Origin of the sequence: Acinetobacter sp. SCLZS86 (genome assembly GCF_021560715.1) — a bacterium.
In the GTDB taxonomy this organism is placed as follows: domain Bacteria; phylum Pseudomonadota; class Gammaproteobacteria; order Pseudomonadales; family Moraxellaceae; genus Acinetobacter; species Acinetobacter towneri_A.
In genome coordinates this window covers 1670727-1728258 of record NZ_CP090864.1, presented here as the reverse complement: position 1 = coordinate 1728258, position 57532 = coordinate 1670727, and the positions used below count along the sequence as shown (strand labels likewise).

The 57532-nt window shown below is 40.1% G+C and carries 59 protein-coding genes and 2 pseudogenes (2 of these 61 only partly in view); 35 read left to right on the top strand and 26 right to left on the bottom strand.

Translation table 11 applies throughout. The features are described 5' to 3' along the window. Window positions 1–512, bottom strand: partial view of an SIR2 family NAD-dependent protein deacylase gene (locus tag LZP46_RS08345; RefSeq protein ID WP_236093542.1) — the 5' portion only. 190 nt of this gene lie to the left of the window's left edge; 512 of the gene's 702 nt are visible here — the first part of the coding sequence; the start codon lies at window positions 510–512; its stop codon lies off the left edge, out of view. Between the two features lie 264 nt (window positions 513–776). Between LZP46_RS08345 and LZP46_RS08340 the strand changes: the two genes are divergently transcribed. Continuing rightward, entirely contained in the window at window positions 777–2018 is a 1242-nt protein-coding gene (locus LZP46_RS08340) for an acyl-CoA dehydrogenase (RefSeq protein ID WP_136143882.1), read from the top strand. 78 nt (window positions 2019–2096) lie between these two features. Here the strand turns inward: LZP46_RS08340 and LZP46_RS08335 are convergent, their stop codons facing one another. Beyond that, window positions 2097–3005 carry an alpha/beta fold hydrolase gene (locus LZP46_RS08335; protein ID WP_236093541.1) on the bottom strand — a complete coding sequence of 303 codons (909 nt, stop codon included), beginning with the start codon at window positions 3003–3005 and terminating at the stop codon, window positions 2097–2099. Window positions 3006–3130: 125 nt separating this feature from the next. After that, window positions 3131–3682: a PadR family transcriptional regulator gene (locus LZP46_RS08330; RefSeq protein ID WP_070154632.1), complete on the bottom strand. Its 552-nt coding sequence runs from the start codon at window positions 3680–3682 to the stop codon at window positions 3131–3133. Window positions 3683–3814: 132 nt separating this feature from the next. Here LZP46_RS08330 and LZP46_RS08325 point away from each other — a divergent pair, with 132 nt between their 5' ends. From LZP46_RS08325 to LZP46_RS08315, 3 genes are all read left to right on the top strand, one after another. After that, entirely contained in the window at window positions 3815–5839 is a 2025-nt protein-coding gene (locus LZP46_RS08325; protein WP_236093540.1) for an NADPH-dependent 2,4-dienoyl-CoA reductase, read from the top strand. Window positions 5840–5979: 140 nt separating this feature from the next. Beyond that, on the top strand, window positions 5980–6393 hold the full coding sequence (locus tag LZP46_RS08320; RefSeq protein ID WP_004973337.1) for a nuclear transport factor 2 family protein: 414 nt from the start codon (window positions 5980–5982) through the stop codon (window positions 6391–6393). A 90-nt stretch (window positions 6394–6483) separates the two neighbouring features. Next, the gene (locus tag LZP46_RS08315; protein WP_026438425.1) at window positions 6484–7590 is read left to right on the top strand and encodes a YheT family hydrolase; all 1107 of its coding nucleotides are present in this window, start codon (window positions 6484–6486) and stop codon (window positions 7588–7590) included. A 197-nt stretch (window positions 7591–7787) separates the two neighbouring features. Here the strand turns inward: LZP46_RS08315 and LZP46_RS08310 are convergent, their stop codons facing one another. Then, entirely contained in the window at window positions 7788–8207 is a 420-nt protein-coding gene (locus LZP46_RS08310) for an internalin (RefSeq protein WP_236093539.1), read from the bottom strand. Window positions 8208–8433: 226 nt separating this feature from the next. On the opposite strand from LZP46_RS08310, the gene LZP46_RS08305 reads away from it, so the two are divergent. The 7 genes from LZP46_RS08305 to LZP46_RS08275 all read left to right on the top strand — a co-directional run bounded on the left by LZP46_RS08305 (window position 8434) and on the right by LZP46_RS08275 (window position 15803). Then, window positions 8434–10074 carry a CTP synthase gene (locus LZP46_RS08305; RefSeq protein ID WP_236093538.1) on the top strand — a complete coding sequence of 547 codons (1641 nt, stop codon included), beginning with the start codon at window positions 8434–8436 and terminating at the stop codon, window positions 10072–10074. Window positions 10075–10105: 31 nt separating this feature from the next. Further along, window positions 10106–10963: a 3-deoxy-8-phosphooctulonate synthase gene (gene kdsA, locus LZP46_RS08300; RefSeq protein WP_070154624.1), complete on the top strand. Its 858-nt coding sequence runs from the start codon at window positions 10106–10108 to the stop codon at window positions 10961–10963. Window positions 10964–11037: 74 nt separating this feature from the next. After that, window positions 11038–12327 (top strand): phosphopyruvate hydratase, encoded by a 1290-nt coding sequence (gene eno / locus LZP46_RS08295; protein ID WP_019837270.1) that lies wholly within the window; start codon window positions 11038–11040, stop codon window positions 12325–12327. A 13-nt stretch (window positions 12328–12340) separates the two neighbouring features. Continuing rightward, window positions 12341–12748 carry a septum formation initiator family protein gene (locus tag LZP46_RS08290; protein WP_019837271.1) on the top strand — a complete coding sequence of 136 codons (408 nt, stop codon included), beginning with the start codon at window positions 12341–12343 and terminating at the stop codon, window positions 12746–12748. Continuing rightward, window positions 12702–13436 (top strand): 2-C-methyl-D-erythritol 4-phosphate cytidylyltransferase, encoded by a 735-nt coding sequence (gene ispD / locus LZP46_RS08285; protein ID WP_236093537.1) that lies wholly within the window; start codon window positions 12702–12704, stop codon window positions 13434–13436. Before LZP46_RS08290 ends, ispD begins: the two co-directional genes overlap by 47 nt. A 127-nt stretch (window positions 13437–13563) precedes the next feature. Beyond that, entirely contained in the window at window positions 13564–14700 is a 1137-nt protein-coding gene (rodA, locus tag LZP46_RS08280) for a rod shape-determining protein RodA (protein WP_236093536.1), read from the top strand. Between the two features lie 194 nt (window positions 14701–14894). Then, window positions 14895–15803, top strand: coding sequence for an AEC family transporter (locus LZP46_RS08275; RefSeq protein ID WP_236093535.1), 909 nt, complete (start codon window positions 14895–14897; stop codon window positions 15801–15803). A gap of 28 nt (window positions 15804–15831) precedes the next feature. Here LZP46_RS08275 and LZP46_RS08270 read toward each other — a convergent pair whose 3' ends face one another. Next, the gene (locus LZP46_RS08270; protein ID WP_236093534.1) at window positions 15832–16482 is read right to left on the bottom strand and encodes an A1S_1983 family putative colistin resistance protein; all 651 of its coding nucleotides are present in this window, start codon (window positions 16480–16482) and stop codon (window positions 15832–15834) included. 98 nt (window positions 16483–16580) lie between these two features. Here LZP46_RS08270 and ispF point away from each other — a divergent pair, with 98 nt between their 5' ends. Continuing rightward, a complete protein-coding gene (gene ispF / locus LZP46_RS08265; protein ID WP_019837276.1) occupies window positions 16581–17069 on the top strand; it encodes a 2-C-methyl-D-erythritol 2,4-cyclodiphosphate synthase in 489 nt (162 codons plus the stop codon). A gap of 34 nt (window positions 17070–17103) precedes the next feature. Here ispF and LZP46_RS08260 read toward each other — a convergent pair whose 3' ends face one another. The 3 genes from LZP46_RS08260 to LZP46_RS08250 form a co-directional block, all read right to left on the bottom strand. After that, window positions 17104–17625 (bottom strand): protein tyrosine phosphatase family protein, encoded by a 522-nt coding sequence (locus LZP46_RS08260; RefSeq protein WP_004973370.1) that lies wholly within the window; start codon window positions 17623–17625, stop codon window positions 17104–17106. A gap of 61 nt (window positions 17626–17686) precedes the next feature. Next, window positions 17687–18778 carry a 3-deoxy-7-phosphoheptulonate synthase gene (locus tag LZP46_RS08255; protein WP_236093533.1) on the bottom strand — a complete coding sequence of 364 codons (1092 nt, stop codon included), beginning with the start codon at window positions 18776–18778 and terminating at the stop codon, window positions 17687–17689. 168 nt (window positions 18779–18946) lie between these two features. Beyond that, window positions 18947–19834, bottom strand: a complete 888-nt coding sequence (locus LZP46_RS08250) for a sulfite exporter TauE/SafE family protein (protein ID WP_236093532.1) — start codon at window positions 19832–19834, stop codon at window positions 18947–18949. A gap of 218 nt (window positions 19835–20052) precedes the next feature. Between LZP46_RS08250 and lpxB the strand changes: the two genes are divergently transcribed. Then, window positions 20053–21228, top strand: coding sequence for a lipid-A-disaccharide synthase (gene lpxB / locus LZP46_RS08245; protein WP_236093531.1), 1176 nt, complete (start codon window positions 20053–20055; stop codon window positions 21226–21228). Between the two features lie 31 nt (window positions 21229–21259). Beyond that, window positions 21260–21499, top strand: a pseudogene (locus LZP46_RS08240) (integrase core domain-containing protein); the annotation flags it as partial. A gap of 179 nt (window positions 21500–21678) precedes the next feature. Here LZP46_RS08240 and LZP46_RS08235 read toward each other — a convergent pair. Beyond that, window positions 21679–23052 carry an ABC1 kinase family protein gene (locus LZP46_RS08235; protein ID WP_168417379.1) on the bottom strand — a complete coding sequence of 458 codons (1374 nt, stop codon included), beginning with the start codon at window positions 23050–23052 and terminating at the stop codon, window positions 21679–21681. Window positions 23053–23195: 143 nt separating this feature from the next. Then, entirely contained in the window at window positions 23196–23501 is a 306-nt protein-coding gene (locus tag LZP46_RS08230) for a hypothetical protein (RefSeq protein ID WP_236093530.1), read from the bottom strand. Between the two features lie 230 nt (window positions 23502–23731). On the opposite strand from LZP46_RS08230, the gene LZP46_RS08225 reads away from it, so the two are divergent. From LZP46_RS08225 to aroC, 3 genes are all read left to right on the top strand, one after another. Then, a complete protein-coding gene (locus tag LZP46_RS08225) occupies window positions 23732–24112 on the top strand; it encodes a hypothetical protein (RefSeq protein ID WP_178318689.1) in 381 nt (126 codons plus the stop codon). Window positions 24113–24218: 106 nt separating this feature from the next. Beyond that, the gene (gene prmB, locus LZP46_RS08220) at window positions 24219–25229 is read left to right on the top strand and encodes a 50S ribosomal protein L3 N(5)-glutamine methyltransferase (RefSeq protein ID WP_236093529.1); all 1011 of its coding nucleotides are present in this window, start codon (window positions 24219–24221) and stop codon (window positions 25227–25229) included. 13 nt (window positions 25230–25242) lie between these two features. Then, window positions 25243–26337 carry a chorismate synthase gene (gene aroC / locus LZP46_RS08215; RefSeq protein ID WP_178318691.1) on the top strand — a complete coding sequence of 365 codons (1095 nt, stop codon included), beginning with the start codon at window positions 25243–25245 and terminating at the stop codon, window positions 26335–26337. Between the two features lie 251 nt (window positions 26338–26588). Here aroC and LZP46_RS08210 read toward each other — a convergent pair whose 3' ends face one another. The 8 genes and pseudogenes from LZP46_RS08210 to LZP46_RS08175 all read right to left on the bottom strand — a co-directional run bounded on the left by LZP46_RS08210 (window position 26589) and on the right by LZP46_RS08175 (window position 32585). Then, the gene (locus tag LZP46_RS08210) at window positions 26589–26888 is read right to left on the bottom strand and encodes a cyd operon YbgE family protein (RefSeq protein WP_004973403.1); all 300 of its coding nucleotides are present in this window, start codon (window positions 26886–26888) and stop codon (window positions 26589–26591) included. Between the two features lie 4 nt (window positions 26889–26892). After that, window positions 26893–26994, bottom strand: a complete 102-nt coding sequence (cydX, locus tag LZP46_RS08205; protein WP_004860610.1) for a cytochrome bd-I oxidase subunit CydX — start codon at window positions 26992–26994, stop codon at window positions 26893–26895. Between the two features lie 24 nt (window positions 26995–27018). Then, complete coding sequence (gene cydB / locus LZP46_RS08200; protein WP_236093528.1) at window positions 27019–28164, bottom strand: cytochrome d ubiquinol oxidase subunit II; 1146 nt, start codon at window positions 28162–28164, stop codon at window positions 27019–27021. 2 nt (window positions 28165–28166) lie between these two features. Further along, window positions 28167–29748 (bottom strand): annotated as a pseudogene (locus tag LZP46_RS08195) (cytochrome ubiquinol oxidase subunit I). Continuing rightward, the gene (cydP, locus tag LZP46_RS08190; RefSeq protein ID WP_019837291.1) at window positions 29748–29939 is read right to left on the bottom strand and encodes a cytochrome oxidase putative small subunit CydP; all 192 of its coding nucleotides are present in this window, start codon (window positions 29937–29939) and stop codon (window positions 29748–29750) included. The pseudogene LZP46_RS08195 and the gene cydP overlap by 1 nt, the downstream one beginning before the upstream one ends. A 554-nt stretch (window positions 29940–30493) precedes the next feature. After that, complete coding sequence (locus LZP46_RS08185; RefSeq protein WP_236093527.1) at window positions 30494–31102, bottom strand: OB-fold-containig protein; 609 nt, start codon at window positions 31100–31102, stop codon at window positions 30494–30496. Window positions 31103–31254: 152 nt separating this feature from the next. Next, window positions 31255–31566: a Rieske (2Fe-2S) protein gene (locus LZP46_RS08180; protein ID WP_236095192.1), complete on the bottom strand. Its 312-nt coding sequence runs from the start codon at window positions 31564–31566 to the stop codon at window positions 31255–31257. A 14-nt stretch (window positions 31567–31580) separates the two neighbouring features. Continuing rightward, complete coding sequence (locus tag LZP46_RS08175) at window positions 31581–32585, bottom strand: adenosine kinase (protein ID WP_236093526.1); 1005 nt, start codon at window positions 32583–32585, stop codon at window positions 31581–31583. A gap of 139 nt (window positions 32586–32724) precedes the next feature. On the opposite strand from LZP46_RS08175, the gene LZP46_RS08170 reads away from it, so the two are divergent. From LZP46_RS08170 to LZP46_RS08160, 3 genes are all read left to right on the top strand, one after another. Further along, window positions 32725–33174: a GNAT family N-acetyltransferase gene (locus LZP46_RS08170; protein WP_236093525.1), complete on the top strand. Its 450-nt coding sequence runs from the start codon at window positions 32725–32727 to the stop codon at window positions 33172–33174. Between the two features lie 151 nt (window positions 33175–33325). After that, window positions 33326–36265, top strand: a complete 2940-nt coding sequence (locus LZP46_RS08165; protein ID WP_236093524.1) for an insulinase family protein — start codon at window positions 33326–33328, stop codon at window positions 36263–36265. Window positions 36266–36299: 34 nt separating this feature from the next. Then, window positions 36300–37448 (top strand): phospholipase A, encoded by a 1149-nt coding sequence (locus LZP46_RS08160; RefSeq protein ID WP_236093523.1) that lies wholly within the window; start codon window positions 36300–36302, stop codon window positions 37446–37448. 96 nt (window positions 37449–37544) lie between these two features. Here the strand turns inward: LZP46_RS08160 and LZP46_RS08155 are convergent, their stop codons facing one another. From LZP46_RS08155 to ilvA, 3 genes are all read right to left on the bottom strand, one after another. Next, window positions 37545–38885, bottom strand: coding sequence for a TrkH family potassium uptake protein (locus LZP46_RS08155; protein ID WP_236093522.1), 1341 nt, complete (start codon window positions 38883–38885; stop codon window positions 37545–37547). Then, entirely contained in the window at window positions 38882–39538 is a 657-nt protein-coding gene (locus LZP46_RS08150) for a potassium channel family protein (RefSeq protein ID WP_236093521.1), read from the bottom strand. Before LZP46_RS08150 ends, LZP46_RS08155 begins: the two co-directional genes overlap by 4 nt. A gap of 128 nt (window positions 39539–39666) precedes the next feature. Continuing rightward, complete coding sequence (gene ilvA, locus LZP46_RS08145; protein WP_236093520.1) at window positions 39667–41205, bottom strand: threonine ammonia-lyase, biosynthetic; 1539 nt, start codon at window positions 41203–41205, stop codon at window positions 39667–39669. 105 nt (window positions 41206–41310) lie between these two features. Here ilvA and rpiA point away from each other — a divergent pair, with 105 nt between their 5' ends. The 7 genes from rpiA (at window position 41311) to LZP46_RS08110 (ending at window position 48041) form a co-directional block, all read left to right on the top strand. Then, entirely contained in the window at window positions 41311–41982 is a 672-nt protein-coding gene (gene rpiA / locus LZP46_RS08140; RefSeq protein ID WP_236093519.1) for a ribose-5-phosphate isomerase RpiA, read from the top strand. A gap of 91 nt (window positions 41983–42073) precedes the next feature. Further along, window positions 42074–42754 carry a M48 family metallopeptidase gene (locus LZP46_RS08135; RefSeq protein WP_236093518.1) on the top strand — a complete coding sequence of 227 codons (681 nt, stop codon included), beginning with the start codon at window positions 42074–42076 and terminating at the stop codon, window positions 42752–42754. Window positions 42755–42941: 187 nt separating this feature from the next. Further along, window positions 42942–43997, top strand: coding sequence for an N-acetyl-gamma-glutamyl-phosphate reductase (gene argC / locus LZP46_RS08130; protein ID WP_236093517.1), 1056 nt, complete (start codon window positions 42942–42944; stop codon window positions 43995–43997). A gap of 79 nt (window positions 43998–44076) precedes the next feature. Beyond that, complete coding sequence (locus LZP46_RS08125; RefSeq protein ID WP_230244995.1) at window positions 44077–44850, top strand: DUF6776 family protein; 774 nt, start codon at window positions 44077–44079, stop codon at window positions 44848–44850. 19 nt (window positions 44851–44869) lie between these two features. Further along, window positions 44870–45286, top strand: a complete 417-nt coding sequence (gene clpS / locus LZP46_RS08120; RefSeq protein WP_236093516.1) for an ATP-dependent Clp protease adapter ClpS — start codon at window positions 44870–44872, stop codon at window positions 45284–45286. A 9-nt stretch (window positions 45287–45295) separates the two neighbouring features. Then, window positions 45296–47572, top strand: coding sequence for an ATP-dependent Clp protease ATP-binding subunit ClpA (gene clpA, locus LZP46_RS08115; protein ID WP_236093515.1), 2277 nt, complete (start codon window positions 45296–45298; stop codon window positions 47570–47572). 115 nt (window positions 47573–47687) lie between these two features. Further along, window positions 47688–48041: a YnfA family protein gene (locus LZP46_RS08110; protein ID WP_236093514.1), complete on the top strand. Its 354-nt coding sequence runs from the start codon at window positions 47688–47690 to the stop codon at window positions 48039–48041. Between the two features lie 75 nt (window positions 48042–48116). On the opposite strand, the gene LZP46_RS08105 is transcribed toward LZP46_RS08110, so the two are convergent. From LZP46_RS08105 to LZP46_RS08095, 3 genes are all read right to left on the bottom strand, one after another. Then, window positions 48117–48614 carry a hypothetical protein gene (locus LZP46_RS08105; RefSeq protein WP_236093513.1) on the bottom strand — a complete coding sequence of 166 codons (498 nt, stop codon included), beginning with the start codon at window positions 48612–48614 and terminating at the stop codon, window positions 48117–48119. A gap of 138 nt (window positions 48615–48752) precedes the next feature. Next, window positions 48753–49673 (bottom strand): ornithine carbamoyltransferase, encoded by a 921-nt coding sequence (gene argF, locus LZP46_RS08100; protein ID WP_236093512.1) that lies wholly within the window; start codon window positions 49671–49673, stop codon window positions 48753–48755. A gap of 111 nt (window positions 49674–49784) precedes the next feature. Continuing rightward, window positions 49785–50435, bottom strand: coding sequence for a TetR/AcrR family transcriptional regulator (locus LZP46_RS08095; protein WP_168417358.1), 651 nt, complete (start codon window positions 50433–50435; stop codon window positions 49785–49787). Between the two features lie 335 nt (window positions 50436–50770). On the opposite strand from LZP46_RS08095, the gene prpB reads away from it, so the two are divergent. The 4 genes from prpB (at window position 50771) to LZP46_RS08075 (ending at window position 53582) form a co-directional block, all read left to right on the top strand. After that, window positions 50771–51655, top strand: a complete 885-nt coding sequence (prpB, locus tag LZP46_RS08090; protein WP_236093511.1) for a methylisocitrate lyase — start codon at window positions 50771–50773, stop codon at window positions 51653–51655. Window positions 51656–51659: 4 nt separating this feature from the next. Next, window positions 51660–52796 (top strand): bifunctional 2-methylcitrate synthase/citrate synthase, encoded by a 1137-nt coding sequence (prpC, locus tag LZP46_RS08085; protein ID WP_236093510.1) that lies wholly within the window; start codon window positions 51660–51662, stop codon window positions 52794–52796. A 298-nt stretch (window positions 52797–53094) separates the two neighbouring features. Beyond that, window positions 53095–53310, top strand: coding sequence for a TA system antitoxin ParD family protein (locus LZP46_RS08080; protein WP_104852059.1), 216 nt, complete (start codon window positions 53095–53097; stop codon window positions 53308–53310). Between the two features lie 32 nt (window positions 53311–53342). After that, window positions 53343–53582 (top strand): type II toxin-antitoxin system RelE/ParE family toxin, encoded by a 240-nt coding sequence (locus LZP46_RS08075; protein ID WP_329608945.1) that lies wholly within the window; start codon window positions 53343–53345, stop codon window positions 53580–53582. Window positions 53583–53589: 7 nt separating this feature from the next. Here the strand turns inward: LZP46_RS08075 and LZP46_RS08070 are convergent, their stop codons facing one another. After that, window positions 53590–54084, bottom strand: coding sequence for a CinA family protein (locus tag LZP46_RS08070; RefSeq protein WP_236093509.1), 495 nt, complete (start codon window positions 54082–54084; stop codon window positions 53590–53592). Between the two features lie 172 nt (window positions 54085–54256). Between LZP46_RS08070 and LZP46_RS08065 the strand changes: the two genes are divergently transcribed. From LZP46_RS08065 to LZP46_RS08055, 3 genes are all read left to right on the top strand, one after another. Beyond that, window positions 54257–55192, top strand: coding sequence for a hypothetical protein (locus LZP46_RS08065; RefSeq protein WP_178318701.1), 936 nt, complete (start codon window positions 54257–54259; stop codon window positions 55190–55192). A 270-nt stretch (window positions 55193–55462) separates the two neighbouring features. Next, the gene (locus tag LZP46_RS08060; protein ID WP_004973749.1) at window positions 55463–55918 is read left to right on the top strand and encodes a helix-turn-helix domain-containing protein; all 456 of its coding nucleotides are present in this window, start codon (window positions 55463–55465) and stop codon (window positions 55916–55918) included. After that, window positions 55908–56423 carry an IS630 family transposase gene (locus LZP46_RS08055; protein WP_329608999.1) on the top strand — a complete coding sequence of 172 codons (516 nt, stop codon included), beginning with the start codon at window positions 55908–55910 and terminating at the stop codon, window positions 56421–56423. The genes LZP46_RS08060 and LZP46_RS08055 overlap by 11 nt, the downstream gene beginning before the upstream one ends. 205 nt (window positions 56424–56628) lie before the next feature. Here the strand turns inward: LZP46_RS08055 and LZP46_RS08050 are convergent, their stop codons facing one another. Then, window positions 56629–56982, bottom strand: coding sequence for a hypothetical protein (locus tag LZP46_RS08050; RefSeq protein ID WP_178319619.1), 354 nt, complete (start codon window positions 56980–56982; stop codon window positions 56629–56631). Between the two features lie 265 nt (window positions 56983–57247). On the opposite strand from LZP46_RS08050, the gene LZP46_RS08045 reads away from it, so the two are divergent. Beyond that, window positions 57248–57532 carry the 5' portion of a DUF4298 domain-containing protein gene (locus LZP46_RS08045; RefSeq protein WP_096901595.1) on the top strand. It continues 21 nt past the right edge of the window, so only the first 285 of its 306 coding nucleotides appear in the window; the start codon lies at window positions 57248–57250; its stop codon lies off the right edge, out of view.

Here is a 57532-nt window from a genome sequence, read left to right as displayed (position 1 = left end):
AAAATATCGGCATCTTGAACCAAATCCAGTGCTTCTTCATAAGCAGGAACTGCTTCGCCAAACCAAACCACATGCGGACGTAAAGGATAGCCTTGTGGGCAAAGATCCTGTTGTAAGTTCAGAGAGTCGCCTTCGATTGGAAAAAATTCAGTGGTGTATTGTGCATGAGGCCCTGAGCTTTTAGCTAAACGAATATTGCCGTGTAAATGTAAAACTTCAGAACTGCCTGCACGTTCATGCAAATCATCAATATTTTGGGTGATCACTTGCACATCAAAATCATCTTCAAGCTCAGCAATTAAGCAATGCGCTAAGTTAGGCTGCGCATTAAGAATGTTTTTTCGGCGTTCATTATAAAAGCGCTGTACTAATGCAGGATTTCTTGCCCATGCTTCAGGACTTGCGACATCTTCTACACGATGCTTTTCCCATAAACCATCACTATCTCTAAAGGTGTTGATTCCGCTTTCTGCGCTCATACCTGCACCCGAAAAAACCACTAATTTACGCATGTATTATCCTCTTGATGGATGGTCAGATTTGAGTATATGTGTCGAAAATAGAAACACAAATCTGCAGCTCATTTTTTAAGAATTTTAAGTTTTTAAATATGTGAAAGTTTAGTGCTGTCTATAACTTTGCTGAATAATTGAATCAAAGTTCACTTTTTATTGCTTGTTATTTCATTTTAATAATAGAACATAAAGTAAAGTAGTATGACGCTACAAAATCAAATATTGATGAACCAGAACCTATAATAATGTGCAGAGGATGCCATGTCACAACACAATCCATCGCCAAATCACACGCCTGCAACTCACAGTGAAAAAGTGAAATTTGATTGGAAAGATCCTTTTTTGCTTGAACAGCAATTGACTGAAACCGAACGTATGATTCGTGATAGTGCCTATGCTTATTGTCAGGAAAAATTACTGCCGCGGGTACGTGATCAGTTTAGACATGAAACGGTAGATCGCAGCATCTTCCGTGAAATGGGTGAGCTTGGTTTGTTAGGCTCAACCATACCTGAACAATATGGCGGTGCAGGTTTAAATTATGTGAGTTATGGGCTAATTTCACGTGAAATTGAACGGGTCGATTCAGGTTATCGTTCAATGGCAAGTGTGCAAAGTTCATTGGTGATGGTGCCAATTTATGAGTTTGGCAGTGAAGCACAAAAACAAAAATATTTACCCAAACTCGCTTCGGGTGAATGGATCGGATGTTTTGGTCTGACTGAACCTGATTTTGGCTCCGACCCTGGCAGTATGAACAGCAGAGCACATAAAGTTGCAGGCGGTTATCGTTTACACGGTGCGAAAATGTGGATTACCAATAGTCCAATTGCCGATGTATTTGTGGTGTGGGCAAAAGAAGTTTCAGCAGATGGGCAAGTGGGTGATATTCGCGGTTTTATTTTAGAAAAAGGTTGGGATGGACTTTCTGCACCAATCATTCAAGGCAAGGTTGGTTTACGCGCTTCAATCACAGGTGAAATTGTCATGGACAATGTTTTTGTGCCTGAAGAAAATATGTTACCTGAAGTGCGTGGTTTAAAAGGGCCGTTCACTTGTTTAAATAGTGCACGTTATGGCATTGCTTGGGGTGCTATGGGTGCGGCTGAGTTTTGTTGGCATACTGCGCATCAATATACGATGGATCGGATTCAGTTCGGACGTCCTTTGGCGGCCAATCAGCTCATTCAAAAGAAACTTGCCGATATGCAAACCGAAATCGCGCTGGGTTTACAAATTGCTTTACGTTTTGGTCGTATGAAAGATGAGGGTATTGCTTCACTCGAAGGTACTTCGCTGATTAAACGCAACAACTGTGGCAAGGCCTTAGAGATTGCTCGTATGGCGCGCGATATGCTTGGTGGGAATGGTATCAGTGATGAATATGGCGTGGCGCGGCATTTGGTCAATTTGGAAGTCGTGAATACCTATGAAGGGACGCACGATGTGCATGCGCTAATTTTAGGTCGTGCGCAAACGGGTATCGCGGCTTTTGCCAATTAAATCTAGATCTAAACTAAATCTAGGTCTAATGATGCTACGGTGGAAAATATTGCAAACCACATTTTCCACCGTTTTACTTTAGCTGTTTAGTTTTAAAAATTGGCTAATTTCCTGATTAAATTTCAACGGTTCAGTCAGTAACGGAGTATGCCCAGATTGGTAAAATATCACTTGTTTCGCATTTGGCATAGCTGCTACAACTTGACGTTGTCCTTCTGCCGCATACAAGGTCGATTGTGCACCTGTAAAAAAGACTGTCGGGCAACCTAGTTGAGTTAAAGCCTCACGATAATCTTCCTGATGGTGCAAATAATTGTCGATATACCAGCGTAAATAATCTAGACGCTGCGTAGGTAAAATATAGCGTTGTAAAACAGGACGTTTGACGGCGAGTTTAAATAAAAACGGACTGATTTTATTGCTGGCTTGTAGTTCTATAAATTCTAGCCAAAGTTCAACTAAATTTTTACGCTGCAATATATCCATTTGATGAATATCAGTATATTGCGCGTGATCATGCAAAAACTCGGACAGATGAATCAATAACTGTTTAAATTGTTGGTGTTGATTGCCAAATAGGCCATAAGGCCAGTTTTGATCTACTCCAATTTTAGGGGATTGGTCAATTTGTAAATAACTGCTTAAATGGGCAGTCAGTTGCCCATACTGCATACCATGCATAGCAGTGGTTGCACCCATGGAATAGCCTATCAGTTTAAATTGCTGCAGGTTCTGCTGTTGAAGTAGACTGTTTAAATCTTGCCAATGGCTTGAAATGGCATCCAATTCTGGAACAGCACACAGGTTTGAACCTCCAAAACCACGCCAATCTGGAATAATAAAACGATACTGTTTTTTATGTTGATATAGAAACGGCAACCACTGCCAACTGTGCATGCCTAAACCTGAAAGCACAACCACAGGCTCACCTTGACCAAACTCACGTACAAATAGGGCTTCGCCATCGGGCATGCGGTAAAAAGGCATCAGCATTTCCTTGCATAGTTGTGATTAAAGATGCGTTATTCTTTATAGCATAGCCTGATCATTTCTGTATGGTGAGTAATCCTGATTTCACATTGATGAGGTTGCTTTTACTTAAAAATATACTTTTAAGATGAAGCTTCGGCATCAAATTTTTTTAGTTCAGGAATCACGTTTTCTAGCCATGCAATCCAGCCAATTTCCTGATCTATCCCTAGCTGCAAAATCATTTTATGAATATACAGGGTGCGATTATTCGCTGGTGCTTGGCTAAAGTCTTTGGCAAAAATCTGTTGATAGGTGTGCAACTTGGCTTTATGGAGCAACAAATGACGTTCAAGTTCTGGCAAGACACTGTTGCCGCCAAGTTGGGCTTCTGCACGTAAACGTACCATAAGTTCTTCGCGTAATTGCGCAGGAGGGCTTTGCTCAATCATCCAGCTTGCCAGTTCATGCCGTCCCAACGCTTCTACCTGATAGGTTTTACTGCGACTGTTAGAATCTTCATCTTCTAAGGTTGAAATCCAGCCTTTTTTTAGCATGTTATTTAGTTCACGGTAAATTTGCTGATGGGTCGCATTCCAGAAAAAACCCATAGAACGGTCAAAACGGCGTGCCAATTCAATACCGTTACTGGGTTTTTCAATCAGACTGGTCAATAAAACGTGAGCGAGCGACATAAACAGAGCAACTTTATTTTTCAGCTTTTATTATGCAACATGTTGCATAAAAATCAAATCTAGAATATAAAAGTATGCAACAAGTTGCATTAAGCATAAAACAGCCAGCATTTTTGCCAGCAGGGAGATTCTATGTCTGACTATCCATACTTACTTGCGCCTTTAGATTTAGGCTTTACCACTTTAAAAAATCGAGTCTTAATGGGCTCTATGCACGTTGGGCTTGAAGAAGCACCGGGTGGATATGAACGTATGGCCGCTTTTTATGCAGAGCGTGCCAAAGGTGGAGTGGGGCTGATTGTTACAGGCGGTATTTCACCCAATGATGCTGGATTAACCTTTGCAGGTGGCAATAAACTCGATACCCGTCAAGAGGCAGAAAAACACAAAGTAGTGACACAGGCTGTGCATGATGCAGGCGGCAAAATTGCCTTACAGATTTTACATACGGGACGATATTCTTATCAGCCTGATATTGTTGCACCTTCTGCTATTCAGGCACCGATTAACCCAAGTAAACCACATGCTTTAACTTCGGCAGAAGTGCAGCAAACCATTGCAGACTTTGTGAACTGTGCCAAATTGGCAGAATACGCAGGTTATGATGGTGTCGAAATCATGGGCTCGGAAGGGTATTTAATTAACGAATTTATTGCTGCGCGTACGAACCATCGTGATGATGAATGGGGCGGCAGTTATGAAAACCGTATTCGCTTCCCAATTGAAATTGTGAAGCGTACCCGTGCAGAAGTCGGTGAAAACTTTATTATTATTTACCGCTTATCAATGCTCGATTTAGTCGAAGGCGGTTCAAGCTTTGAAGAAGTCGTGCAGTTGGCACAAGCGATTGAAAAGGCTGGTGCGACTATTATCAATACAGGAATCGGCTGGCATGAAGCACGTATTCCAACCATTGCCACAAAAGTCCCTCGCGCAGCCTTTACATGGGTGACAGAAAAATTAAAAGGTTTGGTCAAAGTGCCACTGATTACCTCAAACCGTATTAATACTCCTGAAATGGCAGAGCATGTTTTGGCTGCAGGCCATGCCGATATGGTATCGATGGCACGTCCAATGTTGGCAGATGCGTTCTTTGTGCAAAAAGCAGAGCAAGGTCGTAGTGATGAAATCAACACCTGTATTGGTTGTAACCAAGCCTGTTTAGACCATATTTTCTCGATGAAAATTGCTTCATGTTTGGTTAATCCACGTGCTTGTCATGAAACAGAACTCATTTTTAAAGAAACAACACAGGCTAAAAATATTGCGGTAATTGGTGCAGGGCCTGCAGGTTTAAGCTTTGCAACCTATGCTGCAGAACGTGGGCATCAGGTGACGATTTTTGAAGCATCGAATCAAATTGGCGGACAGTTTAATATCGCCAAAACCATTCCTGGTAAAGAAGAGTTTTATGAAACTTTGCGCTATTTTAAACGCCAAATTGAGTTACAACCGAATATTAAATTGGTATTGAATCATACGGCTAGTTTTGAACAATTGCTCAATGCTGACTTCGATGATGTGGTTGTGGCAACAGGTGTAACCCCGCGTCAATTGGATATCGCAGGTATTAATCATCCTAAAGTGCTGAGTTATATTGAAGTTTTAAAAGAACGTAAGTCTGTAGGTCAACGTGTTGCGATTATTGGGGCAGGCGGTATTGGGTTTGATACTGCAGAATATTTAAGCCATGAAGGTGAAAGTGGTAGCCTAAATCCTGAAAAATTCTACGATGAATGGGGCATTGATACCAATTATGCGCATGTTGGTGGTTTAAAAGCTGCAAAAGTTGAAGAATCTCCACGTGAAATTTATTTGTTACAACGTAAAGCATCGTCCGTGGGTGCAGGCTTGGGTAAAACAACAGGCTGGATTCATCGCACAGGTTTAAAAAACCGTGACGTTAAAATGATTGCAGGGGCAAGTTATGACCTGATTGATGATCAAGGCTTGCACATTACCGTAAATGGTCAAAGCACAGTGCTAGAGGTTGATCATATAGTGATTTGTGCGGGGCAGGAATCTTACACCGCCATGTATGAGCAATTACAGGCAGCAGGTAAGAATGTACATTTGATTGGTGGGGCGAAAGAAGCAGGTGAATTAGATGCCAAACGTGCAATCCGTCAGGGTGCTGAATTGGCTGCGAAAATTTAATGCAACTCCTTCTCCCTTTCCTTTGGGAGGGGGCTGGGGAGAGAGTTAATAATCGCTTCTGCCCAGTGCAGCAGTGCTTCAGTCTCACTCAGGGACTCTGCATAGAAATGAAATATCAAAACAAAAAAAAGGAACTTAACATGACTTTGGAAACAACAAAATTAGCGGTACAGCGTTGGCATACAATGCTGCAAAACCATGATATGTCTATTTTGAGTGAATTGCTGGCAGATGATGTGGTGTTTCGTTCACCTGTAGCGTACCAACCTTATGCGGGTAAACAAGTGGTGTTTTTTATTTTAACCAATGTAATTCAGGTTTTTGAAAACTTTACTTATCACCGTGAGTTTTATACTGAAGATGGTTGCAATGTTGTACTTGAATTTTCCGCCAATGTGGGAGATAAAAAACTTAAAGGAATTGATATGATTCAATTCAATACACAAGGACAAATTGTGGACTTTGAAGTGATGATTCGCCCGAAAAGTGGTTTAGAGGCATTGGCTGTGCAAATGGGACAACGTATGGCTGCCTTTATGCCAACCGAAAAATAAAATACCGCGTGTGTATGGCAATGAAGTTGTTTTATAGAAATCGGTTTCGGGTTGGCATGCTTGAAAGTGCATGTATTGCTTGGGAGTAAAATGATGTCTACATTACAAAAAATAGCGAAAATTACACAAGCGGTTTTAGATCAGGTCACAGGCGCAGATTTACCGACGTTGTATTATCATCCACATGGAGAAATCCGTCGGGTATTGGATTATTTACCACAGCTCAAAGAAAAATACCGTCCAACACCGTGGCTGTCCAATACACATGCGCATCTTTTATATTTTGATTTAATTAAAAAGAAAACCATTCGTCAGCAGTATGATCGGGTTGATCAACTCACTATGCAAGATGGCGGTATCACCGCAGTTGCTTGGGTGGGTTATGACTTACCTGCAGATACTCCCACAATTGTTTTAATGCATACCATTACAGGTTCTTTGGAAAGTATGCGTGAGTTGGTGCGCGATTTACATCAACAGACACAGTGGCGTATTGCCTTATGTTTACGCCGTGGGCATGGCAATTTACCTATGCCTGTACCACAAATGAATCTGTTTGGTTCGACGCATGATTTGCGTGAACAAATAGTGTTTATTCAGCAACAATTTCCACAATCTGAATTATATGCTGTTGGTTCTTCCGCAGGGACAGGATTATTGGTGCGCTATTTGGGCGAAGAAGGCGAGCAAACCCCAATTAAAGCCGCGTTTGCACTGTGCCCAGGATATAACACTGAACTAGGCTTTCAGCATGTGCATCCTTTTTACAGTAAAGTGATGACCAAAAAATTATTCCAGTTTTTTATTCAGCCCCATCAGGACATTTGGCAAAACGTAAAATCTTTATCGCAAGTGTTAAGTGCGACTACATTGGCAGAGTTTGAAAAGGCGTATTTTGAATTGGCGGGTTTTGAAGATTATGACAGCTACACACAAGCCATTAACCCAATTTATGTGTTTGAGAATGTCAAAATTCCGCTTATGGTTTTAAATGCAGAAGATGACCCAGTGTGCCACATCAAAAACTTTGATCCTTATAAAGAAACCATACGGAAAATGCCAAATATTATGGTAGTGACGACCCGTAAAGGCAGTCATTGTGGTTTTTATGAAGGTGTCGGTTTTACTAAATCTTGGGCATCGCGTTTAATTTCTAATTATTTTAAAGTGCAATCGCAGTTGCTGCAGGCAAGTTAAAGTGAAGCGCACAAACCTATATAGAAATAGGTAGCTGTATTGCAAATGTATTCACGAGTTATCTCAGCGAAGACTCATCCAAATGAATAAAAAACCCAGTACACAATGACTGGGTTTTTTAACGTCAATTCAAATCTAAGATAAGAACTTACACCTTAAAACTGACTTTAACTTAAAGCTTAGTTTTAAGTGAGCACTTAGTTCTCAAGTGCTGGGGTTGCAGCAGCAATCGCAGCGGCAACAGCATCATCTTCAGATTGAGCACCTGTGTTATTGCTTGGACGTGCCTGAGTTGGCTTGTCTTCGGCAACAGGTGCTTCAGCTTTCGGCGCAGGCGCAGGGGCAGCAGCAGGTTGCGCAGGTGTTTCACGAGGGATTTCAGTCGTGGTGTTCGCTGTTTCAGTACGTTCCACTTCTACCTGTGCGGGCGATTCTGGTTCAGCATCTTGAATGTTTTCAACAGGTTCTAGTGGTTCAAATTGAGTAGTTTCAGTAGTTTGTTCAGTTTGAACCTCTACTTGTTCTTGCTCATCTTGCTTTGGCTGTTCTTTTTTTACACATGCAGTCACTAACAACGCCGTTGCAATTGCACCACAAATTAAAAGTTTCTTATTCATAATTGCACAAAATTAAAGATCGGATAGACGGACGTATTATAGCAATAAAATGACAGATGAAAATCCTCTCAAGAAGTTCTAATTTTTTACAGGAAATGCTGATAAAATAGCCAATTGTTTATTGTTCTATGAATTGATGCGGAATGACTTTGCTTTATTGGTGCAGAGTAAAGTAAAATTGCGCAACATTGCAGGCCGATTTAGGCTCGATTGTACGAGAAACCCAATGACCCATTTTATTTTCGTAACTGGTGGTGTAGTTTCATCACTAGGTAAAGGTATTTCAGCTGCTTCAGTTGCTGCACTTTTAGAAGCCCGTGGTTTAAAAGTAACCATGGTCAAAATGGATCCATACATTAATGTCGATCCAGGGACAATGAGTCCTTTCCAACATGGTGAAGTTTTTGTCACAGAGGATGGTGCCGAAACTGACTTAGATTTGGGTTATTACGAACGTTTCTTGCGTCGTGCGAAAATGACCAAGTTAAATAATTTTACCTCTGGTCGTGTGTATCAAGACGTTCTAAATAAAGAGCGCCGTGGTGATTACTTGGGCGGTACCGTTCAGGTGATTCCACACATTACTGACAATATTAAAGAACGTGTACTTCGCGCTGGCGAAGGCTACGATGTCGCAATCGTAGAAATTGGTGGTACAGTAGGTGACATTGAATCTCTCCCATTCATGGAATCTGTACGCCAATTGATGGTGGAATTAGGGCATAAGCGCACTATGCTCATGCACTTAACTTTATTGCCATATATCAAATCTGCGGCAGAGTTAAAAACTAAGCCAACTCAACACTCAGTCAAAGAATTGTTATCTATCGGTATTCAGCCAGATATTCTCATTTGCCGTACTGAACACGATGTTGATGCAGACACAACCCGTAAAATTGCGTTATTTACCAACGTAGAAGCACGTGCGGTTGTGGTATGTAAAGATGCCAAAACCATCTACCAAATTCCACGTACATTCTATGAACAAGACGTAGATGATTTAATCTGTGAGCGTTTTGGCTTCAATGATTTTCCAGAAGCAGATTTATCTGATTGGGATAACGTAGTCGATGCATTATTAAACCCAGAATACAGCGTTCGTGTGGCGATGGTGGGTAAATATGTTGAATTACCGGATGCCTATAAATCTGTAAACGAAGCATTGTTACATGCGGGCATTCAAAACCGCGTCAAAGTTGAAATTGACTATGTCAATGCAGAAGAGCTTGAAAGCCAAGACGTTAATACTGTACTTAAAGAGGCTGATGCAATTTTAGTCCCGGGCGGCTTTGGTGAGCGCGGTACTGAAGGCAAAATGCAAGCCATCAAATATGCACGTGAAAACGGTGTACCATTCTTGGGAATCTGTTTGGGTATGCAGTTGGCTGTGATTGAATATGCGCGCAATGTTGCAGGTATTACCGATGCAAGTTCAACAGAGTTTAACCGTTCGACTAAGTCGCCACTTATTGGTTTGATTACTGAGTGGTTAGATGAGCGAGGTGAAGTTCAACAGCGTTCTGTCGATTCTGACTTGGGTGGCACTATGCGTTTAGGTGCACAAAAATCTGAATTGGTTGAAGGTACTAAAACTCGTGAAGTGTATGGTTCGGCAGAAATTGTAGAGCGTCATCGCCATCGCTATGAAATGAATAACCGTTATATTCCAGTACTTGAAGAAGCCGGTCTTAAAATTTCGGGTTATTCACCTATTCAGCACTTGGTTGAAACGGTTGAAATTCCGCAACATCCATGGTTTATTGCGGTACAATTCCACCCAGAATTTACCAGCTCGCCACGTGATGGACATCCATTGTTTGCTAGCTTTATTGATGCAGCAAAACAACAGCATCAAAAAAACAAATAAGATGGCTTTAGGGATAAACTAGGAAGTTGAAATGTCACAATTAAAACCACAAGAAATTGTAAGTTTGGGTGATATACAAATGGCGAATCATTTGCCATTTGTATTGTTTGGCGGCATGAATGTACTTGAGTCTAAAGACCTTGCATTTGAAATTGCTGAAACTTATGTGGATATTTGCACACGCTTAAATATTCCGTATGTATTCAAAGCTAGTTTTGACAAAGCCAACCGTTCTAGCCTGAACTCATTTCGTGGTCCGGGTTTAGAAAAAGGCATTGAATGGCTAGCAGACATTAAAAAACATTTTAATGTGCCAATCATTACCGATGTACATGAGCCGTATCAGGCTGCGCCTGTGGCAGAAGTGGCAGACATTATTCAGCTTCCTGCTTTTTTAAGCCGCCAAACCGATTTAGTTGAAGCGATGGCGAAAACTCAAGCCATTATCAACATCAAAAAAGCACAATTCCTTGCACCGCACGAAATGCGTCATATTTTGCATAAGTGTTTAGAAGCAGGGAATGACAAATTGATTCTTTGCGAACGTGGTTCAGCATTTGGTTACAACAACTTGGTTGTCGATATGCTGGGCTTTGACATTATGAAAGAAATGAATGTACCTGTGTTCTTTGATGTAACCCATGCTTTGCAAACTCCAGGTGGTCGTGCAGATTCGGCAGGTGGTCGTCGTGCACAAATTACCACATTGGCACGTGCAGGTATGGCAACTGGCTTGGCAGGTTTATTTCTAGAAGCACATCCTGAACCAGAGCAGGCAAAGTGTGATGGCCCTTGTGCGTTGCGTCTATCACAACTTGAGCCGTTCTTGTCACAGCTTAAAGAGTTGGATACTTTGGTAAAAGGTTTCCAAAAGCTAGATACACACTAAATTAGATCCATTATTAAATTATAGAATCATTGATGCCTCAAGCATCACGTTATTAATCAACTGAGGAATTGTTCATGAGCCAAATCGTTGACATTCGTGCACGTGAAATTTTGGACTCTCGTGGTAACCCAACCATCGAAGCAGACGTAATCTTAGCATCTGGCGTAGTTGGCCGTGCATGTGCACCATCAGGTGCTTCAACTGGTTCTCGTGAAGCTCTAGAACTTCGTGATGGCGACAAAGCACGTTATTTAGGTAAAGGAGTTAAAACTGCGGTAAACAACGTAAATACTTTGATTCGTGATGCTTTACTTGGTAAGTCGGTGTTTGAACAAAAAGACATCGACAACACTATGATTGCACTTGATGGTACTGAAAACAAAGAAAAATTAGGTGCAAACGCAACTTTAGCCGTGTCTTTGGCTGCTGCGCGCGCTGCTGCTGACGAAAAGAAAATTCCTCTGTTCCAATACATCGCAGACCTTCGTAACAACAGCATTTTAACTATGCCTGTACCAATGATGAACATCTTAAATGGTGGTTCACATGCGGACAATAACGTTGATATTCAAGAATTTATGATTGAGCCGGTAGGCTTCACTTCATTCTCTGAAGCATTACGTGCTGGTGCAGAAATTTTCCACTCATTGAAATCTGTATTGAACCAAAAAGGTTTAAATACAGCAGTGGGTGATGAAGGTGGTTTTGCGCCAAACTTACGTTCTAACGAAGAAGCCATCACAGTTATTCTTGAAGCTATTGAGAAGACTGGATACAAAGCTGGTTCTGACATCATGTTGGCGCTTGACTGCGCATCTTCAGAATTCTACAAAAATGGTCAGTACGTTCTTGCAGGTGAAGGGAACAAGGCATTCACAAGCAACCAATTCTCTGACTATTTAGCAGGTCTTGTGAATCAATATCCAATTATCTCAATTGAAGATGGTTTAGATGAATCTGATTGGGAAGGTTGGTCTTACCTGACTTCGATTTTAGGTGATAAGATTCAATTGGTCGGTGATGATTTGTTCGTGACTAACCCGAAAATCTTACAACGTGGTATCAATGAAAAAGTAGGTAACTCAATCCTGATCAAGTACAACCAAATTGGTACTTTGACTGAAACGCTTGATGCTATTTATCTTGCTAAAGCGAATGGTTACACAACTGTTATTTCACACCGTTCAGGTGAAACTGAAGACTCTACAATTGCAGATCTTGCAGTAGGTACAGCAGCAGGTCAAATCAAGACTGGTTCACTTTGCCGTTCTGACCGTGTAGCAAAATATAACCAATTACTTCGTATTGAAGAATTGACTAATGCTGCATATCGCGGTAAAGCTGAGTTCAAAGGTTTGAACTAAGCGAAATCAGTAGATGTCTCTATTAAATGTATTTGACTCCAAGGCGAGTAAAGCATTGTTGGGCCTTGCGATCTTTTTGATCGCAGGGTTTCAATATTTACACTGGTTTGGTGAGGGTGGTTATCGTGACCATGCTGCACTGACAGAAAAAATTCAGCAACAAATAGAATTAAATACAGAGCTGAAAGAGCGCAATCGCGTACTTGCAGCAGAAGTTTATGATTTAAAAAATGGGGTAGAAGCGATTGAAGAGCATGCCCGTTTAGATTTAGGCTTAATTAAGCCACATGAAACCTTTGTGCAAATGAGCACCATAAGTACACAATATAAACCAATTTATATTCAACCAAACTCCTCAGTAGATTTACGCAACAATGAATCACAACAACCTGCAGCATCAACAACCGCCGCGACACCCTAAACTTTGGGCGGTTATTCCCGCAGCGGGTTCTGGTCGTCGTTTTTCTAGAACTGACCTCAAACAATATCAGTATATTCAAGATCAAACAGTTTTAGAGCACAGCATCGCACGTTTAAATCATTTGCCTTTGGCAGGTTATGTTTTAGCGATTGGTCAAGCAGATGATGTAGCAGAAAGCCTAAACTTGGCGCAAAAAGCAAAAGCACATTTTTGCGCAGGTGGTGCAGAGCGAGTGGATTCAGTCTTGAATGCACTGCATTATTTATCTGAAATCGCTCATGCAGATGACTGGGTTTTGGTGCACGATGCAGCGCGTCCTTGTGTGACAGTTGCATGCCTTGAACAGTTGTATCAGACTGCACTGGCAACAGATCAAAGTGCCATTTTAGCTATTCCTGTGCGTGATACTTTAAAAAAGATAAGTCAAGGAACAAAAATTGAAACTACGGTATGCCGCGATCAACTCTGGCAAGCGCAAACTCCGCAAATTGCTAAACTTGATGTGCTTAAAACAGTCATTGAATCTGCATTAATACAGCAATTAACGATTACCGATGAGGCCAGTGCTTTAGAAGCAGCAGGGCAAATTGTAAATGTCGTGCAAGGTCGTTCTGATAATATTAAAATCACCTATCCTGATGATTTAGAGTTGGCGCGTTTAATTTTAGCCTCACAACAACGTGGATGATAAAAATCTAGTGTGATAAACATTGCGTTAAACTTGAATCTTTAACGATTCAGCTTTAATGATTCACTCTGTGCCGCTTTACTTCTATAATTGTTCATCCTGTCTATTTTAAATACCTTTGAGTCGCATGAACCCATCGCAGCAGTATCGTTTTTTACGTCACTCATTACGTGATGGTAGAAGCATTAAAAATGATTCCTCACGCTGGACTAAATTACATTTAGATCCATGGTTGCTGTGTTTTCTGATTTTAAATGCGATTCTAGGTTTAATGGTGGTATATAGTGCCACCGCGCAAGATATGGGGATGGTGCTGCGCCAAGCGACCAGTTTTGGTATTGGCTTTATCGCCATGATTATTTTGGCGCAAATTCCGCCGAAGGTATATCAAGCTGCCAGTCCATATTTTTATATTTTTGCAGTGATCATGCTGGCTTTGGTTCTGGTCATTGGTGAAACCCGTATGGGGGCAAAACGTTGGATCAGCTTGCCAGGTATTGGCAGTATGCAGCCCAGTGAATTTATGAAATTCGCCATGCCATTGATGATGGCATGGTATTTTTCGCGTCATGCATTCCCGCCTAAATTTATCCATATCATTGTCGCATTAGTGATTATGATGATTCCTTTTGTATTGGTGGCATTACAACCCGACTTAAACATTGGTTTGATTATTCCTGGTGTCTTTGCACTGTTTTTAAGTGGCATGTCATGGCGATTAATCTTAGGAGCTATCACCGCATTGGCTGTTGTAGCACCATTGCTTTGGATGTTCTTTTTCCAGGAATACCAAAAGAAAAGAGTACTAACCTTATTTGACCCAGAGTCGGACGCCTTGGGGGCAGGCTGGAATATTATTCAATCCAAAATTGCCATTGGGTCAGGCGGTTTTACAGGTAAAGGTTATTTAGAGGGAACACAATCGCATTTGGGTTATCTGCCTGAACATCATACTGACTTTATTATGTCGACCTATGCCGAAGAGTTTGGTTTTATTGGCGTGTTTTTACTGTTCAGTTTGTTTGCCGCGATTATTTTACGTTGTTTGATGATTGGGATGAATTGTTTCCATAATTTCGGGCGCTTGTATGCTGGCACGGTCGGTCTGACTTTCTTTTTCTTTGTGTTTTTAAACTCTGGGATGGTGAGTGGTATTTTACCTGTTACCGGTGACCCATTACCGCTCATGAGTTATGGTGGAACGGCAGTCATTTCCATGTTGGCGAGTATGGGGATTGTGATGTCTATCCATACCCATCGCTAATGCAAAATCTATGTGGAAGATGATGTGGGTGCAAGTTGCGATCATCATCTTTTTCACATTTTGTGGCTCTAAAATAGCCTAAGCAAAACAGGATAAGCACAAAAAAAATCTCTATAATATCCAATAAATTTACTTTATTTATTAAGCAATAATTCAAAAACAATAGCGTAGCAGTAACACATACAGAGCACCCTATGACCCATTTGATTTTTATTGCACTTTTCCCTTTGATTGCCTTAATTGCAATGGGTTATCTCCTTAAGCAGTCACGTATGCTAGATGAGCCATTTTGGAAGGGTGCAGAAAAGTTAAATTACTATATTTTATTTCCTAGCATGCTGTTTTTAAACCTCGCCACAGCAAATGTTGAAGCGAAATCAATCACACAGATTTTGTTGGTCGTGGGGCTTGTTGTGGCTTTGGTAAGTTGTTTGTTATATGCCTTGCGTGGCTATTTTAAAACCCCCGCAGTCCGTTTTGGGGTGTATATGCAAAGCATGGTACGTTTCAATACTTATATCGGTTTGGCTTTGGTCGCAGCATTGTTTCAGGTGCAGGGCATGGCGCTGTTCGCGATTATTTTGGTGTTCTGCATCCCATTGGTGAATGTATTATCTGTGTTGGCTTTAAGCGATACTAAGGCTTTACAGGCGAAGCAAATCCTGTGGTCATTGATGAAAAATCCATTAATTTTAGGGTGTATTGTTGGTGGTCTATATAATTTAGCAGGTCTGACCTTGTGGGAAGGTGCAGAGCATTTTATTCGTCAAATGGCGTTAAGCAGTTTGCCTTTGGGATTAATGTGTGTGGGCGCAGCATTGCAATTTAATGGCTTGCAACGCGATGTGTTTGCATTGGCATTAAACGTATTTGGGCGTTTGTTATTTATGCCTGCTTTGGCTTGGATAATTTGTCAGAGTTTAAATATTCTAGTTTTGGAATCACAAATTTTAGTCTTGTTTTTTGCTTTACCTACCGCATCTGCGGCTTATGTACTTACACAAGTTTTAGGGGGAGATAGTCGTTTAATGGCAACAATTATTAGCCTGCAAACCGTATTTGCCGCTTTAACTTTGCCAATTGTGTTGTGGTTACTCATTTAATTTGTCTAATACAATCTATTATTAAGCATTAATCGTATAAACGATAGATACCCGCAAAGCGTTCACAACCTTTTTGTTTGGTTTGAATTTTTAAGATCGCTTTAGAATAATTAAAGTCGTAGCTACAATCGTGCTCATTGTCGATGATTTTGTTTTTTTGCTCAGGCGTTGTGTAAGCTAAAAAGGCGATGCTTTGGGTTTCAAGGCGGTTATTTGGATTACGATAAGCAATGCCTTCAATTTTAATGCTGTTTTTATTGAGCTGATGAATTTGTAAATGTACGGGCTGCGCAGCAAATTGACCATTTTCATATTTTAAATAATGTTGAGTCATGCTTTGATTCATAGAAGTGAAAAAATTCAGTTGATCAATTCTGAAATCAAATTGCTGAGTGTAACAATTCAAGCTTTTGCATTGCTGTAAGCGCTGTATCCACAATTGCTGGGTGTCTTCTAACAAGCGAATAGGCGCATCACTCATCAAATAAGCTGTTAAATGTTGATCACTTAATTTTTCACGTAATTCTGAGAAATTCTCCGAGCACACCTGCGCTAACTTTTTATTGGATGTAGATCTACAATCAATCACTTGTGCATAAGAGAAAGATGAATATAAACAGCCAAATAACAGCAGTGTGCTTAAGTTTTTGATAAGATGCTTCTCAGATTTCAACAGCATGATCGCTTATACTTTCACTATGTTGCGCTAGGTCTAATATAGCGAAATCGAAAGTATGAATACAAGATTTCAATGATTTATTTCTACAGGAGTTGAACATGGTTGCACAGATTCGTATTGGACAAGGATTAGATGTTCATGCCTTTGAAGCGGGAGATTTTGTGACGCTTGCAGGTGTTCAAATTCCTCATACACAAGGTTTAAAAGCACACTCAGATGGCGATGTAGTACTGCATGCACTATGCGATGCATTATTAGGTGCTTTAGCGCTAGGGGATATTGGTCAGCATTTTCCAGATACCGATCCAAATTATAAAGGTGCAGATAGTCGGGTATTGCTTAAACAGGTCTATCAACTCATTTTAGACCGTGGCTATAAACTGAATAACGCCGATATCACTGTAGCTTGTGAACGTCCTAAACTTGCACCGCATACGCTAGAAATGCGCCAAAGTGTTGCTGATGTATTGGATGTAGAGGTCACGCAAATTAGTATTAAAGCGACAACCACTGAAAAATTAGGTTTTACTGGACGTCAGGAAGGTATTTTAGCAACAGCGACTGTATTGATTTCTCATACAAAATAATCGCATTAGAATTTTATCTATACAATCTGCTGAATTAAGACAGTTCAGCAGATTCCAAAGCTTGTTGTAAATCTTGCGTGGCTTTACGACCTTGTAATTGCAAAGAAACGGCGTGAATTAAGCCTGTCCAAGTTTCATTGGGTTTCCAGATATCATGTAAAAAGTCTTGAGCCGTTGCAATATCCACATCCATAAAATATTGACGATACAAATACATTAAACTACTGACGTGGTTGTTATTGCTGCAATGTACCCACACCATTTGGCTTTCTAATAAATGATTGACCAAATCGAGCAATAATAAACATTGATCAGAGGATGGTGTTTCCCATGAAATTGGCAGTTGAATATAGTTTAGTCCAACATCCAGACAAATTTTGTCTTCATGGGGAAGGGCGTGTTCCGCATCACTTTCAGCCAAATTAATGACAGTGCCAATACCATATTCTTTAATTTGTTTTAATTCTTCAGCCGTAGGCTGACCTGAAGAAAACAAACGCTCATGAATGAACTGGAAATTTTTAATTTGGCTAAGTTGAGTTTCAATGTCATTCATGCGCGCAGAATTTCCTATGCTACAAATAGAAACGCCATCATAAAGATGGCGTTTTTAAATCTTAACGATTCACTAAAACGTCTTTCAATGCTTCATGCATTTCTAGCAAAGCTTTTTCAGTGGTGTCCCAGTCGATACAACCATCAGTCACAGACTTACCATACTCTAAATCGGATAAGTTTTCAGGAATATCTTGTCGCCCCCCTTTCAGGTGACTTTCGACCATAATTCCAACAATAGACTTATTGCCATCTAAAATTTGCTCTGTGATATTTTTTAATACCAACGGCTGTAAGAATGGGTCTTTGTTTGAGTTAGCATGACTGGTGTCAATCATGATTTTGGTGCTGACTTTGGCTTTGCTTAATGCATTTTCAGCATTTGCAACAGAACCTGCATCGTAGTTAGGCTTACCATTCCCACCACGTAAAACCACATGTGCATATGCGTTTCCGCTAGTACGAATCACAGAAACCTGACCTTGATCATTCAGACCTAAGAAACTGTGGCCGTGTTTTACCGATTGCATAGCATTGGTTGCAACCGTTAAGCCACCATCTGTACCATTTTTAAAGCCGACTGGAGAAGAAAGACCAGATGACATTTCACGATGAGTCTGGCTTTCAGTAGTACGTGCGCCAATTGCAGACCAAGAAATTAAATCTTGATAATACTGTGGAGAGTTTGGATCAAGTGCTTCAGTTGCACATGGCAACCCTTTTTCATTTAACTCAAGTAAAAGCTTACGACCAATACGCAAACCTTTTTCAATGTTAAAAGAGTCATTCATGTCTGGATCGTTAATTAAGCCTTTCCAGCCCACTGTAGTACGCGGTTTTTCAAAATAAACACGCATCACAATGTAAAGAGAATCTTTTACTTTTTCGCTTAATTCTTTTAAACGATCTGCATATTCATGTGCAGCAACAGGGTCATGAATAGAACATGGACCAATCACCACAAATAGACGCTTGTCTTTACCATCTAAAATATTGCGGATTGTTTCACGACCACGAAGAACGGTTTGATAAGCATTTTCAGTTAAAGGTAACTCAGTTTTTAATTCTGCAGGAGTCACGAGTGGCTGAATACTTTCAATATTCACGTCATCGATGTCTGATTGTGTAAGAGGATTAGACTGTAAAGTATTCATTGCCGTCACTGGTTTGATGATACAAAAGATTGTTTAATAGCCTGAATATAACATGAATTTCACTATATTTTGTTATAAAAAGATGAATACTTCTTTAAAAAATAAGTGATGAATCGGGTAGATAAATTAAACGGTCTGTTTTGGCAAAATTCTGTCAGATAAAGCTCATTATTGGCTGGCTTGTGCTTCAGAAACTGCTGTTGCAGTTTCTGGCGTGCTAATCGGTTTTGTTTTCACAGGATTAACCATAAAGTTAATCCCGAGAATAAATAAGGTAATTCCTAAAACCTTACGAATCACTTTTTCAGGTAAACGTGAACTAACTAAAGTCCCCACCACAATTGCAGGAATCGAACCTACTAACAACCAACCCAATAGGTGAAAATCGACATTGCCTGAACTCATATGACCTAAACCTGCAACCAAGGTGAGTAAGACAGCATGCACGACATCTGAGCCGATAATACGAATCATGGGTAAATTCGGGAACATGAGCACCAATGCCATGATGCCAAAAGCACCAGCACCCACTGAAGAAAGTGTGACAAATACACCCAGTACAACTCCCATAATCACAATCAGGGCGCGCTTATCTGCAGCTTGTAGTTTAACCTTTTCAAGGTCCTGGGTCATATCGGGCAATTCTTGTTTACGGTGTTTATTAAAAAACGATTCAATTTGACTGCGAAACATAATTGAGATGCCAGTTAAGGTCAACATAAAGCCCAATACCACGGTCAGTACCATTTTATAATGGGTAGATTGGCTTAAATAATTCTCTAAAACCCAGTGGGTCGCAAATGAAGCAGGAATACTGCCCACTGCAAGCCAAATCACAATGGGCCATACAATATTCATTTTTTTGGCATGAACCAATGAACCGCAGAATTTTGAAATGGCAGCATAGAGTAAGTCTGTCCCAATTGCGATATGCGGTTCAATTTTAAACAAGCTGATCAGGATGGGAGTCATCAGCGAGCCGCCACCCACGCCAGTCACACCCACGCAGAAGCCGACCAATACACCTGCCCAAATAAACTCAATAGGACCAACCATGAAGATATGCCGAAGTCAAAAAAACGTGAATATATTATGACTTTTGGCAATAAGCTGTTGTCATGATTAATGATTTACTTATTCTTAAAACAGATATAGTCAATATAGAAAATCTGCGCAAAAATTACAGATTCATTCCACGGCTTACTTTCTGTTTCTTACAAAATAATGTGGCTATGCTAAAATTCATATCCATTAAAAGTTAGAGGATAAAACGCTTGCAAAATCGGAAACTTAAAATTGGTATCGTTGTGGGAGAAGTATCGGGTGATACTTTAGGGGCACAACTTATGCGACGTTTTCGTGAGCAAGGCATTGATGCAGAGTTTGAAGGCATTGGTGGCCCGCAAATGATTGCGGAAGGTTTTAAAAGTTATTATCCGATGGATATTTTGTCGGTAATGGGCATTGTTGAAGTACTGAAAGATTTGAAAAAACTCTTTGCGGTTCGGGATGGTTTGGTCGAAAAGTGGAGCCAACATCCTGTTGATGTCTTTGTTGGGGTTGATGCACCCGATTTTAATTTACGTCTTGCCAAAAGTTTAAAACAGAAAAACTTGCCAATTAAAACCGTGCAATATGTTAGTCCTTCGGTATGGGCTTGGCGACAAGGTCGAGTGCATGGCATTAAAGCCAGTATAGATTTGGTACTGTGTTTATTTCCGTTTGAAAAAGCTTTTTTTAAAAAATGGGATGTGCCTGCAGCCTTTGTTGGACATCCTTTGGCGAGTCAGTTGCCGTTGGAAAATCCAATTGCTGCAGCAAAACTCGAATTGGGTCTAGACCAACAGCAACAATATATTGCACTTTTGCCCGGTAGTCGACGTGGTGAAATTGAGCGTTTAGGGCCGTTAGTTTTAGATGCGGCTTATATTTTGACGCAAAAATATCCGCAGTTTACCTTTTTAATTCCTGCTATTAATGATGCACGCAAACAACAAATTGAAGCGTTACTACAGACTTATCCGACCGCATTACAAGACAAAGTGCAGTTAATGGAAAATCGTGGCACAGAATCTAAAATTGGACGTCAGGTGATGAATGCGTCCGATATAATTGCACTGGCTTCAGGCACGGCGACGCTAGAAGCAATGCTATTACATCGTCCAATGGTTACGTTTTATAAGCTGAATCGGATCACGTATTGGATTGCGAAACTGTTGGTGAAAATTCCTTATTATTCATTGCCAAATATTATTGCAGGTAAAAAGGTGATTCAGGAGTTAATTCAGGAGGATGCAACACCTGAGCGTTTGGCAGTAGAAATTGAAAAGTTAATTGATATCGAAACAGCACAAATTCAGGTGATGCAGCATATCACTATGCATAAGCAATTATTGTCCGATAACAGTGAAGACCCTGCGCAAGCAATTTTGGCAATTTTAAATCGTTAAACAGTTTAGTCAGCGATTGATTCGCTGTTTTCAAATCAGTATGGATGGTAAAGGTCGATGGGTAGATAATGTGATGGTTGAACGATTATGGCGGAGCGTTAAATATGAAGAGGTGTATCTCAAAGCTTATAGCAGTGTCACAGATGCGAAAAAGCAATTGAGTGCATATTTTGAGTTTTATAATCTGAAACGACCTCATTCGAGTCTAGACAAAATGACACCCAATGAGTTTTACTATGATCAGCTACCCCAACAAAACAAGGTGGCTTAACTAGAGCGACATATCACTTATAAATACGCTTTTAGTTGTTCAAACAAGTGGGGCCACCTCTTATTATTTTTATAAAGATGTGCGCTTTTGAAATAAATTGACCTAAATGACAATTGTATCGGGGCACAACAATCATTTAGGTCTATAAAACAGCTTTAATCGAAGAAAAAAGTTGGGACTTAAATAAACTTTTGAATCATTTTACGGACATTGGTTTTTGCATCAATCACAGTCATAAAGGTGTAGGCACCAATGAATTTACGGCTAATAAACATAAATTCTTTAGGCGGCACGCTAAAGTAACGTGAAGCCATAGACTTAGATGCCTGTTGCATGACTCGGCTATGTAACTGACTTTTTTTCCAGTCATAGCGAGAGTGTTCATCCATTACGCCAGCAGGTAAGTCACGGTTATTGTCTAGGTGACTAAAGGCTTCTGTGGCCAGTAAAAATACTTTGGCCATATCGGGTTTAATACTTTCAGGAATACTGTCAAAAAACTCGTAACCTGTCATAGCATTCACCATCATTTGTGGGTCATGGTAATAACCCGCCTTGATCAAATTACGTGCCACAGTCAGCAAGTGCTGGTCAAATTGACGGATAGCACCGAAGTCGAGCAGTACGATTTTATCGTGAATATCTTCACCATTACCCAAGCGAACCAAGTAGTTGCCAAAGTTCGGGTCGGTTTGCATTTCGCCCCATTCAAACACTTCACGCACCGCAATTTCTAAAGAAGCTTCGCCCAATAGATTACGGCGTTCTTGTGGCAAGGAAAGCATCACAGGGCTGTTAATTGGCACACCACGTTCAAAAGTCATGCACAGCACTTGATCACTGCAGTATTCATCTACAATTTGCGGCACGATATAACGTGGATCATCTTTTAAACGTGCTGCAAAGCGACGTGTCGTGTCTGCTTCAATTTGATAATTCACCTCACGGTGCATCATCTCACGCACTTCATCAAACCACTGATCAAATTCGCGGGTTTGAGGAACCATGCGGGTTAATTTGAGCATGTTTTTGAATAGACTCATGTCTGAGTCTATTGCATCTGCAACGCCTGGGTATTGAATTTTTAATACCAACTCCAAACCATCAGACTTGCGTGTAGCACGGTGTACTTGCGCTAAAGAGGCTGTGCCTAAGGGTTCGTGATCAATAGTCAGATCATCTAGTTTTGCACCCAATTGTGCTTGTAATTGCTGTTTAATTGCAGGCCATGCCAAAGCAACAGTTTGGTTATTCAGTGTGTTGAGTGCTTGTGTGATTTCTTCAGGTAAAAAGTGTTCGCCATACAGCGCCATCATTTGGCCAATCTTCACGATTGAACCTTTTAATTTTCCAATTTCCGCCACCAAATAGTCGGCTTGCTCTTTCATGGCTTTTTTGCGTTTACGTTCTTTTTCTTCTTCGCTAGAAAACATGGAAGTGGCATTGGAAGCTGCCCAGCGTGTTCCCGCCAGTAAGGATGCTTTTGCGATGGATAAGCGTCGATCCATAGAGGAAGTCTTGAGTTGTTTAAGCTTATCGTTCTGATCTGACATTAAAATCAATCCTTAAATCAGCAATATGCAGGAAAATTAGATTGTAACGGATATTACCGTGTCTTAACGTATTAAAAAAGTTCAACTTGCTGAACGTCGAGTTTCCTCGTGAAAAAAGTATGAAAAACGGCTTAAAAGTACTTTTACATCCGATATTGCACTTTGGTTTCGGCTTTTTTCATCAATTGCGCTTTGTTGTCTTGGATAAATTTGAGAATCATCAATTTTACAGAATCGTGTAAAAAACCGTGTGCATAACCCTTTACAATAATCACGCTGGGCAAACTAAAAAACAGATATTTGGCATCATCTAATGACGAATTTTCAAAAATGCCGTTTTCAATCAAAATTTGCTGAAAAAATTGTTTTTCAATCAATACCGCATCGGAATGGTTGTCATTCCAGTAGCTTTGGCGCATGGCCATTAAATTATTGTGTTTGTAGCTCATAAGGCTGAAAGCTTCATCTATAAAATGAGTAATTCAATTATTGGGATGTCGTCACATTTTTCAATGATTGTTGTTCATTTATCATCGACTCAGCTATAAAAATCAGGGGATTGACTATATGCTTTTTAACCTGAATCTTGTAGCATCAATGCAGCAATTTGGGTTTTGTAAAATTATAAAATATTGAAAATTTACCGCGCTTTAAAAACAGACTGCGCTCAGGGGGAAATATGAAAGTTTGGACATTTACACTATTGGGGATGCTGACTTTGGGTACAGCTCAAGTTTGGGCGAATGGCGTTTCACAAGGCTATACGCAATGTATGAACAATAGTTATGGCAAAATTTCCCAATCGCAAAAATGTATTAAAACTGAGCAAAAAGCACAAACCAAACGACTCAAAAAACATTATAAAGCCTATGTAAAGCGCAGCGCAGGCAATGCCAGTAATATTCAACAACAGCATCAACTTTGGGAAAACCGTGTAAAACAACGCTGTTATTTATCGACTCAAAGCGATTTTGCCGCATTACAACGTGCACAATGTGTTTTGCTGCAAACAGCAGAGCGCGCTGATTATTATCAAGGTCAGTTTGTGGGAATCAAATAAGTAAAACCATAGTAAATAAATTACTTGGAAACTGCTTAAACATTATAAAACCGAGTAAAACAGGGTATTATAAAGCGTTTTATAATTAGACCTTGGAGCGCCTTAAGTGGATCGACCGACAATTAGCCCTGAACATTTGCAGGAAGCTGCTGAAAACCTATCAACTATTCGTGATTTTATCCGTTTTGGGGTTACAGCATTACGTCAATACGATGCACATTTAGGTCAAGGTACAGAAGATTATTTTGCAGAAAGCTCTGCATTGGTATTGCAAACTTTGTCTTTAGACTGGAATGCAGACCCAGAAATTTTAGATGCAAAATTATTGCCGAGCGAAGCAGCTGAATTTTTAAGCTTGCTCGAACGTCGTATCAATGAAAAAGTACCAACTTCTTACTTATTAAACTTGGCGTATTTCTTCGGAAAACCATTTTATGTAGATGAGCGTGTTTTGATTCCACGTTCACCTATTGCCGAGCTAATTGAAAATCGTTTTGCGCCATATTGTCTAGATGAAGAAGGTCAAATGCGTGAAGCAGATAATAATTTACCAGCCAATGCTGCGCCTAAAACCCCACAACGTATTTTGGATATGTGCACGGGTTCAGGTTGTATTGCGATTGCTTTGGCTTATGCTTTTCCAGATGCTGAAGTCGATGCAACTGACATTTCAAAAGATGCTTTGGAAGTCGCACAAATTAACTGTGAACATCACAACAAACAATACCAAGTGGCGTTGCTTGAGTCTGATTTATTTGCCAAAATTCCAGCAGAAAATCAGTACGATTTAATCGTATCTAACCCACCGTATGTTGATGCCGAAGATATGGCAGATTTACCTGAAGAATTTCACCATGAACCAGAATTGGCATTGGCAGCAGGGCAAGATGGCTTAGATTTAGTGCGCAAAATGCTGGCGCAGGCTGCAGATTACCTCACTGAAGATGGTCTGATTGTGATTGAGGTGGGCAATTCTGAATGGGCAATGAAGCAGAATTTCAATACGGTCGATTTGCACTGGTTAAAATTCCAAAAAGGTGGATCAGGCATTTTTGCACTGACTGCAGCACAATGTCGTGAATACCGCGATTTATTTATTCAATCTGTTCAAGCATAAGGAGTCGTTGGACATGGCAGGCAATAGTATTGGGCAACTCTTCCGTGTAACGACTTGTGGCGAATCTCATGGCGTAGGGCTTATGGCCATTGTAGATGGCGTGCCACCAGGCATTGAACTGTCTGCTGAAGATTTGCAAAAAGATTTAGACCGCCGTAAACCTGGTACATCTAAATTTGCGACACAACGTAAAGAACCCGATGAAGTAGAAATTATTTCAGGTGTTTTTGAAGGTAAAACTACGGGAACGTCGATTGGTTTATTAATTCGTAATACTGACCAGAAATCTAAAGACTACGGTAATATTGCACAGACTTTCCGCCCTGGACATGCAGATTATACCTATACGCAAAAGTATGGTTTCCGCGATTATCGTGGTGGTGGACGTTCAAGCGCACGTGAAACAGCAATGCGCGTTGCAGCAGGTGCAATTGCAAAAAAATACCTGTTCGAAAAATTTGGAATTGTGATTCGTGGTCACGTCACTCAAATTGGTACAGAAAAAGCTGAAAAGCTAGATTGGAACGAAGTACCAAACAATCCATTTTTCTGTGGCGATGCCGATGCTGTACCACGTTTTGAAGCTTTGGTAACGTCTTTGCGTGAACAGGGTACAAGCTGTGGTGCAAAACTGGAAATTGTGGCTGAAAAAGTTCCTGTGGGTTGGGGCGAACCTATTTTTGATCGTTTAGATGCCGATATTGCCCATGCCATGATGTCTATCAATGCTGTGAAAGGCGTTGAAATTGGAGATGGTTTTGCAGTGGCAGCGCAGTTTGGGCATGAAACCCGTGACGAACTGACCACTGACGGCTTTTTGGCGAACCATGCAGGCGGTATTTTAGGCGGTATTTCTAGTGGTCAAGATATTCGTGTTGCGATTGCTTTAAAACCAACAGCCAGTATTACTACACCTGGTAAAACCATTAATTTAAACCGTGAAGATACGGATGTACTGACCAAAGGACGCCATGATCCTTGCGTAGGTGTGCGTGCAACGCCAATTGCAGAAGCTATGCTTGCGATTGTATTGATGGATCATTTCATGCGTCATCGTGCGCAGAATGCCGATGTGGTTGCACCGTTTGCACCCATTGAGCCGAAATAACAATATGCTTTAAGCAAGGTGCATAATCATTGCCAAGTGCGAAAATATGTTGTGAAAAAAGCCAAACCGTAGTGTTTGGCTTTTTCTGCCTGAGTTTTGAGCTTAGTTCTTCTTTTAGATTGTAAGTTTCAAAATTTTATACGCTGTTTTATATGGTGAACATGCAGAGGAATGATCTGCGGCTCCTAAATATTAAGCCAATAAAAAAGAGCGCATATTGCGCTCTTTTCAAGGAATTTATTTACACCTCATTAAAGAAACCAAGTGTAATAACCCCAAATCATCAACGGCCATGCCACAAACGGGCTAAAGAGCCATTTCCAAAACCAGAAGCGTGGAATGAAACCAACGCCATGAACAAAGCCACCAGAAATACCAATCATAATAAACATCATGGCGCGGTGGCTGTATTCACCGTTGGCATCCAGCATTGCTGCTGGATGTAGAAGCAGTACAGCTGCGAGCGGGAATGCCAATAAACATGAAATAACCATCGCAATTTTGTTAGGTTTTTGAACTGTTGTTTCAGCGTTCACTGCAGTGTCTGTCATCTATTTATTCCTCGTCAAGGTCTTGATGAGATTCAATATACAGGGCACTCAAGACACCTGCAAAGCATGCCATCAGAATACCGAGAATCCATGCAAAGTACCACATAATTTATTCTCCTTAGACACAGCCTTAGTAAAGGCTGTGTGAATTCTCTTTAATGTGCTTGTTGGTGATAACGCCCCACATTTTGTAGTAACACCAAGTGGTGTACAACAAAATAATTGGTACGAAGATACATGCTGCTACAGTCATAACAGTTAATGTGTTTTTACTAGATACCGCATCCCACATAGTCAAGCTTGCAACAGGGTTGAGGCTTGAAGGCATTAAGAATGGGAACAGTGCAAAACCAGCAGTTAAAATTGCACCGATTACCGCTAAAGATGAACCAGTAAAACTCAAACCTGCCTTGTTTTTACCAGCTGCAAGAATAATCAAGATACCGCCCAAGATGCCCATTACTGGCGCAATCATGGTGATTGGGTAAGTTGAGTAGTTATTCATCCAACCAGGGTTACCATTGGTTAAAACTTCTTTAGCCAATGGATTCGCAACGCCATTTGTGTCGTATGGAGTAACAAGGGTATAACCTTCGATACCACCGAAGTATAACCATGCACCTGCACCTAAGAAACACACAAGGAACACAATGCCCATGATTTGTGTTGCTTTAGCAGAGCGTGCACGTAAGTCACCATCTGTACGAAGCATTAACCAAGCACCACCATGCGCACAAAGCATAGACAAGCTCACTAAACCACATACCAGAGCGAATGGGTTTAATAACGCAAAGAAGTTACCTGTATATGTTGAACGTACAGTTTCATCTAGGGTAAATGGCACACCGAGGAACATGTTACCAAAAGCTACACCGAATACTAATGCAGGAACTGCACCACCTACAGCTAGACCCCAGTCCCAAGATGTACGCCACTTGGTGTTTTCAAGTTTTGAACGGTAGTCAAAACCGACTGGACGCAAGAACAGGGCAAATAGGACTAAGAGTAGTGCCCAGTACATGCCTGAGAATGCAGTTGCATATACCATAGGCCATGCTGCAAATAACGCACCACCAGCAGTAATGAACCAAACTTGGTTACCATCCCAGTGCGGTGCAATCGTGTTGATTGCAGCGCGGCGTTCTTCGTCATTTTTACCTACAAATGGCATGATTGCCATTGAGCCCATGTCGAAGCCATCTGTAAGGGCAAAGCCAATTAGTAGTACACCAACTAGCACCCACCAAATGATTTTGAGTAATTCATATTCGATCATGCTTAAGCCTCCTCATTGGCTTTTTTCGCAGCTTCAAGTTTCTCGAAGTGGTATTTACCAGTATGAAGCGAGCTTGGGCCTAGACGTGAGAATTTGATCATCAAGTACATTTCAATAATCAGCAATACGGTGTAGAACGCAGCCAATGCAATAATTGAGCCCCATACGTCACCTGTGCTGAGTGAAGATGCAGACAAGTGTGTAGGAAGTACTTCACCAATTGTCCATGGTTGACGGCCAACTTCTGCAACATACCAACCTGTTTGCGCAGCAATCCAAGGTAATGGTAATGAGAATAAAGCAAATTTTAATAACCATGGTTTGCTTTCAGCATTGCGTTTCGCAACTGCAAAAGTTGCAAGAGCGAATAACAATAGCATTAAGAAACCAGAAGCAACCATTGCACGGAATGCCCAGAACAAGCTTGGTACGTGTGGAATAGTGTCCGCAGCAGCCATTTTAATTTGTTCGTCTGTTGCATCTACAACGTTTGGCGTGTATTTTTTCAACAATAAACCGTAACCCAAGTCTTTTTGAGTTTGGTCAAATGCAGCCTTCAGTTCAGGAGATTGATCGCCCGCACGTAATTGCTCAAGTTGTTGATAAGCAACCATACCGTTACGGATACGCAACTTCATGGTTTGCGATCAGGTCTTTAATACCAGTCACTTCTTCAGTCACAGAACGCGTTGCAATAATACCCATAACATAAGGAATTTTGACTGCGTAATCTGTGGTTTGGGTTTCTTCATTTGGAATACCAAATAAAGTGAACGCTGCTGGCGCAGGGTGAGTATCCCATTCTGCTTCGATTGCAGCGAGTTTGGTTTTTTGAACATCACCTAATTCGTAACCTGATTCATCACCAAGAAGAATTACAGATAAAGTAGATGCTAAACCGAAAATTGCTGCGATAGCGAATGAACGACGCGCAAATGGTAAGTCTTGTTTTTTCAATAAGTAATAGCTTGAAATAGCCAAGACGAAAATTGCACCCGTTACATAACCTGCTGAAACAGTGTGTACGAATTTAACCTGTGCAACAGGGTTGAAAATCAATGCCCCGAAGTCAACCAATTCCATACGCATGGTTTCGTAGTTAAAGGTTGAACCCACTGGGTTTTGCATCCAGCCGTTTGCAACCAGAATCCAGAGTGCAGACATGTTAGAGCCAAGCGCAACTAACCAGGTGACACATAAGTGCTGTACTTTGGAGAGGCGATCCCATCCGAAGAAGAACAAACCAATAAAGGTTGATTCTAAGAAGAAGGCCATTAAACCTTCAATTGCGAGTGGTGCACCAAAGATATCACCCACGTAGTGTGAGTAATATGCCCAGTTCGTACCGAACTGGAATTCCATGGTTAAACCAGTCGTAACCCCTAAAGCGAAGTTAATACCGAAGAGTTTTCCCCAGAATTTAGTCATATCTTTATAAATTTCTTTACCAGAAATCACATACGTGGTTTCCATAATGGCAAGAATAAAAGCTAGACCTAAAGTCAGTGGAACAAAAATAAAGTGATACATCGCGGTCATTGCGAATTGGAACCGCGAGAGATCGACCACGCTTTCAGAAATCATCAACGTGTCTCCTTGATTGAGGAAGGACTGCTGGCTATACGCTCAGCAACTTGTGAATCAAAATTTTGAGGGATCGTTGGGGCATCAAACCAAATGTTTTTGATAACCATTAGCAACACGACCTTAATAATTAAAATGGCCGTGAGCTCACGAACAACTTTTCTATTTAAATCTTTAGGTACTAAGCTCACTTTTTATAAGCCTATTTTTTAAACTGTGTTTTATATTATTAAACAAAAACATACAAAAAAAAATAGCCAGCACAATTAAAATGCAAATATATTGTTAAATTGTTATAAAACAATAACTTGTTTTTGAGTATTACAGAGAATAAATGGAGCAAAGTAGTATTTTTTAAACTTGACAGAAACACTTGTAATTAATTATTTAAAATCTGACTAAAATGCTTATATTTTAAAAAAGCAAATCAGACTAAATTGCTATGAATAAAAATCAATCTAAAAATAGCAATAAATTAGAGATATTATCAGCTAATAATTATTCTCATTGATTTGTTAAAGTTTAATGACGATTCCGCCTATTTTTTTATTTTCCTACAATGTAGTGGTGCTTTGTCTTTGGCTTAGTCTAGGGTAAACAGCATTTTTTCATAATGATTTTGTGTAAATATTGTTCAGATCACATGAAATGTATCGTTTATAAACAAACAGATTGTGTTGAGTTTGAGTGAAAAATTTTAACTTTCTTAGGTCAGCATGATTGGTTTTAAATCTTAAAAAATAACTTATTGATTGCTAAATAAGTTATTTGATGGTGAAATTTTTTTGGCAAGATAGTGAGATCTTTTTTTGCGAACAATAATTATTTGAGCTTGAAATTCAAGTTCACCAAATTCAGGTTCAACCTGCACATAATGCAATTGTCCAAACTCATCTCGCACACGAGCTTGTGCAGAAAAACCAGGACGGGCATTGCCACTTGAAATTGTGGCCAAACGTCCGAGCAAATCGACTTGGCGCACGCTGTATTTAGGTTTGATAACTTGGTCTAAACAGTGAATCATGAAGACTGTAAAAAAGATAGCAATAATAAACGCTGGAAAAATAATGTAATATGCAGGAACAAAATGCTGTTTTTGTGAGTAAATGAAGAACTGTAAAAAATATCCTGAAACACTGAAATTCATCAGTAAAAATACAAAAATCAGTACTTTAGAAAATTTAACATCTAAAAGCGGTGATTCTGTAATCCGTTGTGAAAATGCACGTTTGAGCAACTGACTTGGACGAAAATTAAAGTAATAACCAATCGTTTCGGCAGTGCTGAGTAGCAATAAAACAACCAGGCTGAGATGAAAGGGCATTAAGTTCAAATCAGATAAAAACTCATGCATGCGCTAAACTCGCGTGTTGAAATATTTATAGGTGATGTTATTAGATGCAGATCATTGCTCTAACTCTGCTTAGAGAGCATAGATAAATGATCTGGTTTTGTATAGAGCTAAGATTTGGAACTTTTCGCTTCTTTCTGAAAGTTGCAAAAAAGTTAGTCGTTAATTAAGTAAATTCCACCATCTGAATGAATGCTGATCTCGACTTTCTCGAGTGACTGACCTAAACACGGACCAGAAATACATTCGCCCGTTTCAACTAAAAACAACGCGCCATGTGTTGAGCATTCAATATATTCTTGGTCGCGGTCTAAGAACTGGTTTTCTAAAAATTCTAATTCCACTTGTAGGTGTGGGCAGACGTTTTGATAAGCGTAATACATGCCATCACGTTGGGTGATAAAAATTGTGTCACCATTTGGCGTTTCGTAGGCACGTGCTTCTCGCTCAGGAATGTCTTCCATCATACAAATTTTATTCATTATGCAGATTCCTTTTGAATGTTATGCAAAAGTTTAGCGTAATCTTTTACCGCAAGACGAGGGCCGAATTGAGCAACCACTTCACTTGAAATCAGAATGGCAAGTTGAGCTGCAGTTTGGAAACCTAAACCTGCATTGAGTGCATACAAGAATGAACCGGCAAAGGCATCACCGGCACCGTTGGCATCAACAGCAGTAACTGGACGGCCTGGTACAGAAAATGTGTTGTTGCCATCATAAATTAAGGCACCTTGTGCGCTCAATGTAATGACAATGTATTTACTTTTTTGTTTTAACTGTTCTAAAGCAGCTTCGGCTGTTTCTGTACCTGTGTACATCATCGCTTCTTGTTGGTTGCAGAAGATCAAGTCTACGCCATCATCTAGTAACTCATCTAAACCTGCACGGGCATATTGCACCATGGCTGGGTCAGATAAGGTCAGTGCAATTTTAACCTGATTGGCTTTGGCAATTTCACGCGCTTGTTTTACCGCAGCACGTGCAGTATCACTAGTAGATAAATAACCTTCGATATAAAGCCATTTTGCTGTTTTAAGTGGGTCAAAATCAATTTGTGTTGCAGAAAGTTCTGCAGTAATGCCCAAGTAAGTGTGCATGGTACGTTCAGAGTCATCACTCACTAGTACCATACAAGTCCCTGTAACACCTTCACTGACTGATTTGGTTGTGGTGTGAATACCTGCTTCATTTAAACCTTTGAGGTAAATATCACCCAAATCATCGTTACCAACACGGCAGGCATAGAAGGCTTGACCGCCCAAAGCACTAAATGCAACGGTGGTATTTGCAGCAGAACCTCCTGAAGCTTGGCCTTTATGTCTTTGCGTTTTAATTAAGTTGTTGTATAAATTTGCTTGTGTTTCACCATCGGTTAATTGCATAGTACCTTTTTGCAAGCTATGTTGAATGAGGAAGTCATCCGAGACTTGAAATTCTTGGTCAATTAATGCATTACCAATTGCAAAAAGGTCAACAGTTGCCATGTCTTTAAATCACAGTCAAAATTAAAAACACTAAGTTTACACCAATGCTCAGGATTGCTGTAGTTTCATGAATAAAATTCGGCTGATTGAAGGTTGTTGATGAAAAATAGGGGTTTAGCAGAGTTATCAGGAAGGTGAGATGAACATCGAAATTAAAGAAGCACAAGAGTTACCAACGCAAATTCAGACTTTGGCCAAACATGCTGCTCAAGAAGGCTTTGATTTTGTCAATCGTTTAATTGAAGAATGGGAAAGTGGCAAAAACCGCTTTAATCAGCCTGGTGAGTTTTTATTGTTTGTTTACGATGGTGATCAATTGGTTGCATGTGGTGGCTTAAACCAGCAATGGAATGAGCAAGATATTGAAAGTCGTATTGGACGTGTACGTCGTTTTTATGTTTTGCCAAATTATCGTAAACATGGCGTAGGTAAACAGCTCTTGCAACATTTAGAGAAAAAAGCACGTGCTAATTTTTCGGCGTTGTGTTTAAACACTGATACCAAATCGGCAGCGCATTTTTATCAAAAACAGAATTATGTGTATGTCGAAAATCATCCAAACTATAGTTATTTTAAATACCTGATCTAGTTTTGCTCATGCTACAAGCAGCAGTGCAGGCAGCATTTTGTTGATACTTTGCAAATTTCAATCAATTTAGTCGGGTTTTCAACGTGAATTATCTAAAGAACTAAAGCTATAATGGCTTTAGTTTTTTATTTGCTTATTTTTAGGAGATCACATGACTGTAGATGTCACTGAAACCATTTCCCAGACTGTACATCCTGCGTTTCAGTTGGTACGTCAACACCATGTTGAAGCCTTAGACATTTTAGTGTCTGAATATAAACATAAAGTTACAGGTGCGGTGCATTATCACTTAGCGACAGAACATGATGAAAATGTATTTTTAGTCGCATTTCGCACTCAGCCGATGGACTCCAAAGGTGAGGCACATATTTTAGAACATACTGCGTTGTGTGGTTCTGAAAAATTCCCTGTACGTGACCCGTTCTTTTTAATGATTCGTCGTTCTTTGAATACTTTTATGAACGCATTTACTGCGGCGGATTGGACGGCCTATCCATTTGCGACACAAAACAAAAAAGATTTCCAAAACCTGCTTGCGGTGTATATGGATGCGGCTTTTGCAGCCAATTTAAATCCTCTCGATTTTGCTCAGGAAGGCATTCGGATTGAGTTGGAAAATGGTGAGCCTGTTTATAAAGGTGTGGTCTTTAATGAAATGAAAGGTGCAATGAGTTCGCCATCCGATCAGCTTTATCACCAATTGGCTTATCATTTATTCCCTGAAACGACCTACCACTACAATTCAGGCGGCGACCCGAAAGATATTCCAGATTTGACCTATCAAGAATTGGTAGATTTTTATAAGTCACATTATCACCCAAGTAATGCGGTATTTATGACTTTTGGCAATACGCCTGCATACGATTTACAAGAACAGTTTGAAAAATTGGCTTTGGCGAAATTTGAGCAGGGCGAAACGCTGTATTCTAAGCCTGAACGTCGTTTAACTGCGCCAGTGACAGTGACTGAAAGTTATGCAGTCGATGCAGAAGAGCTTAAAGATAAAACGTATCATGTTTTGGCGTGGTTATTGCCTGAAGCGAGCGATATTAAATTACGCTTAGGCATGCGTTTGGTTGAGGGTGTTTTACTCGAAAACTCGGCATCACCACTGCGTCATTATTTGGAAACTTGGGCGCATGCACAATCTACTGGGCCATTGATGGGGGTGGATGATTCCAACTTTGAAATGACCTTCTTCTGTGGTGTGCAAGGTTCTAACCCTGAACACGCAGCTGAATTTCAGGCGGGCGTTCTAAAAATTTTACAAGACGTGGCTGCACAGCCTGTGGATACGGCTTTGGTCGATGCAATTTTGCATCAAATTGAATTGCATCAGCGTGAAATTAATGGCGATGGTATGCCATACGGTTTGAGCTTGATTTTAAATGGTTTAAGCAGTGCCATTCACCACAATGACCCAATTCAGGTGTGGGATGTGGATACTGCAATTGAACAAGTCAAAGAAGAACTTAAAGACCCAATGTGGTTATCGCAATTAATTCAGACGCATTTAATTGATAACCCGCACCGTGTGCAAATGATTTTGATTCCAGATGCAGAAAAATCGGCCAAAGATGCTGCACTTGAAAAAGCACGTTTAGCAGAAATTGCCGCACAACTCACTGATGCGCAAAAAGCAGAAATTGTCGCGCAAACGGAAGCTTTAAAAGTCCGTCAAGATACGCCAGATGATTTGAATTTATTGCCAAAAGTTGGTTTGGAAGATGTGCCTGCAGCGTTGCATATTGTGCAGGGTGAGTTGCGTGAAATTATCTGCAACCGCATTGATTATCCTTTAAATTTATATCATGCAGGGACCAATGGAATTTACTATCAGCAAGTGTTGATTCAAATTCCTGATGAAATTGTACAATCACCATACTTTAATTTACTGTCTATTTTAATGGGCGAAGTGGGTGCGGGTGAATACGACTATTTAGAATTGCAACAGCTACAAACCGCAGTCAGCGGTGGTTTGGGCATGGGCGCATCTTTACGCTCTAAAGTCGATGACAAAAATCAGATCAGTGCATGGCTCACCTTAACCACCAAATCATTGGTGAATAATCTTGAAGCTATCCGCTTGCTGAAACTGGCATTTGAGCAATTACGTTTTGATGAAAAAGATCGCATTATTGAGTTGTTACAACAACGTAAAACCCGTTGGCAGTCACGTTTATCGGGTTCTGGGCACAGTTATGCTATGCAAATTGCAGGGCGTCATCACAGTGCCTTGGCGCTGCGTGATTACAACAATACAGGTTTGGGCGCATTAAATTGGTTGGCAGACTTGGTTGCTAAAATTGAAAAAGATGCAGCGGAATACGAGAAATTGATTGCTGAATTGCAATTGATTCACCATAAATTACTGCAAGCACCTAAGCAATTTTTGTTAGTATGTGAAGAACATCAATCCGATCGTTTGGTCGAAGAAGTTCAAGAAGTTTGGGATAAACTTATTGTTGCAGAAAATCCTGCTGCTTTAACTCAAGTTCCTGTAGATCATTCAACGCAAGATCAGGCATGGTTGATTCAAGCCAATGTGCAATTCTGTGCGGCTGCGTATCCTGCGGTGGAAGTGTCGCATCCTGATGCTGCACCTTTGATGGTATTGGCTGCATATTTGCGCAATGGTTTCTTACACAGCGCAATCCGTGAAAAAGGCGGTGCTTACGGTGGCGGTGCAAGCTACGATGGCAATGCATGTTCATTCCGTTTTTACAGTTATCGTGATCCACGCTTGGCAGAAACTTTCGCAGACTTTGAAGCGAGTATTGATTGGTTATTTAATGCAGAGCAATTGCCGCATCAACTAGAAGAAGCGATTTTAGGTTTAATTGCTAGTATGGATAAACCAGGTTCGCCTGCAGGTGAAGCGATTACTGCATGTTATGCATTATTGCACGCGCGTACACCCTCATTCCGCACAGTATTACGTGAGCGTTTATTGGCGGTGACTTTAGACGATTTAAAACGTGTTGCGGAGCAATATTTGCGTCAGCAGCAAGCATCTAAAGCCGTAGTCGCACCTGTGTCAAAACGTGAAGCATTGCTCGAACTTGGTTTTGAAATTAAACAAGTGAACTGATACGTGAAATAACAACGAAAACTTAGGGGGATTTATGAGCGCGTTCAAACTGTTTGAACGCACAGGACTGTCGCTGAGTGTTGCTGCACTCAGCACTGTGTTTGTGGCGAAAATTTATGCACAAGACCCAGCTAGCTTAGTTGCACCTGCAACACCTGAAGCCTGTGTGGCTTTAGAGGCAAATGCTGATCGTTTGGCGTGCTATGATGCTCTGTTTAAAATTCCTGAAGCAGTAAAAACACCACTAATTAGTGAACGCCAAGCCGCTCAGGCACTTGCTCCTGTACCTGAAACCCTGAAAGAAAAAATTGCGGTAGGTGTGAGTAATTTATTTTCATTTGATGTACCAAAGCTTGATCCGAATGTATCTTTATTGGATAAGCGCTGGGAGCTTTCATCCGATAGTAAATTAGGTACATGGAATTTACGTGCTTATCAACCGGTGTATTTGATGCCTACTTTTTGGACGTCCGATAAAAATGAACGTCCACAAAGTTTGAATGAGCAAAATACCGTTCCAGTGGGTAAAGAACAAAACCTAACCTCAATGGAAACCAAATTTCAGTTGTCTTTAAAAACCAAAGCAGTAGAAAATCTGTTGGGGGATAACGGTGATGTGTGGCTAGGTTATACTCAGTCATCACGTTGGCAGGTTTATAATGGTGATGAATCACGTCCATTTCGTGAAACCAATTATGAGCCTGAAGCCAGTTTGATGTTCCGCACCAATTATCAGCTTTTTGGTTTACATGGGCGTTTGATGGGGCTGACATTGAATCACCAGTCCAATGGTCGTTCTGATCCGCTATCACGCAGTTGGAATCGGGTTATGTTTAATTTGGGTTTTGAAAAAGACAATTTTGCCTTGATGTTACGTCCGTGGTACCGCATTGAAGAAGACCGCAGTGATGATAACAACCCCGAAATTAAAAATTATATCGGGCGTGGCGATATGTTGGCATTTTATCGCTGGAAAGAGCATGACTTTTCTTTGATGCTTCGTCATAGTTTAAAAGGTGGTGATGACTCACACGGCGCAGCACAGTTTGACTGGGTTTTCCCAATCAGCGGCAAATTACGCGGTCATTTCCAGTTGTTTGATGGTTATGGCGAAAGCCTGATTGATTATAACCACCGCGCCACCTATGTTGGTTTGGGTGTGTCTTTAATGAATTGGTTTTAAGCCGATCAAAATTGATTTCTCATTATTGCTTGCTGAATATAAAACGCCAATCTTGAAGATTGGCGTTTGTTTTTGAAGTCGGATCGTATCTAGCTTTTATCCAACTTGAATATCTGCGGTTGGATGTTTAAGTCGGCTTTTTTGTGGTGTGGCGATTAAATAAGCCAAAGTCAGCGGCCCTAAACGACCTGCAAACATCAACAACATTAATACAATTAAACTAGCAGGTTGTAATTCACCCGTAACACCACGTGATAAACCTACCGTGCAGGCAGCAGAAACCACTTCAAAAAGTAAATCCAAAAAATTTTGCTTAGGTTCAAATAGAAGTAGGCTGAAGATACCGATTGTAATCAACATTCCAGTAATGCTGATCACCGCCAAAGCTTTAAAGGTGGTACGTTCAGATATGGCATGATTAAACACACGCACCTCATCTGAACGTCTTAAAAAACTGATCACGCTTAAAAAGACAATAACAAATGTACCAACTTTAATACCGCCTGCGGTACTGAGCGAACCGCCACCAATAAACATCAGCAACATGGTGAGTAGGGTGCTGGCATTTTGCATGCTGGTCATATCTAAACTGTTGAAGCCAGATGAACGCGGCACGGTGGCATGGAACCAAGCATTGAGGGCTTGGTCGCCAATACTCATCGCAGCAAGGGTATGCGGATTGCTGGCTTCAATGGCCCAAATCAGCAAAAATGCAACGAGGTTTAATCCTGCAATAGTAGAAAGAATGAGTTTGCTATTGGGTGAAAGTGTTTTCCAGCGTTTGGCTCGTTTAATATCCATGAGTACCACAAAGCCTACACCGCCAATAATATAGAGCATACTAATGGTAAGTGTAATCAAATACTGATCTGCAAAGCTCATTAAGCTATTTGGAAATAATGAAAATCCACCATTATTAAAGGCTGAAACACTATAGAAAGCCGCATAGAAAAACGCATCTTGAAAAGGGTAATCCTGCATCCAAGCGATCGTTAAAATTACTGTGCCTATCCCTTCAAAAAACAATGAGTAGAGCAATACGCCTTTAATGGTCATCGACACTTTAGATAGGTTGGTTTGCCCAATGGTGTCTTGCGCCATAATTTGTTGTTTTAAACCAATTTTCGATGACAAACTCAAAACCGCTAAAATTGCAAAGGTCATGAAACCCAAGCCACCACATTGTAATAACAACATAATGACCAATTGTCCAAATACGGTATAAGCATCGCCAATATTCACCACTGACAATCCAGTAATGGTCACTGCGGATGTAGCAGTGAATAAGGCATTGATCCAGCTCATCTCACCATGATGGGAAATGGGTAGTTTTAGTAAGATTGTGCCAATACAAATAAAGCTTAAAAAGCCAAGCGCCAACAGACTAGGTGGGCTTAAATTGACAGTTTTAATTGGTTGTTTCGCTGTTTTTTTCATTCTGACTTAAATTGTTTAGATAAGCGTTTTAATGGTTCAAGTTGTCCTTCAACCACCAAAATATCATCTGTTTGTAGCATTAAATTGGATTCAAGCGTATAGAAAATAGTTTCGGCACGTTTAAACAGTAAAAGTTTCACTTCGGGTGCATGTGACATCAGACTATGAATGCGTGTGCCATGCAAGTTGTCTGTAATTATTACTTTTACAATATAGTGGTTGTCGTTTAGGCTCATATAACGACTCACCATCGGATAACTCAGCGATTGCGCGATGCGAACGCCCATATCTTCTTCAGGGTGAATAATTTTGCTTACGCCCAAATGGGTTAAAATCATAGTGTGCGCTTTGCTTTTGGCTTTGACGTAAATTTTAGAAATACCCAAATTCTTTAAATTTAAGACACACAAAATACTGGCTTCAATATCTTCACCAATGGCGACCACGACCGCATCACAATTTTGAATATTCAGTTCTTCCAAAACGTGTTCATCGGTTGCATCGGCAATCACTGCATGGGTAATTTGATCGGCAATGTTTTCTACAAACTTTTTATTGCTATCAATCCCAATGACATCATGGTTGAGTTTGACCAATTGTGTAGCCACAGTTGCACCAAAACTACCTAAACCAATGACAGCAAATTGCGCCATAGCATCATCCTGAAAAATTATATTATTCTTGCAATATACTAAAATATTTTATGGATTTATACTGCGGTTAAATGACTAAAAACCGCTGGAATTAGCGGTCTTTAGTATTTGTTGACGTGTATAATCTTTTATTTTAAGAAACGCTGATAACCCAAATTGTTGGTAATTTCTTGGTATGGATACGTGATCTTTTCCAAAGTTTCGATTAAACCATCTGGGTTCTGTTTAGCATCTGAAGCTTCTAAACCGACCAATACACGACCTTCCGCTGCACCGTGGTTACGGTAATGGAACAGGGTAATGTTATGGGTTGGGCCTAAGCGTTCCAAGAAGGTGAGTAATGCACCCGGACGCTCAGGAAACTCCACACGGAATAGACGTTCATTTTCAATATCGGCATGACCGCCGACCAAATAACGAATGTGTAGTTTTGCTACTTCATCATCTGACAAGTCATCAACATCGTATCGGGTTTTGAGTAACTCATAAATGTCGTGGCGCTCTCTTTCACCAGATTTTAGGCTGATGCCGACAAAGACTTGCGCGGCAGTGGCATCACTGGCACGGTAGTTGAATTCAGTGATATTACGGCCTTGCAAGGCACGGCAGAAGTTAAGGAACGCTCCTTTTTCTTCTGGAATGGTCACGGCAAAAATTGCTTCTTTATGTTCACCGAGTTCAGTACGTTCCGCGATATAGCGTAAACGGTCAAAATTCATGTTTGCGCCACAAACAATTGACACCATGTTTTTATTTTGCAGTTGATGTTGCTCGACATATTTTTTGATGCCTGCCAAAGCCATTGCACCTGAAGGTTCTACAATGCTGCGGTTTTCATCAAAGGTGTCTTTAATTGCCGCACAGATTTCATCGGTATTCACCAAAACTACATCGCGCTCAACAATTGGGCCTGATTGATCTGATTTTTGTAGTTGTAAAACTTCAAACGGTTTCTCACCAATTTGTGCGACAGCAGTACCATCGGCAAATAAACCCACTTGCGGCAAAATAACCCGTTCATTGGCTTCAAAAGCCGCTTTTAAGCAAGCCGATTCATCATATTCTACAGGAATGACTTTGACATGCGGTGCGACATCGCCCAAGTAAGCTGCCACACCTGCAATTAAACCGCCACCACCAACAGCAACGAAAACGTATTCGACATCGCGCCATTGACGCAAAATTTCGTTGGCAATCGTACCTTGACCTGCTATGACTAATTCATCGTCATAAGGTGGAATAAAGGTCATGCCTTCATCTTGAGCACGTTGAATTGCATATTTATTGGCAACATCGAATGAGTCACCATGTAATACTACTTCGCCACCTAAGCGTTTTACTGCTTGTACTTTAATATCTGGCGTGGTTTTAGGCATAACGATAATCGCGCGAATGCCTAGTTTTTGCCCAGACAGTGCTACACCTTGCGCGTGATTACCAGCAGAAGCAGTAATTACACCACGTTTAAGTTGATCTTGGGGTAGCTGGCTAATACGATTATACGCACCACGCAATTTAAAAGAGAATACAGGTTGTAAGTCTTCACGTTTAAAGCGAATGTTATTGTTCAGTTTTTCACTAATTCGTGGCGCTGCGTCGAGTGGGGTTTCGATTGCAACATCGTAGACCGTTGCTTGTAAAATTTGTCGAACCAAACGAGACAGCATGTTAATCTTCCATCTAACAGTTTAAAATAGGGGGTTATTGTAACAAACCCCTGCACATTTGCGCTGTAAAATCGGCAACAAATGTCAAAATAGTTGAGTGAAGTCATGAGTCTGTATGCTACCCAAGATGAAAAGAAGCAAGCGGCTGCCAAAGCTGCATTAAAACATTTGCCTAAAGGCGGGATTTTGGGGGTAGGTACAGGTAGTACTGTAAATTTCCTGATTGATTTATTGCCTGAATTACAATTAGAAGCAGCTGTGGCAAGTTCTGAAGCGACTGCGGAGCGCTTAAAGAAACTTGGTATTGAAGTGGTCGATATGAACTCTGTAGGCAGTTTAGATGCGTATGTTGATGGTGCAGATGAAATTGACCGTCACATGCACATGATTAAAGGCGGCGGCGCAGCGTTGACTCGTGAAAAAATTGTGGCTTCGATTGCGCGTAAGTTTATTTGTATTGTCGATGATTCAAAGTGGGTAGAGCAGTTAGGCCGTGAGTTTCCTTTGCCAATTGAAGTGATTCCAATGGCTCGTTCAGCAGTGGCACGTAAAATTGTGGCTTTAGGTGGCGATCCTGCTTACCGCGAAGGTGTGGTAACTGATAATGGCAACGTGATTTTAGATGTTTATAATTTAAATATTTTAAATGCGCTGGAATTAGAAAAAACCTTGAATGATATTCCAGGTGTTGTGACCAACGGTATTTTTGCTATCAATAAAGCTGATATTGCAATAGTAGCGACCAATAATGGCATTGAAGAACGTACTGCGGTTTAATTCGTCTCCCAAGCCCCTTGTTTTTAATAGGGGGCTTTACTTCCTCCTTTATTAAAGGAGGGGTCGGGGAGGATTTAATAAAAGAACAATAATGACATTATCCGACTTACCTGAAATTCAAATCACAGCACATGCAAAAGCAACACGTTTACGATTGCGTGTTGAGCCGCATCAAATTCGTTTAACTGTACCGAAATATTGTACTCAGCGACAAATTCAGGATTTTTTGCAGCAATCCGAGCAGTGGATGATCGAAACTTGGCATAAACAGCAGGCACAGCAAGGACTTGTTCAGCGTGAATTACCTAATCAGTTGTCACTTTTTAATTTGGGTGAGCCTTTAAATATTCATTATCAAACACAAAAACACAGTTTTAGTTTAGATTTAAAAAAGCATTGTCTTTGGGTCAGTGACCGTCAACCTGCGGCATATTTAAAAGCATTTGTTATTGCTTATGCCAAACAAATGTTGCCGATATATTTGCAAACAGTCAGTCATGAAATTGCTTTGCCATTTAAACAGTGCGCAATTCGTCAACCGAAAACCCGTTGGGGCAGTTGCAGTACGCAACAGCATATTATGCTCAATAGCGCCTTGGTGTTGTTTCCTGAACAAATTGTGCGATATGTTGCTGTGCATGAGTTGGCGCATACACGACATTTTGATCATAGTCCTGCATTTTGGGCTGAAGTGCAGCGGCATGATGCGCACTATTTGCAGCATCGCAAACAGTTAAAAACAACGTCTTTGCCTTGGTGGTGGTATCAATAAAAAAGCCAACACCCACATGATAAGACTACAATGCAAAGGTGTTGCACGTATTGACTACAATCCAAATCATCTTTTATAAAATCAACAGAATAAAGAAAAGCCCCAAAACCCAAGTAAAACAGTTTAGAAAACTAAAACTTCCTGTCATACTATAGCGTTAGCTTAAACATGCTTTTGAATTGAGGTAATGCACGTGATTTCAGTTGGTATTGTCGGTGGTACAGGTTATACAGGCGTTGAATTATTGCGTCTTTTGCTACGACACCCAAATGTAAAAGTAAATGTATTGACTTCACGTACAGAAGCGGGTCGTCGTGTAGACGATATGTTTCCAAGTCTGCGTGGACACACAGATCTGTGCTACTCAGATTTAAACATCAAAGAATTAAAAAAATGTGATGTGGTGTTCTTTGCTACACCCCACGGTGTTGCAATGCAACATGCTGCAGAGCTTGTAGCAGCCAATACCAAGGTGGTCGATTTAGCAGCAGACTTTCGTTTGCAAGACTTATCACAGTTTGAAAAGTGGTATGGTATGCAACATGCTTGTCCTGAGATTTTGAAAGACTCAGTTTATGGTTTGTCTGAACTCAACCGTGAGCAAATTAAACAAGCACAGGTGATCGGTAACCCGGGTTGTTATCCGACTACTGTGCAACTTGGTTTAGCGCCACTATTTAAACAAACTGAAGCTTTAGTGAAACCTGAAAGCATTATCATTGATGCAAAATCAGGCGTATCTGGTGCAGGTCGTAAAGCCAGTCTAGGTATGATTTATTCTGAAAATGCAGACAACTTCAAGGCGTATGGTGTAGCAGGACATCGCCATCACCCAGAAATTGTAGAAGCACTGGAAAATATTTCAGGTCAAAAAGATGTGTTTAATCACATTATATTTGTACCGCATTTGGTCCCTATGATTCGCGGTATGCTCAGCACTATCTATGTCGATTTAACTGATGCAGGTGATGCAGCAGATTTACAAAGTCTATATGAGCAGTTTTATGCAAATGAACATTTTGTAGATGTTATGCCTGCCAATAGTTCACCAGAAACGCGTTCAGTACGTGGCGCTAACCAGTTGCGTATCGCATTGTATAAGCCACAACCGAAAAAATTAGTACTTTTGGTGGCACAAGATAACTTGGTGAAAGGTGCAGCAGGGCAAGCAGTACAAAATATGAACCTCATGTTTGGTTTTGCAGAACATGCAGGACTTGAGGTGATTGGTTTATTACCATAAGAACACGTTTTTCAACTTCACACACATTTAGATTTCGATTTAAATGTGTGTTTTGAATGAATCAAAACAAGAGATGACGATGCATAACACCGATACAGAAACCACGTCTCAGTCGAATTCAAGCATGACACCCTCATCTACACCGCCAGAAAAAAAGCCATTTCTTGAAAGCAATGCGCCTTTGGCAATTGGTGCTGCCATTTTAATTTTAGGTAGTGGCTTTTTGGGCTATTCAGTCGGGCATCGTCAGGGCTTAACTGTGGTTGGTTACGATGCCGATGCAGAACAACTGGTTGAAGTGGTGCAAGAACAAAAAACGCGTTTGGAAAGTCTGAATAAGAGCTTAAACGTTGCGATTCAAGAACGTGATGTTGCGGTCAGTAATTCTAATGACTTGTATCAAGCTTTCACTCAAGCGACTGAAGATAAGCAACGTACTGAAGGCATGAGCGCGATTTATCGTGAAGTCTTGCGCCAACGTGGTGGCTTAAGCCTGACTGTGCAAAATCTTGGGGTAAAACCATTACCAGACAATGCTTATGAATATCAGATCGATTTGGTGCAAGTGAGTCCTAGCAAGCGACGTGCAAGCGGTACGGTAGAACTGCGTTTAATTCAAGGCACAGAAGTGCTGGTTGTTCCGATGGAAGATAGCAATTTTAATTTTGATAATTATGAGCGTTTAACAGGGCGCTGGAGCATGCCTAAAGGCTTTAATCCAGACTTTATTGAAGTCCGTTTAAATGGCGCAACTCCTGTGATTAAACGCTTCAGTTGGAGCAAAGGTAAAGCCGTGGAAGCCGATTCAGCATTTATTTCTGAAATTCCACAAGCAGAAGCCAGTGCTCAATAATGTGTGATATATAAACCTTATGCGAAGCCAAAAACGATCAATTTGTTTAAATGAAATTAAAACCACGTTTCACCAATCTGGCTATGTCGATTGGCATTTAACCCCGCGTTTAAGTGTGGATGATGCGGGGCATGAAGACGACGGCGATATTGCGTTACAAACAGCACCGCCTCAATTAAAGCGTCCACCTTTGTATGCTGTCGTTTTAATGAACGATGACTACACCCCAATGGACTTTGTAATTGAAATTTTACAACAATACTTTGCAATGAATCTTGACCAAGCGACTCAAGTAATGCTAACTGTACATTATGAAGGAAAGGGTATCGCAGGGGTCTATCCGCGGGACATTGCGGAAACGAAAGCGAACCAAGTCAATAATTACGCTCGATCACAAGGTCATCCATTGCTTTGTCAGATTGAGCCTAAAGATTAAGGGGGTTACATGCTCAGTCGTCAATTAGAAGTATCACTACGTTTGGCTGTTAGCATGGCTCGTCAGAAGAGACATGAGTTTCTAACGGTTGAACATTTATTATTGGCTTTATTAGATAATGACTCTGCTGTAAATGCACTCAAGGCATGTGGTGCAGATGTTATTGTACTGCGTAAAGAACTAGAAGAATATGTAGAACAACATACCCCTAAACTTGCTGAAAATAATGATCAAGCCCCGCATCCAACAGAAAGTTTTGACCGAATTTTGCAACGTGGCATTTTCCATGTGCAATCGAGCGGTGGTGACCGTACTGTAGAAGGCGCCGATATTTTAGTAGCGATGTACTCAGAACGTGATTCTTTTGCGGTCTATTTACTTAAGCGCCATCAAATCAACCGTTTAACTTTGACGCAATACTTATCGCACGGTACACGTAAAGACGAAACGCAAGCGGAAGAAGAGGTTGAAGAGTTAGATGGGGAAGGTTCAAGTTCTGCCAACGCAGGCCCGCTAGAACTTTACACGCTAAATTTGAATACCGAGGCACAAAAGGGAAAAACCGATCCATTAATTGGTCGTGAAAAAGAAATTGAGCGTGCTGCACAAATTCTGTGCCGTCGTCGTAAGAATAACCCATTGTTAGTGGGCGATCCTGGCGTGGGTAAAACTTCTATTGCCGAAGGTTTGGCATGGTTGATTGTTAATGGTAAAGCGCCAAAGCCACTCGAAAATGCCGAAGTATATAGTTTAGATATTGGTGCGTTGGTCGCGGGTACCAAATACCGTGGTGACTTTGAAAAGCGTTTAAAACAACTATTAAATGCCTTAAAAAAGAAACCTGATGCAATTTTATTTATCGATGAAATCCACATGATTATTGGTGCAGGCTCGAGCATGGGCAGCACTATGGATGCGTCAAACTTAATCAAACCTGCGTTGGCAAATGGCACTCTACGCTGTATTGGCTCGACTACATTCCAAGAATATCGTCAGGTATTTGAAAAAGATCATGCGCTGTCACGCCGTTTCCAAAAAATTGATGTCAATGAACCTTCAATTTCAGAAACGGTTGATATTTTACGTGGTTTAAAATCGAAATTTGAAGAATTTCACCATGTAAAATATGACGATAAAGCCTTGGTGTTTGCGGTAGAGCTATCGGCCAAATTTATCAATGACCGTTTCTTGCCAGACAAAGCCATTGATGTGATTGATGAAGCGGGTGCACAGCGCCGTTTAAGAGCCGAGCAGGATGACACCTTAATCACAGTTGAAAACATTGAAGATATCGTGTCGAAAATTGCACGTATCCCACCTAAAACTGTATCTAAAGATGACAAGACTGTACTTGAACATCTTGAACGTGATTTAAAACGTGTGGTATTTGGGCAAGATGAAGCCATTGAAGCTTTGGCATCTGCAATTAAACTGTCACGCGCTGGCTTAAAAACACCAGACAAACCAGTCGGCAGCTTCGTTTTTGCAGGCCCTACAGGCGTGGGTAAAACTGAAGTGACCAAGCAGTTGGCCAAATTGTTAGGTGTGGAATTAGTACGCTTTGATATGTCTGAATATATGGAGCGTCATGCGGTTTCACGTTTAATTGGTGCGCCTCCGGGTTATGTCGGTTTTGATCAGGGCGGCTTACTTACCGATGCGATTCATAAAAACCCGCATTGTGTGTTGTTGCTAGATGAGATTGAAAAAGCACATCCTGACGTATTTAACTTATTGCTGCAAATTATGGATCACGGCTCATTGACCGACAATAATGGTCGTAAATCAGACTTCCGTAATGTGATTTTGGTTCTAACCACCAATATTGGTGCGGAAAGTATTTCCCGCGTGAGTATTGGTTTCATGGATCAAGACAACAGTAATGATAACCAGGAAGCAATGAAAAAAGCCTTCTCGCCAGAATTCCGTAACCGTTTAGATGGTGTGATTCAATTTAAGGCTCTACCTACTACCGTGATTGAAAATGTAGTAGATAAGTTCTTGACTGAATTACAAGCTCAATTGGATGATAAAAAAGTCATTCTTGAGGTTGATCAAGATGCGCGTGAATGGATGGCTGAGCATGGATATGATCGCCTGATGGGCGCCCGTCCAATGCAACGCCTGATTCAGGAACACTTGAAAAAGCCATTGGCAGAAATGATTCTGTTCGGTGAACTTGCTGAACAGGGTGGTAATGTCGCTGTTTCTGTGAAGAAAGAGAATGGTAAAGCGGTTGGTTTGAAACTTGAAGTATTTGAAGATCAAACGGCTGAACCAGCTTAATCAATCCCTATTTGAATTTTGAAAATAACCCATGCTCAACATGGGTTATTTTTTATGAATTCGCAGATGCGTGAACTTAAATCGTTACTGCTAAAAGAGAGACCACACAGGATTTATGGATTTTCAGATCACTAAAATTGCCAGCACAACGTTCTTGTTTTTTGTTACGGCAGTTATGGAAATATTGGGTTGTTATTTTCCTTATTTAATTTTAAATCAAGGGAAATCGCAGTGGTTATGGGTGCCAACAGTTTTGGCTTTAGCGGCCTTTGTATGGTTATTGACTTTACATCCTGCGGCATCGGGGCGAATTTATGCTGCTTATGGTGGCATTTATATTTGTACAGCCTTGATTTGGTTAAAGTATGTAGATCAGGTCAATTTAACACGTTGGGATATGTTCGGTGGAATGGTAGTGGTTTTGGGTGCATTGATCATTATTTTACAACCTCAAGGTTTAATACGTTAGGTTATATTTGGGTTTACGCATTAAACCTTAGGCATTAAATCTTAAAGCTGAGGTTGTTTTAGTTTTAAATACAGTTCAGTCTGCTTTAAATTGGCACTCGCTATTTGCCAATTGCACATTAAATTGTGTTTTTTCTGCGCTCAGTTGTAAGTTCAATACATAGGGATTTACCCGTTGGAACTGATGTTCAAAAATAGATTCACAATTATGTATTAAGTTTTGTTTAATCATATTTTTGACATTGTTATAACCCGTACTTTCTACAAACTGCGTGAAGTCAGGTGAAATAATCATGCCACGAATGTTAATTTGCTTGTCTGTAGTTGTACTTTGTTCAATCACTGTATTTTGATCGACTTGATAAGGCATTGTACGAGAGTCTTCGTCGCTAATGACATCTAAAATTTCATTTAAAGCGACGATATTTTGAATTTTATAATCTGCACTTAGAATCTTTTGTTGGACTAAATATTGATCTAATTCACTGGCTTTGGCATAGAGTGAAGCACTCGCGATCAGTGTAGTAGTGCACAGCGTAATTGTGGCAAGTGTTTTATCAATCATATTATTCATCTAAGCTCTTTTTGAAATTTTAGAAAAATAGACCATAACTCAAGATTATAGCGAGCCAAATAAAAAACAGCACCTTTTGGTGCTGTTTGTAACAAAACTCATCAAAGTTTTGCGAATATTTAAGACGGGTTTTAAAGCTTAGTCTTTTTTAAGATTTTCGTTCAATAAAAACTCTATCAATGCTTTTTGAGCATGTAAACGGTTTTCCGCCTCATCCCATACTACAGCGTTTTTATGATCGAGCATATTTTCAGAAATTTCTTCACCACGGTGCGCAGGTAAGCAGTGCATAAATAAACAATCAGGATGTGCTAAATCCATCAAGCGTTCATTCACTTGATAATCTGCAAACGCTTTTTCACGGATTTTTTGTTCTTCTTCCTGTCCCATACTTGCCCAAACATCGGTCACAATCAGGTCAGCATTGACTGCGGCATCTTCAGCAGAGTCTACTAATTCTACACAGTGTGCAAATTCAGACAGGAAACGTTGTTCAGGTTCATAGCCTTTAGGCGTTGCAATTTTTAAATTAAAGCCCCACATGTGCGCAGCTTCAATATAAGAGTTACACATGTTGTTGCCATCACCAATCCAAGCCACGGTTTTACCTTCAATTGAACCGCGATGCTCAACATAGGTTTGCATGTCTGCAAGGAGTTGGCAAGGGTGGTGATCGTCCGTTAAAGCATTGATCACTGGAACTTTTGAATAAGATGCAAAACGTTCTACAATGTCATGTCCGAAAGTACGAATCATCACAATATCAAGCATGCTTGAAATGACACGTGCAGAATCTTCAATCGGTTCACCACGGCCTAACTGTGTGTCACGTGATGATAGGAAAATTGCGCTGCCACCAAACTGACTCATACCTGCTTCAAACGATACACGAGTTCGGGTACTAGATTTTTCAAAAATCATTCCCAAGACTTTGCCCACAAAGGGTTGGAAAACTTCATTGTTATGCTGTTTACGCTTAAGCTCAATGGCGCGTTGCAAAATTTGATTCAGTTCTAAAGTCGATAAATCGCGTAATGTTAGAAAGTGACGTAGAGCCATTCGTTACTCCACAATAATTGCTGAATGAGAAAAACAACAATTAGTTGTTGATTGGTTAAGTGAAAAAGGGAATCGGCTAATATACTATAGGATGAAGAAATTGCAAAAAAACTAGACTTTTTGATGGGCGTCTAGAAAGCGATCTACACAATAACTTACATAATTGATTGTTTCTTGTTCAGTTTCTTGTTTTGGAATGCCCATAATAATGCGCCATTCTAAATTTCTTAAAATCCCAAAATACAATTGTGCCGAATAAACAGGGTGTTCGCAGCGAATGAGCCCTTGTTGGCTGGCATGCTCTAGCACTTTGGCAATGCACAATTGTACGTGCAGAGGGCCGCGCTCATGAATATGCAAGGCAATGTCAGGGTTGCGCTGACTTTGCTCTAAAACTAAACGCATAAAAGCTGCATTTTCAGGCGCTAGTATATGATGATAAAAATTCAGCAAGGTCTGAATTAAATAACCACGTAAATTGGAATCTATTTGTTCAAAAGGGATGTGAATATCCTGAAAAAACTTGTCACGGCGATAATCACAAATCGCTTTAAACAAGCCTTCTTTATTGCCAAAGTATTTATAAATAGAAGCTTTAGAACCGCCAGCATGTTGCACAATATCATCTAAAGATACGGCATCGTAGCCACGTTCTAAAAACAGATCAGTTGCACTGACGAGCAGCGCCACACATCGCTCATGTCCACGCTTTGTAGGAGGGACATCTTTACCGAAAGGGGTTAAATGAGCGATATCTTGCATATTGGATAATATTTCAGCAAATGATCAAAGGGAGAGATTGTTATTATAGCAAATTTATGCACAGCGTGCTGTGTCGAAGTGTACAGGCAGCGTGCTTGAATTCAGAAAAAATAGAAATACACTCAAAATAAGCAAATTTTGCTTATTTAGTATGCAAAAAAGCTATGTTTATTAAATTTAAATAATAAGCAATATCACGAAAATTTATTGTGCAATAAAATTTCGAATTATTTGACTAAAGTTTTAGAGCATAGATTCTAAAAAGTCATGGCGCAGCGTTGCATTCCCGATATACTCAAACCTCGAAAAATATAGTAAGAAAAGCGGAAAGGAAGATGACAGAACAAACATCTGCGGGCTTAAGATTCAGACAAGCTTTAGAAGTGGAAAAGCCATTACAAATTATCGGCACGGTAAATGCTTATGCTGCAATGATGGCAAAGCAGGTTGGCTATAAAGCCATTTATTTATCTGGCGCAGGTGTCGCCAATTACTCTTACGGTTTACCTGACTTGGGCATGACCAGTTTAGACAACGTCTTGGAAGATGTGCGTCGTATTACTGAGCGTGTAGATACTCCATTATTGGTGGATATTGATACTGGTTGGGGTGGTGCATTCAATATTGCCCGCAGTATTAAACAAATGATTGCTGCGGGTGCTGCTGCAGTTCATATTGAAGATCAGGTTGCACAAAAACGTTGTGGACATCGACCAAACAAAGAAATTGTAACTCAACAAGAAATGGTTGATCGTATTAAAGCGGCTGTTGATGCGAAAACCGATTCAAACTTTGTAGTCATGGCGCGTACTGATGCCTTGCAAAAAGAAGGTTTGCAGGCAGTTATTGACCGTGCTTGCGCATGTGTGGAAGCAGGTGCCGATGCGATCTTTGCTGAAGCAATGACTGACATTACCATGTACAAAACCGTCTGTGATGCAGTCGGTGTCCCTGTACTGGCGAACATTACCGAGTTTGGTGATACCCCTTATTACACCACTGAAGAATTGGCCGAGCAGGGCGTTCGCATGGTGTTGTATCCACTTTCAGCAACTCGTGCCATGCAAAAAGCAGCCCTTGAGGTGATGCAATCCATCCGTAAAGATGGCACGCAAGTGAATGTCTTAGACAAAATGCAGCAACGTAAAGAACTATACGAATTCCTTGATTATCATACTTTTGAAAACACATTAGATAAGCTGTTCAAACAGGAGAATTAAAAAAATGGCTGAAGGAAAAGTTCTCACAGGCGCAGGATTGCGTGGACAAGTGGCAGGTAAAACTTCACTTTCTACTGTAGGTAAAAGTGGCGCAGGCTTAACTTACCGAGGTTATGATGTGCAGGATTTGGCAGAAAACTGTCAGTTTGAAGAAGTTGCATTCCTGATTTTCTTTGGTGAATTGCCGACTTCAGAGCAATTGGCTGCCTATAAAGCAAAATTGAAATCTTTACGCGCATTGCCTCAAGCATTGAAAGAAGTACTAGAGCGTATTCCTGCAGATTCACACCCAATGGATGTGATGCGTACAGGTGTTTCAATGCTAGGTAACTTAGAAACCGAACAGTCATTTGAACAGCAACAAGATGTAGCAGACCGTATCTTGGCGACTTTGCCAGCTATTATTTGCTACTGGTATCGTTATAGTCACGATGGCGTCCGTATTGAAGAAAATACCGATGATGATTCAATTGGCGCACAATTCCTGCATTTATTGCGTGGTGAAAAACCAAATGAATTGCATGAACAAGTCATGAACGTGTCATTAATTTTGTATGCAGAGCATGAGTTTAACGCATCAACATTTACAGCACGTGTTTGCGCATCAACTTTGTCTGACATGCATTCATGTATTACAGGTGCGATAGGTTCATTGCGTGGCCCATTACATGGTGGCGCAAATGAAGCTGCTATGGAAATGATTGAAAACTGGACATCGCCAGAAGAAGCTGAACGCGAAATGTTAGGCAAGCTGGAACGTAAAGAAAAGATCATGGGCTTTGGTCACGCGATCTATAAAGACAATGATCCACGTAACGGCATCATCAAAATCTGGTCTGAGCGGTTAGCGCAAGAGGTAGGTGATACAGTTCTTTATCCTGTATCAGTGCGTTGTGAAGAAGTGATGTGGCGTGAGAAGAAATTATTCTGTAATGCTGACTTCTTCCATGCTTCTGCGTATCACTTTATGGGCATTGCGACCAAACTATTTACACCAATCTTCGTGATGAGCCGTGTAACAGGTTGGGCAGCACACGTAATGGAACAGCGTGCTGATAACCGTATTATCCGTCCAAGTGCAGAGTATACTGGTCCTGAATTGCGTAAAGTTGTACCAATTGCAGAGCGTTCAGCAGCTTAATTGGTTGTCTAAAAAGCTGTACCGTGCATGAACATCATGTGATGCAGCAGTTTAGGCTGAAGATAAGGTTTCATTGTTAAGCAATGGAACCTTATTTTTTTTGAGGTTTGGATGAGGGTAGTCAAAAATACAATGAGTAATTATTGAAGCGTTAGAGAATTAAAAAAGATCGGGCGTACGATAGCGCATTTTTAAATATTTGATCATAAAAGAAGGTTGTTGTATTTTGTTTCTTAAGGTTGTAAATGGTTGCATGATTGGCTAAAATTTATTCCATAATTAATATGAGGAAAAAGCAATGTCACATGTAGCAGTTAAAATCGACAGCGATATTGTTGAATCAGCAAAGATTTACGGGATGGCTGAAAGTAGAAGTGCAACTAAACAAATTGAGTACTGGGCTAAAATTGGAAAAATCGCACAAGACAATCCCGATTTAACTTTTCAAGATATAGCAGATTTGTTGCTTAGTATGGCGCATGTCAAAGCAGGGAATACAACACCATATAAATGAATATACAACAAACTCCCTTATTTGAACGGACAGTGAAAAAACTAACCAAGCAGCAGAAAAAAGATGTTGATAATGCCGTAATAACCGTTTGGAATAATCCTGATATCGGAGAAGCTAAAGTGGGGGATTTAGCAGGAGTATTTGTTTATAAATTTAAAATGGACAAACAGCTTGTGCTACTGGCTTACTCTGTGAGTGATGACGAAATCATGACACTCTATCTTTTAAAATTGGGCAGTCATGAGAATTTTGATAGAGACTTAAAAAGATAGGTTTACTTCAGGGTGCAGTACAAGTGTTTGTATCTTGCATTAGATCAATCAGGTCTTGAGCGACTAACAGAGTGAGCTGTTCTAGTCGTTGTAATGGATTGCCATCTAAAAAATATTGGTACTGAAAAGTTTGCTGCAGATATTGAATAGCGATAAAAAATGTCCCGACGGGTTTTTCAGGTGTGGCACTGCCACCTGGTTTGAGTAAGCCTGTGCATGCCACAATAAAATCTGCATGTTGAAATAGTTTTTTGCCTTGAACTGCCATGGCTTGTGTGACTTCTGCAGATTCAGCGGTATAGGTGGCAATTAAGTCACTATTCACATGCAAAATCTCACGTTTAATGCTTGGATCGTAACTGACTAGTCCACCAAGTAAAATATTCGCACCGCTATTTTTATAAATAGAAAACTGGCTACATAAGTAACCTGAGCTGGCACTTTCAATAAAAGCCACAGTCTGTTGGCGTTTTTCAAGTATGGCACAGCATTGTTTGATCATGATAAATCTACAAATGAATAGAGTAAGCTGCTCAACTATACTGAATTTTATCGAATTGTGTGAAAAAACATCAAAAAGTGAAATACTAAAATAAGAATGTTCACGATTTAACTGCCTATTTTCAGTATTCTAACAATAGACTATAGTTGATTCTTTTAAACTAGGAATTACCATGAACCGATTTAAAACCTCTTTTTTAGTTATTTCTTTGGGTCTTACTTTAACTGCCTGCGGCGGCAGCAGTGATGGTGCATCGAGCTCTACAGGGAATGGTGCATCGAGCTCTACAGGGAATGGTGCATCGAGCTCTACAGGGAATGGTACATCGAGCTCTACAGGGAATGGTACATCGAGCTCTACAGGGAACAGCGGCACCACACCAGATACTTCTACTGGTTCAGTATTAGAAAAATTGAATTCATCACAATCCTACAATATTATTTTTGACTACCCTAATTCTTCTGGTGCATCAAGACTTGATTCTGTAAAACAAAATGCCGATGGTATTATCACCGAATTTGGTGATTACAAAATTACAGGAGATATTGTTGCGAAAGAAATTGCTGGAAATAAAAACTTTACGATTGCTCGTGTAACCAAAGGAATTTTTAATTATGAAAAAAATGGGGAAATAAAATCAACAGATATTTCCAAATATAGCAATGCCTCTTATTTTTATTTTGCATTTACCCCAATCATTACTAAGCGTATTTCTGCCCAAACCAAACAAATTAACTGTACTGATGTTAATGCTACTCAAGCAAAAGTGACCAATAGTGGCCAATTTGAAAAATTTATTTCTCCATCCATTCATAATGGAAGTATTACCTTAAATCCTAACGGCAATATCGACGTTAAATTTACTGCAAAAAATGGCAGTGATGAAACTACCTTTGCTTCATCAATGAGATGGGTTGATTCATTCAATAACTATAGCAGCTATAACTTATTGGGTATCGTAGGACAACAAGGTGAATCAAATCAGATCGGTACATTTAACATAGCTGATAATGGATCAAATAGCCTAGTACTTGGTGCAATTTACCGTATGACTTTGAGCAATAATGGTAACTATCAAGGTGCTGTTTCTATGGTATGTAATTATTAATATAGCTTGATTGAAGTGTCATGCGCCTTAATCTTTATGTATTTTTTTAAATTTAAGACCTAGGCAGTGCCTAGGTTTTTTTTTATTTCGTATAACAGCCATTATGTTAAATGGAATAAAATATGCACGACATTTATAGTCGTTCTGCTTATATTTTATCCTTGTTATTTGGGATTAATTTTTTTAAATTAATTATTTATCTAAAGGCATTAAGTTGACAAAAATAACTAATCATGCGAAAAAGTTTTTTTAGTTAACAGATGTTCACACATGCCTCGAATTGTTTCTGTACCACTTAGTTTAGAACAGCGAGAACGACTCATTTTTCTGGCCAAGCATGCAAAACATTGGCGTGAAAGACAACGTGCCCAAACTATTCTCTGGCTTTCTGAAGGTAAAAGTGTTGCGGAAGTTGCCACTCTACAAGAACGTATCCCAGAAACCATAAGGCTACAACGCCGACGTTGGGAATTGTATGAGTTTGAATCGATTAAAGAAGGTCATCGCTCAGGTCGGCCCAATACATTGATCTCAGACTATCAGGCGAAAATCCTAGATTGGGTCAATACAAGTCCACTCAATGCAGAACAAATCCGAGTCAAACTACATGAAGAATACGAAGTGTCCGTGTCTGTTGAAACCATTCGTAAGTTTTTACGTGATTCAGGTATGGTCTTCAAGCGTACCCGTCATAGCTTGAAAAAAAAGAGATCCGATTGCATTTGAACAAGCAACACAGCAGATTGAAAAATTACGAGAGCAAGCGGCACGTGGTGAAATTATATTAGGTTATGTTGATGAAACAGGGTTTTCATCTACACCTGATAACCGCTATGCGTGGACAAAGATAGGTGATGTTCATGCGGTTGATGCAATAAGATTAAAACGAGTTAATGTCATGGGGTGTTTGCTTTCAACGGGGAAACTGGTGACAAGTTGTTTACAAGAGTCAGTTACAAGCACTTGGTTTTATGCCTATTTAACTGGAATAGCTCAACAAGTAAAACAGACTTATAACCTTCCATTGGTTCTTATTGTTGATAATGCCTCGATTCATAGAAGTAAAAAGATGGCTGATTACAGAGAGCTACTTAAAAGTAACATTTCGACGAATTTGTATTTTATTCCAGCTTATAGCCCTGAGTTAAATCGAATCGAGATGGTATGGAAGCAGATGAAATATTATTGGCGAGATTTTCAAGTCATGACAGCTGATAAAATAGAGCAATGAGTGGAGAGAGTATCAAACCAATTCGGAAAAGAATACATGTTTACTTTTTAATGACAGCTTATCGCTCAAAAGGTGGTTTTTTAAATTCAGTATTTATTTTAAAGCTCGCTTGTATAAATAAAAAGCATCATCCATATAATGAATATAACGATTTATCAATCATAAATAATATAAATGATGTTTTAAGTATAGATCAGCAAAAAATCTATTTTTTAAATTCAGTAATATTAATAGGCTGATCTTTGACTAACTCAAGTACTCCTTCACCACCTTTAAAGTGAATAGATACACCATCATCATTGCTCAGTAAAATACCGCTACCAGATACAGTACGTTTTAAATGATAAACTGTGTCTGAATTATCTACCATTTCTGCAGTTTCAAAATTATCTGAAGATTTTAATTCAATGGTTAAATCTTGTGGGCCATTAAAATAAATAACTTGTGTTTCTGCAGGTGCATTACTTTGTACTTTTTCTTGGCTCACTTCATTATTTGAATTTGAGTTACATCCCATTAAACCGAATGCAAGTAATGTTGCCCCTAAAATATATTTCATTTTTGTACCTTTTCTAAAAAATTGAAGCAAACTTATACTAATGACTTTAACTTTTGATAAAAAGATGGAATTACACTTTTATACTAAATTTTACTGAAAGTAATGAAGCTAAAGTTGACTAAATAAATCAGGAATTGTCTTCTTTAAAAATTAATGCAAAAAAATATAGCACTATATGTTTCTTTAAATAAAACCTACATACACTCACATTCCTTGATCTTGAATTATTGTATGTTCATGTCATCTTAATTTTTGAATTTCAGCTATGAGTAAAAATAAAATGTACGATGCTCAGGTTTTACAGCAACAATATGAGCAATGGCATGATTTACATCGACAGATGCGAGAAGCGCAGCAAAAATGGCAAGCTGCAGAAAAGCTCTGGCAAGAATTACAGGCCTATTATCAAAGTGAACAATGGCTTGAGGACTATGAAAATGCGCCTGAACTTAGCTGCCGCGAAGGGGAATATTCTATATTATCGCAAGATACGCTATGGAATGCTTTAGAAGAGCGTCGCCAACAGGCAATTGATTGGATGAAACTGAGT

Excerpts from the sequence above, each read along its gene's own strand:
- LZP46_RS08110 (WP_236093514.1), top strand. The coding sequence starts at position 47,688 with ATGGATTTTCAGATCACTAAAATTGCCAGCACAACGTTCTTGTTTTTT.
- LZP46_RS08080 (WP_104852059.1), top strand. The coding sequence starts at position 53,095 with ATGTCACATGTAGCAGTTAAAATCGACAGCGATATTGTTGAATCAGCA.
- prpC (WP_236093510.1), top strand. The coding sequence starts at position 51,660 with ATGGCTGAAGGAAAAGTTCTCACAGGCGCAGGATTGCGTGGACAAGTG.
- LZP46_RS08065 (WP_178318701.1), top strand. The coding sequence starts at position 54,257 with ATGAACCGATTTAAAACCTCTTTTTTAGTTATTTCTTTGGGTCTTACT.
- LZP46_RS08275 (WP_236093535.1), top strand. The coding sequence starts at position 14,895 with ATGACCCATTTGATTTTTATTGCACTTTTCCCTTTGATTGCCTTAATT.
- rodA (WP_236093536.1), top strand. The coding sequence starts at position 13,564 with ATGAACCCATCGCAGCAGTATCGTTTTTTACGTCACTCATTACGTGAT.
- LZP46_RS08050 (WP_178319619.1), bottom strand. The coding sequence starts at position 56,982 with ATGAAATATATTTTAGGGGCAACATTACTTGCATTCGGTTTAATGGGA.
- LZP46_RS08160 (WP_236093523.1), top strand. The coding sequence starts at position 36,300 with ATGAGCGCGTTCAAACTGTTTGAACGCACAGGACTGTCGCTGAGTGTT.
- LZP46_RS08095 (WP_168417358.1), bottom strand. The coding sequence starts at position 50,435 with ATGCAAGATATCGCTCATTTAACCCCTTTCGGTAAAGATGTCCCTCCT.
- LZP46_RS08230 (WP_236093530.1), bottom strand. The coding sequence starts at position 23,501 with ATGAGCTACAAACACAATAATTTAATGGCCATGCGCCAAAGCTACTGG.
- LZP46_RS08175 (WP_236093526.1), bottom strand. The coding sequence starts at position 32,585 with ATGGCAACTGTTGACCTTTTTGCAATTGGTAATGCATTAATTGACCAA.
- prpB (WP_236093511.1), top strand. The coding sequence starts at position 50,771 with ATGACAGAACAAACATCTGCGGGCTTAAGATTCAGACAAGCTTTAGAA.
- LZP46_RS08070 (WP_236093509.1), bottom strand. The coding sequence starts at position 54,084 with ATGATCAAACAATGCTGTGCCATACTTGAAAAACGCCAACAGACTGTG.
- kdsA (WP_070154624.1), top strand. The coding sequence starts at position 10,106 with ATGTCACAATTAAAACCACAAGAAATTGTAAGTTTGGGTGATATACAA.
- ispF (WP_019837276.1), top strand. The coding sequence starts at position 16,581 with ATGGTTGCACAGATTCGTATTGGACAAGGATTAGATGTTCATGCCTTT.
- LZP46_RS08135 (WP_236093518.1), top strand. The coding sequence starts at position 42,074 with ATGACATTATCCGACTTACCTGAAATTCAAATCACAGCACATGCAAAA.
- LZP46_RS08340 (WP_136143882.1), top strand. The coding sequence starts at position 777 with ATGTCACAACACAATCCATCGCCAAATCACACGCCTGCAACTCACAGT.
- ilvA (WP_236093520.1), bottom strand. The coding sequence starts at position 41,205 with ATGCTGTCTCGTTTGGTTCGACAAATTTTACAAGCAACGGTCTACGAT.
- argF (WP_236093512.1), bottom strand. The coding sequence starts at position 49,673 with ATGGCTCTACGTCACTTTCTAACATTACGCGATTTATCGACTTTAGAA.
- LZP46_RS08155 (WP_236093522.1), bottom strand. The coding sequence starts at position 38,885 with ATGAAAAAAACAGCGAAACAACCAATTAAAACTGTCAATTTAAGCCCA.
- LZP46_RS08235 (WP_168417379.1), bottom strand. The coding sequence starts at position 23,052 with ATGTCAGATCAGAACGATAAGCTTAAACAACTCAAGACTTCCTCTATG.
- argC (WP_236093517.1), top strand. The coding sequence starts at position 42,942 with ATGCACGTGATTTCAGTTGGTATTGTCGGTGGTACAGGTTATACAGGC.
- LZP46_RS08170 (WP_236093525.1), top strand. The coding sequence starts at position 32,725 with ATGAACATCGAAATTAAAGAAGCACAAGAGTTACCAACGCAAATTCAG.
- LZP46_RS08255 (WP_236093533.1), bottom strand. The coding sequence starts at position 18,778 with ATGAATACTTTACAGTCTAATCCTCTTACACAATCAGACATCGATGAC.
- LZP46_RS08125 (WP_230244995.1), top strand. The coding sequence starts at position 44,077 with ATGCATAACACCGATACAGAAACCACGTCTCAGTCGAATTCAAGCATG.
- LZP46_RS08150 (WP_236093521.1), bottom strand. The coding sequence starts at position 39,538 with ATGGCGCAATTTGCTGTCATTGGTTTAGGTAGTTTTGGTGCAACTGTG.
- LZP46_RS08060 (WP_004973749.1), top strand. The coding sequence starts at position 55,463 with ATGCCTCGAATTGTTTCTGTACCACTTAGTTTAGAACAGCGAGAACGA.
- LZP46_RS08165 (WP_236093524.1), top strand. The coding sequence starts at position 33,326 with ATGACTGTAGATGTCACTGAAACCATTTCCCAGACTGTACATCCTGCG.
- LZP46_RS08310 (WP_236093539.1), bottom strand. The coding sequence starts at position 8,207 with ATGAATAAGAAACTTTTAATTTGTGGTGCAATTGCAACGGCGTTGTTA.
- ispD (WP_236093537.1), top strand. The coding sequence starts at position 12,702 with ATGAATCACAACAACCTGCAGCATCAACAACCGCCGCGACACCCTAAA.
- LZP46_RS08225 (WP_178318689.1), top strand. The coding sequence starts at position 23,732 with ATGAAAGTTTGGACATTTACACTATTGGGGATGCTGACTTTGGGTACA.
- aroC (WP_178318691.1), top strand. The coding sequence starts at position 25,243 with ATGGCAGGCAATAGTATTGGGCAACTCTTCCGTGTAACGACTTGTGGC.
- LZP46_RS08305 (WP_236093538.1), top strand. The coding sequence starts at position 8,434 with ATGACCCATTTTATTTTCGTAACTGGTGGTGTAGTTTCATCACTAGGT.
- cydB (WP_236093528.1), bottom strand. The coding sequence starts at position 28,164 with ATGATCGAATATGAATTACTCAAAATCATTTGGTGGGTGCTAGTTGGT.
- LZP46_RS08335 (WP_236093541.1), bottom strand. The coding sequence starts at position 3,005 with ATGCCTTTTTACCGCATGCCCGATGGCGAAGCCCTATTTGTACGTGAG.
- LZP46_RS08330 (WP_070154632.1), bottom strand. The coding sequence starts at position 3,682 with ATGTCGCTCGCTCACGTTTTATTGACCAGTCTGATTGAAAAACCCAGT.
- LZP46_RS08260 (WP_004973370.1), bottom strand. The coding sequence starts at position 17,625 with ATGAATGACATTGAAACTCAACTTAGCCAAATTAAAAATTTCCAGTTC.
- LZP46_RS08210 (WP_004973403.1), bottom strand. The coding sequence starts at position 26,888 with ATGACAGACACTGCAGTGAACGCTGAAACAACAGTTCAAAAACCTAAC.
- LZP46_RS08325 (WP_236093540.1), top strand. The coding sequence starts at position 3,815 with ATGTCTGACTATCCATACTTACTTGCGCCTTTAGATTTAGGCTTTACC.
- LZP46_RS08290 (WP_019837271.1), top strand. The coding sequence starts at position 12,341 with ATGTCTCTATTAAATGTATTTGACTCCAAGGCGAGTAAAGCATTGTTG.
- eno (WP_019837270.1), top strand. The coding sequence starts at position 11,038 with ATGAGCCAAATCGTTGACATTCGTGCACGTGAAATTTTGGACTCTCGT.
- clpA (WP_236093515.1), top strand. The coding sequence starts at position 45,296 with ATGCTCAGTCGTCAATTAGAAGTATCACTACGTTTGGCTGTTAGCATG.
- rpiA (WP_236093519.1), top strand. The coding sequence starts at position 41,311 with ATGAGTCTGTATGCTACCCAAGATGAAAAGAAGCAAGCGGCTGCCAAA.
- LZP46_RS08185 (WP_236093527.1), bottom strand. The coding sequence starts at position 31,102 with ATGCATGAGTTTTTATCTGATTTGAACTTAATGCCCTTTCATCTCAGC.
- LZP46_RS08320 (WP_004973337.1), top strand. The coding sequence starts at position 5,980 with ATGACTTTGGAAACAACAAAATTAGCGGTACAGCGTTGGCATACAATG.
- LZP46_RS08105 (WP_236093513.1), bottom strand. The coding sequence starts at position 48,614 with ATGAATAATATGATTGATAAAACACTTGCCACAATTACGCTGTGCACT.
- LZP46_RS08250 (WP_236093532.1), bottom strand. The coding sequence starts at position 19,834 with ATGGTTGGTCCTATTGAGTTTATTTGGGCAGGTGTATTGGTCGGCTTC.
- LZP46_RS08270 (WP_236093534.1), bottom strand. The coding sequence starts at position 16,482 with ATGCTGTTGAAATCTGAGAAGCATCTTATCAAAAACTTAAGCACACTG.
- LZP46_RS08180 (WP_236095192.1), bottom strand. The coding sequence starts at position 31,566 with ATGATGGAAGACATTCCTGAGCGAGAAGCACGTGCCTACGAAACGCCA.
- cydX (WP_004860610.1), bottom strand. The coding sequence starts at position 26,994 with ATGTGGTACTTTGCATGGATTCTCGGTATTCTGATGGCATGCTTTGCA.
- LZP46_RS08315 (WP_026438425.1), top strand. The coding sequence starts at position 6,484 with ATGATGTCTACATTACAAAAAATAGCGAAAATTACACAAGCGGTTTTA.
- clpS (WP_236093516.1), top strand. The coding sequence starts at position 44,870 with ATGCGAAGCCAAAAACGATCAATTTGTTTAAATGAAATTAAAACCACG.